The organism is Massilia horti (genome assembly GCF_004614195.1).
GTDB lineage: Bacteria > Pseudomonadota > Gammaproteobacteria > Burkholderiales > Burkholderiaceae_D > Telluria > Telluria horti.
This window is the reverse complement of record NZ_SPUM01000008.1, coordinates 1-55,432: the sequence shown is the minus strand read 5'-3', so window position 1 is coordinate 55,432 and position 55,432 is coordinate 1. Positions and strand designations below refer to the sequence as shown.

General features: G+C 64.9%; 55 protein-coding genes and 2 tRNA genes (1 of these 57 cut by a window edge). 30 read left to right on the top strand and 27 right to left on the bottom strand.

From position 1 onward, the window contains the following. The 3 genes from senB to E4O92_RS01670 all read left to right on the top strand — a co-directional run. Positions 1-639, top strand: the 3' portion of a protein-coding gene (gene senB / locus E4O92_RS01680) for a selenoneine biosynthesis selenosugar synthase SenB (RefSeq protein ID WP_135188009.1). Its footprint begins 360 nt before the window's first position; the window shows 639 of its 999 coding nt (coding positions 361-999); the start codon falls outside the window, past its left edge; its stop codon occupies positions 637-639. Then, positions 636-1,694 carry a selenide, water dikinase SelD gene (gene selD, locus E4O92_RS01675; RefSeq protein WP_135188008.1) on the top strand — a complete coding sequence of 353 codons (1,059 nt, stop codon included), beginning with the start codon at positions 636-638 and terminating at the stop codon, positions 1,692-1,694. The genes senB and selD overlap by 4 nt, the downstream gene beginning before the upstream one ends. Positions 1,695-1,820: 126 nt before the next feature. After that, a complete protein-coding gene (locus E4O92_RS01670) occupies positions 1,821-2,969 on the top strand; it encodes a GGDEF domain-containing protein (protein ID WP_135188007.1) in 1,149 nt (382 codons plus the stop codon). On the opposite strand, the gene E4O92_RS24670 is transcribed toward E4O92_RS01670, so the two are convergent. From E4O92_RS24670 to egtD, 4 genes are all read right to left on the bottom strand, one after another. Continuing rightward, a complete protein-coding gene (locus E4O92_RS24670) occupies positions 2,966-3,130 on the bottom strand; it encodes a hypothetical protein (protein ID WP_167759662.1) in 165 nt (54 codons plus the stop codon). The genes E4O92_RS01670 and E4O92_RS24670 overlap by 4 nt on opposite strands. Before the next feature lie 151 nt (positions 3,131-3,281). Continuing rightward, positions 3,282-4,214 carry a YihY/virulence factor BrkB family protein gene (locus E4O92_RS01665; protein ID WP_135188006.1) on the bottom strand — a complete coding sequence of 311 codons (933 nt, stop codon included), beginning with the start codon at positions 4,212-4,214 and terminating at the stop codon, positions 3,282-3,284. Further along, entirely contained in the window at positions 4,211-5,437 is a 1,227-nt protein-coding gene (egtB, locus tag E4O92_RS01660; protein ID WP_135188005.1) for an ergothioneine biosynthesis protein EgtB, read from the bottom strand. The genes E4O92_RS01665 and egtB overlap by 4 nt, the downstream gene beginning before the upstream one ends. 1 nt (position 5,438) lies before the next feature. After that, positions 5,439-6,401, bottom strand: a complete 963-nt coding sequence (gene egtD / locus E4O92_RS01655; protein ID WP_229482903.1) for an L-histidine N(alpha)-methyltransferase — start codon at positions 6,399-6,401, stop codon at positions 5,439-5,441. Positions 6,402-6,558: 157 nt separating this feature from the next. Between egtD and E4O92_RS01650 the strand changes: the two genes are divergently transcribed. Both E4O92_RS01650 and E4O92_RS01645 read left to right on the top strand, forming a co-directional pair. Then, positions 6,559-7,230, top strand: a complete 672-nt coding sequence (locus E4O92_RS01650; RefSeq protein WP_135188003.1) for an ABC transporter ATP-binding protein — start codon at positions 6,559-6,561, stop codon at positions 7,228-7,230. Between the two features lie 156 nt (positions 7,231-7,386). Next, entirely contained in the window at positions 7,387-7,674 is a 288-nt protein-coding gene (locus E4O92_RS01645; protein WP_135188002.1) for a hypothetical protein, read from the top strand. 31 nt (positions 7,675-7,705) lie between these two features. Here the strand turns inward: E4O92_RS01645 and E4O92_RS01640 are convergent, their stop codons facing one another. The 4 genes from E4O92_RS01640 to E4O92_RS01625 form a co-directional block, all read right to left on the bottom strand. Then, the gene (locus E4O92_RS01640; RefSeq protein ID WP_229482901.1) at positions 7,706-8,230 is read right to left on the bottom strand and encodes a hypothetical protein; all 525 of its coding nucleotides are present in this window, start codon (positions 8,228-8,230) and stop codon (positions 7,706-7,708) included. A gap of 79 nt (positions 8,231-8,309) precedes the next feature. Next, the gene (locus E4O92_RS01635; RefSeq protein WP_135188001.1) at positions 8,310-9,251 is read right to left on the bottom strand and encodes a Ppx/GppA phosphatase family protein; all 942 of its coding nucleotides are present in this window, start codon (positions 9,249-9,251) and stop codon (positions 8,310-8,312) included. A gap of 90 nt (positions 9,252-9,341) precedes the next feature. Continuing rightward, positions 9,342-10,490 (bottom strand): GGDEF domain-containing protein, encoded by a 1,149-nt coding sequence (locus E4O92_RS01630; protein ID WP_229482899.1) that lies wholly within the window; start codon positions 10,488-10,490, stop codon positions 9,342-9,344. 29 nt (positions 10,491-10,519) lie between these two features. Beyond that, positions 10,520-10,795: a hypothetical protein gene (locus tag E4O92_RS01625; RefSeq protein WP_135188000.1), complete on the bottom strand. Its 276-nt coding sequence runs from the start codon at positions 10,793-10,795 to the stop codon at positions 10,520-10,522. 132 nt (positions 10,796-10,927) lie between these two features. Between E4O92_RS01625 and E4O92_RS01620 the strand changes: the two genes are divergently transcribed. The 3 genes from E4O92_RS01620 to E4O92_RS01610 all read left to right on the top strand — a co-directional run bounded on the left by E4O92_RS01620 (position 10,928) and on the right by E4O92_RS01610 (position 14,982). Beyond that, a complete protein-coding gene (locus tag E4O92_RS01620) occupies positions 10,928-11,731 on the top strand; it encodes a spermine/spermidine synthase domain-containing protein (protein ID WP_135187999.1) in 804 nt (267 codons plus the stop codon). A 101-nt stretch (positions 11,732-11,832) separates the two neighbouring features. Continuing rightward, complete coding sequence (locus tag E4O92_RS01615; RefSeq protein ID WP_135187998.1) at positions 11,833-14,682, top strand: bifunctional diguanylate cyclase/phosphodiesterase; 2,850 nt, start codon at positions 11,833-11,835, stop codon at positions 14,680-14,682. Positions 14,683-14,763: 81 nt separating this feature from the next. Next, entirely contained in the window at positions 14,764-14,982 is a 219-nt protein-coding gene (locus E4O92_RS01610; protein WP_135187997.1) for a hypothetical protein, read from the top strand. Positions 14,983-14,997: 15 nt separating this feature from the next. On the opposite strand, the gene E4O92_RS01605 is transcribed toward E4O92_RS01610, so the two are convergent. Together E4O92_RS01605 and E4O92_RS25300 are read right to left on the bottom strand one after the other, a co-directional pair. Next, on the bottom strand, positions 14,998-15,375 hold the full coding sequence (locus E4O92_RS01605; RefSeq protein WP_135187996.1) for a hypothetical protein: 378 nt from the start codon (positions 15,373-15,375) through the stop codon (positions 14,998-15,000). A gap of 67 nt (positions 15,376-15,442) precedes the next feature. Beyond that, positions 15,443-15,574, bottom strand: coding sequence for a hypothetical protein (locus tag E4O92_RS25300; protein WP_267873775.1), 132 nt, complete (start codon positions 15,572-15,574; stop codon positions 15,443-15,445). Positions 15,575-15,760: 186 nt separating this feature from the next. Between E4O92_RS25300 and E4O92_RS01600 the strand changes: the two genes are divergently transcribed. Next, positions 15,761-15,964: a hypothetical protein gene (locus E4O92_RS01600; RefSeq protein ID WP_135187995.1), complete on the top strand. Its 204-nt coding sequence runs from the start codon at positions 15,761-15,763 to the stop codon at positions 15,962-15,964. A gap of 53 nt (positions 15,965-16,017) precedes the next feature. Here E4O92_RS01600 and E4O92_RS01595 read toward each other — a convergent pair whose 3' ends face one another. Both E4O92_RS01595 and E4O92_RS01590 read right to left on the bottom strand, forming a co-directional pair. Continuing rightward, the gene (locus tag E4O92_RS01595; RefSeq protein ID WP_135187994.1) at positions 16,018-16,218 is read right to left on the bottom strand and encodes a hypothetical protein; all 201 of its coding nucleotides are present in this window, start codon (positions 16,216-16,218) and stop codon (positions 16,018-16,020) included. Between the two features lie 328 nt (positions 16,219-16,546). Beyond that, entirely contained in the window at positions 16,547-16,852 is a 306-nt protein-coding gene (locus tag E4O92_RS01590) for a 2Fe-2S iron-sulfur cluster-binding protein (RefSeq protein WP_135187993.1), read from the bottom strand. A gap of 111 nt (positions 16,853-16,963) precedes the next feature. Here E4O92_RS01590 and E4O92_RS01585 point away from each other — a divergent pair, with 111 nt between their 5' ends. Together E4O92_RS01585 and E4O92_RS01580 are read left to right on the top strand one after the other, a co-directional pair. Next, complete coding sequence (locus E4O92_RS01585; protein WP_229482897.1) at positions 16,964-17,935, top strand: L,D-transpeptidase family protein; 972 nt, start codon at positions 16,964-16,966, stop codon at positions 17,933-17,935. A 393-nt stretch (positions 17,936-18,328) separates the two neighbouring features. Beyond that, positions 18,329-19,804, top strand: a complete 1,476-nt coding sequence (locus E4O92_RS01580) for a tyrosinase family protein (protein ID WP_135187992.1) — start codon at positions 18,329-18,331, stop codon at positions 19,802-19,804. A 98-nt stretch (positions 19,805-19,902) separates the two neighbouring features. Here E4O92_RS01580 and E4O92_RS01575 read toward each other — a convergent pair whose 3' ends face one another. From E4O92_RS01575 to E4O92_RS01550, 6 genes are all read right to left on the bottom strand, one after another. Then, positions 19,903-21,663 (bottom strand): M4 family metallopeptidase, encoded by a 1,761-nt coding sequence (locus E4O92_RS01575; protein WP_135187991.1) that lies wholly within the window; start codon positions 21,661-21,663, stop codon positions 19,903-19,905. A gap of 160 nt (positions 21,664-21,823) precedes the next feature. Further along, the gene (locus E4O92_RS01570) at positions 21,824-22,414 is read right to left on the bottom strand and encodes a hypothetical protein (RefSeq protein WP_229482895.1); all 591 of its coding nucleotides are present in this window, start codon (positions 22,412-22,414) and stop codon (positions 21,824-21,826) included. 10 nt (positions 22,415-22,424) lie between these two features. After that, positions 22,425-23,609 carry a zinc-dependent alcohol dehydrogenase gene (locus tag E4O92_RS01565; RefSeq protein WP_135187990.1) on the bottom strand — a complete coding sequence of 395 codons (1,185 nt, stop codon included), beginning with the start codon at positions 23,607-23,609 and terminating at the stop codon, positions 22,425-22,427. Positions 23,610-23,690: 81 nt separating this feature from the next. Next, positions 23,691-24,560 (bottom strand): KPN_02809 family neutral zinc metallopeptidase, encoded by an 870-nt coding sequence (gene ypfJ / locus E4O92_RS01560; protein ID WP_135187989.1) that lies wholly within the window; start codon positions 24,558-24,560, stop codon positions 23,691-23,693. A gap of 1 nt (position 24,561) precedes the next feature. Continuing rightward, on the bottom strand, positions 24,562-24,753 hold the full coding sequence (locus E4O92_RS01555; protein WP_135187988.1) for a hypothetical protein: 192 nt from the start codon (positions 24,751-24,753) through the stop codon (positions 24,562-24,564). A 255-nt stretch (positions 24,754-25,008) separates the two neighbouring features. Beyond that, positions 25,009-25,099: transfer RNA gene (locus tag E4O92_RS01550), tRNA-Ser, on the bottom strand. A gap of 227 nt (positions 25,100-25,326) precedes the next feature. Here E4O92_RS01550 and E4O92_RS01545 point away from each other — a divergent pair. Next, positions 25,327-27,309, top strand: coding sequence for a S9 family peptidase (locus tag E4O92_RS01545; RefSeq protein ID WP_135187987.1), 1,983 nt, complete (start codon positions 25,327-25,329; stop codon positions 27,307-27,309). 510 nt (positions 27,310-27,819) lie between these two features. Here the strand turns inward: E4O92_RS01545 and E4O92_RS01540 are convergent. From E4O92_RS01540 to E4O92_RS01530, 3 genes are all read right to left on the bottom strand, one after another. Next, positions 27,820-27,910, bottom strand: a tRNA-Ser gene (locus tag E4O92_RS01540). Between the two features lie 112 nt (positions 27,911-28,022). After that, positions 28,023-29,315 (bottom strand): serine--tRNA ligase, encoded by a 1,293-nt coding sequence (gene serS, locus E4O92_RS01535; protein ID WP_135187986.1) that lies wholly within the window; start codon positions 29,313-29,315, stop codon positions 28,023-28,025. A 111-nt stretch (positions 29,316-29,426) separates the two neighbouring features. Beyond that, positions 29,427-29,630, bottom strand: a complete 204-nt coding sequence (locus tag E4O92_RS01530) for a hypothetical protein (RefSeq protein ID WP_135187985.1) — start codon at positions 29,628-29,630, stop codon at positions 29,427-29,429. Between the two features lie 249 nt (positions 29,631-29,879). On the opposite strand from E4O92_RS01530, the gene E4O92_RS01525 reads away from it, so the two are divergent. Further along, positions 29,880-30,407, top strand: a complete 528-nt coding sequence (locus tag E4O92_RS01525) for a DUF421 domain-containing protein (RefSeq protein WP_135187984.1) — start codon at positions 29,880-29,882, stop codon at positions 30,405-30,407. A gap of 13 nt (positions 30,408-30,420) precedes the next feature. On the opposite strand, the gene E4O92_RS01520 is transcribed toward E4O92_RS01525, so the two are convergent. Both E4O92_RS01520 and E4O92_RS01515 read right to left on the bottom strand, forming a co-directional pair. Beyond that, complete coding sequence (locus tag E4O92_RS01520) at positions 30,421-34,176, bottom strand: ATP-binding protein (protein ID WP_135187983.1); 3,756 nt, start codon at positions 34,174-34,176, stop codon at positions 30,421-30,423. Positions 34,177-34,439: 263 nt separating this feature from the next. Then, positions 34,440-35,744 carry a replication-associated recombination protein A gene (locus E4O92_RS01515; RefSeq protein WP_135187982.1) on the bottom strand — a complete coding sequence of 435 codons (1,305 nt, stop codon included), beginning with the start codon at positions 35,742-35,744 and terminating at the stop codon, positions 34,440-34,442. Between the two features lie 227 nt (positions 35,745-35,971). Between E4O92_RS01515 and E4O92_RS01510 the strand changes: the two genes are divergently transcribed. The 7 genes from E4O92_RS01510 to E4O92_RS01480 all read left to right on the top strand — a co-directional run bounded on the left by E4O92_RS01510 (position 35,972) and on the right by E4O92_RS01480 (position 40,242). Beyond that, positions 35,972-36,553 (top strand): RNA polymerase sigma factor, encoded by a 582-nt coding sequence (locus tag E4O92_RS01510; protein WP_229482893.1) that lies wholly within the window; start codon positions 35,972-35,974, stop codon positions 36,551-36,553. 9 nt (positions 36,554-36,562) lie between these two features. Then, positions 36,563-37,066 carry a hypothetical protein gene (locus E4O92_RS01505; RefSeq protein ID WP_135187980.1) on the top strand — a complete coding sequence of 168 codons (504 nt, stop codon included), beginning with the start codon at positions 36,563-36,565 and terminating at the stop codon, positions 37,064-37,066. Positions 37,067-37,085: 19 nt separating this feature from the next. Then, on the top strand, positions 37,086-37,904 hold the full coding sequence (locus E4O92_RS01500; protein WP_135187979.1) for a hypothetical protein: 819 nt from the start codon (positions 37,086-37,088) through the stop codon (positions 37,902-37,904). Between the two features lie 61 nt (positions 37,905-37,965). Continuing rightward, the gene (locus E4O92_RS01495) at positions 37,966-38,739 is read left to right on the top strand and encodes a hypothetical protein (protein WP_135187978.1); all 774 of its coding nucleotides are present in this window, start codon (positions 37,966-37,968) and stop codon (positions 38,737-38,739) included. Positions 38,740-38,749: 10 nt separating this feature from the next. Next, complete coding sequence (locus E4O92_RS01490; RefSeq protein ID WP_135187977.1) at positions 38,750-39,595, top strand: hypothetical protein; 846 nt, start codon at positions 38,750-38,752, stop codon at positions 39,593-39,595. 102 nt (positions 39,596-39,697) lie between these two features. Further along, on the top strand, positions 39,698-39,964 hold the full coding sequence (locus E4O92_RS01485; protein WP_135187976.1) for a CCDC90 family protein: 267 nt from the start codon (positions 39,698-39,700) through the stop codon (positions 39,962-39,964). A 35-nt stretch (positions 39,965-39,999) separates the two neighbouring features. Next, positions 40,000-40,242, top strand: a complete 243-nt coding sequence (locus E4O92_RS01480; RefSeq protein ID WP_135187975.1) for a hypothetical protein — start codon at positions 40,000-40,002, stop codon at positions 40,240-40,242. 12 nt (positions 40,243-40,254) lie between these two features. On the opposite strand, the gene lolA is transcribed toward E4O92_RS01480, so the two are convergent. Both lolA and E4O92_RS01470 read right to left on the bottom strand, forming a co-directional pair. Further along, positions 40,255-40,890, bottom strand: coding sequence for an outer membrane lipoprotein chaperone LolA (gene lolA / locus E4O92_RS01475; RefSeq protein ID WP_135187974.1), 636 nt, complete (start codon positions 40,888-40,890; stop codon positions 40,255-40,257). A gap of 11 nt (positions 40,891-40,901) precedes the next feature. After that, on the bottom strand, positions 40,902-43,316 hold the full coding sequence (locus tag E4O92_RS01470; RefSeq protein WP_135187973.1) for a DNA translocase FtsK: 2,415 nt from the start codon (positions 43,314-43,316) through the stop codon (positions 40,902-40,904). A gap of 188 nt (positions 43,317-43,504) precedes the next feature. On the opposite strand from E4O92_RS01470, the gene trxB reads away from it, so the two are divergent. The 3 genes from trxB (at position 43,505) to E4O92_RS01455 (ending at position 45,961) form a co-directional block, all read left to right on the top strand. Then, positions 43,505-44,461, top strand: a complete 957-nt coding sequence (gene trxB, locus E4O92_RS01465) for a thioredoxin-disulfide reductase (protein ID WP_135187972.1) — start codon at positions 43,505-43,507, stop codon at positions 44,459-44,461. Between the two features lie 11 nt (positions 44,462-44,472). Further along, the gene (locus E4O92_RS01460) at positions 44,473-45,141 is read left to right on the top strand and encodes a Smr/MutS family protein (protein WP_135187971.1); all 669 of its coding nucleotides are present in this window, start codon (positions 44,473-44,475) and stop codon (positions 45,139-45,141) included. A 214-nt stretch (positions 45,142-45,355) separates the two neighbouring features. After that, positions 45,356-45,961: a trimeric intracellular cation channel family protein gene (locus tag E4O92_RS01455; protein WP_135187970.1), complete on the top strand. Its 606-nt coding sequence runs from the start codon at positions 45,356-45,358 to the stop codon at positions 45,959-45,961. Positions 45,962-46,120: 159 nt separating this feature from the next. On the opposite strand, the gene E4O92_RS01450 is transcribed toward E4O92_RS01455, so the two are convergent. Then, positions 46,121-47,053 (bottom strand): LysR substrate-binding domain-containing protein, encoded by a 933-nt coding sequence (locus E4O92_RS01450; protein WP_229482891.1) that lies wholly within the window; start codon positions 47,051-47,053, stop codon positions 46,121-46,123. Between the two features lie 163 nt (positions 47,054-47,216). Here E4O92_RS01450 and E4O92_RS01445 point away from each other — a divergent pair, with 163 nt between their 5' ends. From E4O92_RS01445 to E4O92_RS25295, 7 genes are all read left to right on the top strand, one after another. After that, on the top strand, positions 47,217-47,825 hold the full coding sequence (locus E4O92_RS01445) for a DUF4286 family protein (RefSeq protein WP_135187968.1): 609 nt from the start codon (positions 47,217-47,219) through the stop codon (positions 47,823-47,825). A gap of 15 nt (positions 47,826-47,840) precedes the next feature. After that, positions 47,841-48,701, top strand: coding sequence for an alpha/beta fold hydrolase (locus tag E4O92_RS01440; RefSeq protein WP_135187967.1), 861 nt, complete (start codon positions 47,841-47,843; stop codon positions 48,699-48,701). Continuing rightward, positions 48,698-49,972: a cation:dicarboxylate symporter family transporter gene (locus E4O92_RS01435; protein ID WP_135187966.1), complete on the top strand. Its 1,275-nt coding sequence runs from the start codon at positions 48,698-48,700 to the stop codon at positions 49,970-49,972. The genes E4O92_RS01440 and E4O92_RS01435 overlap by 4 nt, the downstream gene beginning before the upstream one ends. Next, on the top strand, positions 49,969-50,532 hold the full coding sequence (locus E4O92_RS01430; protein ID WP_135187965.1) for a carboxymuconolactone decarboxylase family protein: 564 nt from the start codon (positions 49,969-49,971) through the stop codon (positions 50,530-50,532). The genes E4O92_RS01435 and E4O92_RS01430 overlap by 4 nt, the downstream gene beginning before the upstream one ends. A gap of 12 nt (positions 50,533-50,544) precedes the next feature. After that, on the top strand, positions 50,545-51,408 hold the full coding sequence (locus E4O92_RS01425) for an alpha/beta fold hydrolase (protein ID WP_135187964.1): 864 nt from the start codon (positions 50,545-50,547) through the stop codon (positions 51,406-51,408). A gap of 79 nt (positions 51,409-51,487) precedes the next feature. Further along, on the top strand, positions 51,488-52,474 hold the full coding sequence (locus E4O92_RS01420) for a porin (RefSeq protein ID WP_135187963.1): 987 nt from the start codon (positions 51,488-51,490) through the stop codon (positions 52,472-52,474). 47 nt (positions 52,475-52,521) lie between these two features. After that, complete coding sequence (locus E4O92_RS25295) at positions 52,522-54,117, top strand: methyl-accepting chemotaxis protein (RefSeq protein WP_135187962.1); 1,596 nt, start codon at positions 52,522-52,524, stop codon at positions 54,115-54,117. Between the two features lie 280 nt (positions 54,118-54,397). Here the strand turns inward: E4O92_RS25295 and E4O92_RS01410 are convergent. Next, positions 54,398-55,432 (bottom strand): acetate kinase (locus E4O92_RS01410; protein WP_229482889.1); only part of this gene is annotated, 1,035 nt, incomplete at its 5' end.

Below are 55,432 nucleotides of genomic sequence, written 5' to 3'. Positions count from 1 at the left end.
GGACTGCGTGCCAAGGCGTTCGTGATCCACCAGTCGGCGCCGGCGCTGAGGCCGGCCGCACCAAGCCGGCGCCACGTCGACATCTGCATGATCGGCCACCTGAGGCCGGAAAAAGACCCCCAGACCTTCATCCGCGCGGCCGGCCTGGTGCGCGATGCGCGCGTGCGCTTCCTGCACATCGGCGGCGCGCTCGACCCCGAGCTGGGGGCGGCCGCGAACGCGGCGCAAGAGGCCTGCACGCGCTATCGCTGGCTCGGCGCGCTGCCGCACGGGGCGGCACGCCAGCGCCTCAAACGCTGCCACGCGATGGTCATCGCATCGCGGATGGAAGGCGGCGCCAACGTGATCATCGAGGCGGTGACCTGCGGCGTGCCGGTGCTGGCGTCAAGCATCAGCGGCAACCGCGGCATGCTGGGCGAGGATTACGCCGGCTATTTCGCACCGGGCGACGCGCACGCGCTGGCGCGCCTGGTCGAGCGCTCGTCGCTTGAACCGGACTTTTACCAACTGCTGCGGCGCCAGTGCGCGGCGCGCGCGCCCCTGTTCGACCCTGCCGCCGAGCGAGCGGCCTTGCTCGACTTGGTGGATAATCTGCTATCGCGCGAGAGCGCAAGACCCATCGACACGGAAATCACATGAGCAATGCACCTGAACAGACCATCAAACTGACCTCGTTCTCCCATGGCGGCGGCTGCGGCTGCAAGATCGCGCCGGGAGTGCTGGCCGAGATCCTGAACAAGTCGAGCGGCTTCCCGGTCCCCAAGGAGCTCATGGTCGGCATCGAGACCGCCGACGACGCGGCCGTGTACAAGCTCAATGACGAGCAGGCGCTGATTGCCACCACCGACTTCTTCATGCCGATCGTCGACGATCCGTTCGATTTCGGCCGCATCGCCGCCACCAACGCGATCTCGGACGTATACGCCATGGGCGGCACTCCGATCATGGCGCTGGCCCTGGTCGGCATGCCGATCAACAAGCTGCCGCTGGAGACCATCGGCCAGATCATCCGCGGCGGCGAAGCCGTCTGCCAGGATGCCGGCATCCCGATCGCCGGCGGCCACACGATCGATTCGGTCGAGCCGATCTACGGCCTGGTCGTGATGGGCCTGGTGCACCCGTCCAAGGTCAAGCGCAATTGCGGCGCCCGGGCCGGCGACGTGCTCATCCTCGGCAAGCCGCTCGGCGTCGGGGTGCTGTCGGCGGCGCTGAAAAAGGACGTGCTCGACGCGCAAGGCTATGCGGCGATGATCGCCAACACCACCAAGCTGAACAAGCCGGGGCGCCTGCTGTCCGCAATGGAGGGCGTGCACGCGATGACCGACGTCACCGGCTTTGGCCTGCTCGGCCACCTGCTGGAACTGGCGCGCGGCGCGCAGCTGTCGGCCCAGCTCGACATGAACGCGATCCCGCTGCTGCCGGGCGTACTGCAACTGGCGCATGACGGCTACTTTACCGGCGCATCTGGCCGCAACTGGGAGGCCTATGGCAAGGACGTGGAACTGGCGCAGGGCATCACGCCAGCCCAGCGCGCCCTGCTGACCGACCCGCAGACCTCCGGCGGCTTGCTGGTCGCGTGCGATCCGGCCTGCGCCGACGAGGTGCTGGCCCTGTTTGAACGCGAAGGCTTCGTTGATGCGGCCATCATCGGCCGCATGCAGGAAGGCAGCGCAGGCGTCACGGTGCGCGCCTGATGCTGCGGAGAAAGTATCTTTTCCACAACTATTGCTGACAGTTATTAATTTTTTTAAATTGTCGGATGTATAATTACAGGCAAGCCGGCACCAGTCGGCGCCTGATTATTCACGCACTCCGACACAATGCCGACTCATCTTGCAGCGCCCGCTGCGCCTGCCGCCCCGGCCCGCTACTGGCTCGGGCGCCTGTCCGACGTCGTCCTGACCACCGACGATAAACAGCGCCGCTGCCTGACTGTCCTGCTGCTCGCGTCGCTGGTCAAGGCGATCTCGGTCGCACTGTTGGCCTTCGGCGCCATGTCCGGCATGGTCCGCGCGCATGATGTGACCATGGTCGGGTTGCTGCTGCTGGTGACGATCGCCGGCTTTTACGTGGCGATCCGCAGTGGCTGGAACCGGCGCTGCGCCGATCCGACGCTGTCCTTTGCCCAGACGATCGCGGCCCAGACCCTGATCGCCGCCGTGTACGCGATTTCCGGCCCGATGCACCCGGCTGCCTTGTCGGTGTTCGCACTGGTCTTGGTGTTCGGGATGTTCAGCATGCGCGTTGAAGCGGTGCGCACAGTCTGCCTGTACACGCTGGTACTGGTGGGCTCGGTGATGGCCTGGCGTGCCCGCACCGATCCGCACCTCTATCCGGCCCGGCTCGAAATCATCTATTTCGTGCTGCTGGCCACCGTGCTGGGGATGATCTCGCACCTGTCGGCGCAGCTGATGGGCATGCGCCAGCGCCTGAAAACCCAAAAGGCCGCACTCGAAAACGCGCTGGCGCGCATCCAGCAAATCGCGACCCGTGACGAGCTGACCGGGCTGCCGAACCGACGCAACATGATGGACCAGTTGCACGAGCACGCGCTGCGCCGCGCGCGCGGCGGCTCGTCGTTCTATGTGGCGATGGTCGACCTGGACCACTTCAAGGAAGTCAACGACACCTACGGCCACGCGGTCGGCGACGACACGCTGCGCGCGTTCGCGTGCCAGGCGCAATCGGTGCTGCGCAATACCGACATCATCGGCCGCTGGGGCGGCGAGGAATTCCTGCTGCTGCTGCCGGAAACCCCGCCGGGCGAACCGACCGTGGGCATCGAGCGCCTGCGCGCACGCTTGGCCACGCTGGCGGTCTGTCCTGCCGTGCCCGAATTGCGGGTGCGCTTTTCGGCCGGATTTACCCGCTACCGCGAAGGCGAACCGGTGGATTTGGCGATCGAGCGCGCCGACCGCGCGCTGTACGAGTCCAAGGCGGGCGGCCGCAACCGGACGGTGGTGCTCTAATCGCCCTGCAGCGCGCTCGCGTGATACGGTTCAGGGTCACGCACCACGCTAGGGCGCCGCAGGCCGGCGATCACCCAACCGAGCATCAGCATGATCAGCACGGCCGCCGCGAACGCCAGGATCACCGGCAGCGGCAAGTTGAGCAATGCAGCGAGACGCATGACATCCCTCCTGTTGTTTTTGCGCGCCGTGTTGGCGCGGCGCAAGAGGTACTCTGCCACTGCTTAAAACGGGTCCAATTGATCTAGAACAATACCTGTGCACGGGAAGTGCCACTGTCGCCGCCGCGCCACGCCACCCGGGCGGCATGGCTCAGCGGTCGGGCCGGGTCGTCAGCGCCTTGGGCTCGTGGTCGGGATGGTCGCTGCCGACCCGCTCGTATTCGGCGATCACCTGGGCGCCGAACAGCAGCAGGGTCGCGCCGATTTCCAGGCTGAACATCACCACGATCGCGGTGGTCATCGAGCCGTACACCACGTTGACCTGCGACAGCGTGGTGAAATACCACACCAGCACCCGGCGCGCGATTTCCCACAGCAGCGCCGCGGTGACCGCGCCCACCAGCGCGTGCGGCAGCGATGGCCGCCCCACGGGCATGATCAGGTAAATCGAGGTCAGCAACAGGATTTCGCCGCCCAGGCCCAGCAGGTACAGCAACGCCCCCGAGATGCCGTGCAGCGACCAGCGGTGCGCGAACAGCTGGATGTATTCGTGGCCCATCACCTGCAGCGCGCCGGACACCAGCGTGACCAGCAGCACGCCGAAGCCGAGCGCAATCACGTAGCAGTAAGGCAGCACCGCAGAGACCAGGAAATGGCGGTGCCGCACCACGACCCGGTGCACGAAGATCACGCTCATGGCATTTTCCAGCACGGTGAACGCCAGCGAACTGAAAAACAGCATGGTCACGCCCAGCACCCAGGTGATCACATCACGGTTCTGCAAAAAGACGTCGACCTCGTGCACAATCGAACGGGACTGGCTGGGCACCAGCATTTCCAGATAGCGCTGTATCGTGAGCAGCAACTCGGCCTGCTCGATGAAATGCGACAGCACCACCACCACCAGCATCAGGAACGGCACGATCGACAGCAGCGCATAGTAGGCCACCGCGCCGGCCAGCAGCAGCCCCTGGTTGGCGCGGAAGTGCTTGATCGCCTGCATGAAAAAGGCGAGCGGATGCGCCAGGATGTAGGCATTGGCGCGCCGGGAATGCAGCCGGCGCCGCACGCGTGCCGGGTTCATCGCGCCAACCTGATCCCTGTAAATTGCCAGCGGGCAGACGCAGGGAAGAAATTGCGGTAGCTGGCGCGCGCATGGCCGGGCGGCGTGGCGCACGAGGAACCGCGCAAGACATATTGATTGACCATGAACTTGCCGTTGTATTCGCCGATCACGCCCGCGGCCGGCGCAAAGCCCGGATACGGGGCATAGCTGCTGCTGGTCCATTGCCAGCAGGCGCCGAACATCTGGGCCAGGCCCGGCCCCGCCGGCGCCGGATGCAGCGAACCGCGCGCTGCCGGCACCCCCTGGGCCGGCAGCTCCTGGACCGCCAGCTCCCATTCCGCTTCCAGCGGCAGGCGCGCGCCGCGCCAGCGCGCGTACGCATCGGCCTCGTACAGCGAGACATGGGTCACCGGACGCGCCAGGTCAAGCGGCGCCAGCCCGTGCAGGGTGAATTCATTCCAGCCGCGCTCGCCCGCCACCCAGTACAGCGGATGCGCGAGCACGCCCGCGGCGACCAGCTCCCATCCCTCGGACAGCCACAGCGCCGGGTCGCGGTAACCGCCGGCCTCGATGAATTCCAGGTATTCGCCATTGGTCACCAGCCGCGCGGCCAGCGCGAACGGCGCCACATAGACACGATGGCGCGGCAGTTCGTTGTCGAAGCAAAAACCGTCGCCTGCGTGCCCGATTTCCACGAGGCCGCCCTGGTAGCTCAGCCATTCCAATGGCGGCACCTCGTTCGACACCGCGCTTGCCCCCGGCAGGTAGGCCGGGGACAAAGGATTTTGCGCCAGCAAGTGCTTGACGTCGGTGAGCATCAGCTCCTGGTGCTGCTGTTCGTGCTGCAGACCCAGTTCCACCAGCGCCCCGAGTCCAGGATCCGCACAGGGCGCGGCCAGCAGCTGCGCCATCCTGCGCTCGACGTCGGCCCGGTATTGGTGCACCTCGTCCAGCGACGGCCGTGTGAGCAGGCCCCGCTGCGGCCGCGGATGCCTGCTGCCGATGCCGTTGTAGTAGGAATTGAACAGCACCCGGAATGCCGGATGAAACGGCGCGAAGCTCGCCTCGTGCGCCGCGAGGACGAAGGTTTCGAAGAACCAGGTCGTATGCGCAAGGTGCCACTTGACAGGGCTGGCATCCGGCATCGACTGGGCGCAGCAGTCCTCGCTTGACAGCGGCTCGGACAAAAGCAGCGAGCGCTGGCGAACGCTGTCGAAGGCGCGCTGCAGATGACCATCCATCTCAGGTCACCGCCTGCGCGTGGATCACGGTGAACCAGTGGCGCGCATCGGTCCACATCCTGGTCGCCTCGAAGCCGGCCTGCTCGAGCAGGCGCACCGCATCGGCCTGGCGGTACTTGTAGCTGCTCTCGGTATGGATGCGCTCGCCGGCGCGAAAGCTGCGTCCCCCGCCCTGCCAGCGTACCGTCTGCAAGCGGCGCGCCTCCAGGTGCATCTCGACCCGCCCCTGCGCCTCGTGGTAGAAGCTGTGGTGGCGCCACTGGCGCGGGTCGAAGTCCGCACCGATCAGGCGGTTCACGTGGCGCAGCACGTTCAGGTTGAACGCGGCCGTGACGCCGAGCGCATCGTCATAGGCGGCCTGGAGCGTGGCACGGTCCTTGGCCAGGTCGATTCCGATCAAGAGGCCGCCGTCGTCGCCGCATTGCCCGCGCACCCGCAGGAGAAAAGCGCGCGCCTGCTCAGGCGTAAAGTTGCCGATCGACGAACCCGGGAAGAAGAACAACCGGCGCTGCGCGCGCACGCTCGGTGGCAGCTCCAGCCGCTCCGAAAAATCGAGCCCGAGCCCGGTCATCTCGATGTGCGCAAAGCGCTGCCGCAGGTTCTCCAGCGCCTCGCACAGGAATTCGCTTGAAATGTCGACCGCGACATACTGCGCCGGCTGCAGCAGCGGGAACAGCTTGGCGGCCTTGGCGCAGTTGCCGGCGCCAAGGTCGACCAGCGTAGCCCCAAGGCCGGCGACGCGCGCGATCTCGGCGCCGTAGCGCTCGAAGATCGACGCCTCGGTGCGTGTCGGGTAATACTCCGGCAGCTCGCAAATCGCCTCGAACAGCTTCGATCCCAGCGCGTCGTACAGGAACTTGGGCGAAATCCATGCGTCGCGCGCGCCCAGCCCAGCCAGCAGTTCGGCGGGAACGTGGGCGTTGTCCGGCGGTCGTCGAGTTTCACTCGTGCATGTCGTCAGCATAAGGTTTATCATTCGTGCGGCCGCCCCACGGGATGCGGGATGGCTGTAGGAGATGTTGCTGCTTTTGCCAGCATAGCCGAATCCTGATCTTCCAAGCGCCTGCTTGATTGCGCCCCCATTTCCCCTCGAAAGACAAGAGCCCGCTCCCTGCCAAGCCATGCTGGAACTGATCGAACTGTCCAAATCTTACAGCGGCCGCCCGGTGCTAAGTAACCTGTCGCACGCGTTCCGCGCCGGCGAATTCGTCGCCATCATGGGCGAATCAGGCGTGGGCAAGTCGACTTTGCTCAATCTGATCGCGGGCCTGGATACGCCGGATGCCGGCCAGGTGCTGGTCGACGGCACCCCGATGTCGAGCCTGGACGACGAAGCCGCCACCCGCCTGCGCCGCACGCGCATGGGTTTCATTTTCCAGGCATTTCACGTGCTGCCGCACCTGACCTTGCGCCAGAACGTCGCCTTGCCGCTGCTGCTTAACCGTGAGCCGGCCGGGCGCGCCGAGCACATGCTGGCGGCGGTCGGCCTGGGCGGCCGCGGCGACGACTTCCCGCGCCAGCTCTCGGGCGGCGAACTGCAGCGGGTGGCGATCGCACGCGCGCTCGTGCACCGCCCGGCCCTGCTGCTGGCCGACGAGCCCACCGGCAACCTCGATCCGGACACCGCGGCCGGCATCCTCGACCTGCTGCGCTTTGAAATCCGCGCGAGCGGGGCGGGCGCGATCATGGTCACCCATTCCAGAGCCGCGGCCGCGATGGCGGACCGCATCCTGGTCCTGACGCGTTCGGGGCTGAATGATGCAAGTTCCCAGCAGAAACAGGAACGTTCATGATAGTTAGGCCATGAAGCGAGCGCCGCGCCAAACGAGATCGTAGTAATATCGCAACCAACCCACCACTCGCATCGACAAACCAACATCACGGTAGGGCGTTTTCCAAAACCAGTCGGCCTGTCCTCAACCCCAGTTTTGCGAACGATGGAGGAGTACATGAGCGTACGGCAAAAGAAACAGGAAATGCTTGCCGCGATGCACCGCGCCCGGGCGCTTGAGCCATCGAGCTTCGTGCCGAACCCGCTGCTCGACACCCTGATCAAGACCATGCACCTGAAGAACGACGCGGAGCTGTGCCGCGTGCTCGAGGTGCAGCCGCCGATCATCAGCAAGATTCGCCATCGCAAGCTCAACGTCGGCGCGACCATTCTGCTGCGCATGCACGAGAAGTCGAACATCCCGATCCGGGAACTGAAGGAATTGACGAACGCATCGATGCATTGAGGCCGGGCGCGCCCCGGCCGGCGGTGACGGTTCAGCTTGCGCGCGGGCGTCCCGTCTTCAATTGCGGCAGCGTCGCCAGCACAGCCTGGAGGCTTGCCGCGTCAAGCTGGCCGACCAGCGCCACGCCAATGCGCAGCAGTTCACTCTTCTTGATCTCAAAGCCGGCTTTCAGGCACGCCTTCTTCGCTTCGGCCAGCACCGCGTATTCCTGTTCGGGCATGGTGAAGCTGTCGCGCACCAGTTTGGGATTGCCGATCGGCGCGGCGGCCACCGGCGCGGCCTTGGCCGGCGCCTTCGCAGTCTTGGCCGCGGCCTTGACCACTGCTTTGACGGCGCTCTTGGCCGCCACCTTTGCGCCCGGCGCCGGTTTGGCCGCCGTCTTGACGGATTTGGCGGCCGCCGGCTTGGCGAGCACCTTGGCGCCGGACTTGGCCGCCGTCTTCGCGGTTGGCCGGGTCGTCTTTGGCTTTGCGGGGCTCTTCGCCTGGGCTTCCTCCGCCTTTGTTACCTTGGCTGCCTTCTTCACGGCAGGCCTGGCGGTTGGTGACTTGGCCATCGCATACTCCATTGTTTCAAAAAAGCGAAACAATATATACGATTGGAGGCGATTGCTGCAACGCGTCAGTAATCGCGGTTCAGGCCATGGCCGCCCCGCACGATCGCCGCTGCAGGTCCCACAAGACGCCGCTGCGCAATCCGGCCTGCATCGGCAGCAGCTCGTCGATGCCCAGTTCCTCGACCAGCCCGGCCAGGAGCGCCACCGCGCCCGCCAGATGGGTGCCCTGCCCCGGCGCCAGCCCGGTCAGTTCCAGGCGCTGTGCTGCGCCCGCTTCGACCAATCGCGCCCGCAGCGCCGCAAGGCCGCAGGCGCCAAGCCGGCCATCGCCCAGTGCGTTATCAAAGATCACACCGGCGACGGTGCGGATCACGCTTGAGGACCCATACGCGGCGTCCCAATGACGCGCGTGGTACAGCGGCGCGGCATCGGCGAACCTGGCGCGCGCCGACGCAACCGCGGCCGCGAACGAGGAGGCGCCAATGCTCCCGTCCGGGAAGAACGACAGGCTCTGCCGCAGCACACCGGCGCCGGACGATTCGGCACGGCCTACGTCGCCACCGCATCCCAGCACCAGGCGGGTGGCGGCGGTGCCCAGGTCCAGCACGAGGCGCCGCTCCCTGGTCGCCGGCAGCGCACTGGCCACGCCCTGGTACACCAGCGCGCCCTCATCAAACGGGGTGATGACCTCGACCGGGTGGCCGAGCGCCTGCGCGGCCGCCGGCAGAAACACGTCGGCATTGCGCGCAACCCGCAGCGCCGTGGTCGCGACCGCGCGCACCGCGACCGGACTTGCCGCCTCCAGCCGCGCGCGGAATGTGCGCAGGCAGGCCAGCGCGCGCCGCATGACGGCCGGGGTCAGGCAGCCGTCTTCATCCAGCCCGGCGGCAAGTTGGACCGGCTCGGCGATGCTGGCGAGCAGGCGCAGCCCTGCGCCGTCAGCGCCGGCTACCGACAGCCGAAAGCTGTCGGAGCCCAGTTCGACCGCGGCCCAGGTCGCGGCCTTTGCAACGTCGATCATGGTGCAGTCCCGAATCCGTGGATGGAAAGCTGCAGCATAATCGCGCCACATGACGCGCCGATGACGCCTTGAATTACGCCTTAAGTCGCGCTACTCGGGCACGGTGGCGGCCGGGGCCAGCTCGACCCGGTTGCGACCGGCCTGCTTGGCCGCCTGCAGGGCCTGGTCGGCACGCTGGAACAGGGTCACCGTGCTGTCGTCGGCGCGGATGGTGGTAACGCCAAAGCTGGCCGTCAATTTGACCAGCGCACGCCCGGTCTTGACAGCGGTCGATTCGAGCGCGGCGCGCACCCGCTCGGCCACCAGCGCCGCCTCCTCCAGCCCGGTGCGCGGCAGCAGGATCGCGAATTCGACTCCGGTCAGGCGCCCCAGCTGGTCACTGTCGCGCAACTGCCGGCGGCACACCTCGGCCAGCTGGCGCAGCACCACGTCGCCCGCCGGGTGGCCGTAGCTGTCGTTGACGCGCTTGAAATTATCCAGGTCCAGCAGCACCAGCGCGGTCGCGTGGCCCGGGCGCCGTGCCAGCGCCATCCATGGCGCCAGCGCGTTCAGGAAGCCGCGCCGGTTCGCCACGTCGGTCAGCGGATCGATGACCTGCATCCGCGCCAGTTCCTGCTGCAGCCGCTCGCGCGCCAGCAGCAGGCTGCCGAAGGCGGAGAGCAGCGACAATACATACAGGGAGGCGAGCGAGATCTGGCGCAGCAGGGCAAACGAGAGCCAGCCCCGGCCTTCCGGCAGCGGCATCAGCAGCACGCCGCGCGCCGCCAGTGCCAGCGCCAACAGCGCGATGGCGAGCGCCAGGAAGCGCTGCAAAATGGACGCGGCGCGCCATGAGTGCGCCAGCGCCGCCGCCTGGGCCAGGTAGAACAGGCCGAGGATCAGGGAATACACCACCGCGCCCAGCAGCGTCTCGTCGACCAGCCAGGCCAGCAGGAACAGCACGGCCGCCACGCACAGCAACGGCACCAGAATTGGCCGCCAGCGCTCGCTGCCCGCGGCTTCCCACTGCGCGCCGGCCTCGATCGCGATACCGGCGAACAGCAGCAGCGAGCCGCCCGGCAGCGCCAGCGATCCCGGCACCTTCCCCAGCGCGCCAAAATACAGCAGCAGCCAGGCAATCGCCTGCACCTGGCGCGCCACGCTCCACAGCGACAGCGCGGGCGATCCGGGCGCACCGGCAGTGAAGAAGAACAGCGGCACGCACAGCGCCAGGTTGCCCAGCGCCAGGGCAAGGGCCATGGTAGTGGCATCCATCATCGCCACGCCGCTCAGAATTCGTGTTCCACGCTGGTGGTGCCAGCGCCGATCCGGCTGGCCCAGGCCTGCGCCAGGAACGCCTGTTCGTCGGCGCTCGGGGCTGCGTGCCAGAACGCGATCAGGGTTCCCTTGTGGTCGTGCAGCTGGTCCAGCTTGTCGACAAGCCCGTCGCAGCCGGCGCTGTCGGCCAGCGCCATCGCATAGCCATACACGCGGTTGAGCCGCTCGAGCCGGTCCGGTTCGAGCGGACTGTCGGTGGCGGTGAGAGTGGGATGGTCCAGGAACATAGCGTCTTTCGCGTGGATACGCGGGCAGCTTATCAGAAACCGATACTTAACAACAAGCTATGTTCCCGGGGCCGAGGTGCTTGCCTCCGGGTTCACGTGCCCTTCCCGCCTCCCTTCTCGTATACTCGCGCCATGCCGCCGCTCCCACAACCCGCCGATTCATCGCCCCCTACGGCCGAGCCGCCGCCGCTGGTGCGCACGCGCGCCGGCCAGCGCACGCTCGAATTCACGCCGGGCGACGTGCAAAGCGCCATGCTGCTGGCGCGGCCAAACGCGCTGGTGCTGGCCTATGCGCGCGCCATGATGTGCTTTGCCCTGTTCGTCCCGCGGCCGCGCCACATCGTCATGGTCGGCCTGGGCGGCGGGTCGCTGGCCAAGTTCTGCTACCGCCACTTTCCCACGGCCCGGCTCACGGTCATCGAACTGCGCGCGGACGTGATCGCGCTGCGCGACCAGTTCCACGTGCCGCCCGACGACGAGCGCTTTACGGTGATCCAGGCAGACGCGGTCGACTACGTCGGCAGCCTTTCGGCCAGCGCCGACGTGCTGCTGGTCGACGGCTTTAACGCCGACGGCCTGCCGCCGGCGCTGGGCAGCGAACAGTTTTACGTGAACTGCCGGCGCCTGCTGCGCGAGGGCGGCGTGCTGGTGGCGAACATCTTCAGCTATGACCCGAACTACGAGGCCATGCTGGCGCGCCTGCGGCTGGCGTTCGGGCACCGGATCTGCTGGTTCGACGGCATCGCCGGCAACAACCGTATCCTGTTCGCGGCCAGGCCGGGCCCCCACGACACCCGCGCGCAGCGCATGCAGCGCCTGGTGGCGCGCCGCAACGGGCTTGGAATGGGCCTCTTCAACCGGTTGCTGGCGCGGCTGGTGGTGCTCTGGCTGGAACGGCGCGCCGCCTGGCCGTCGCCGCGCAGGGGCCGGCATTGACAATTTGTTTGCCGGAACAACCAGTTTTATGACACACTGCGCGGATTCATGCCAGATGGCAATCCAGTTTGGAACCCGACCACAGCTCACGGACCCAGGAAATGTCGCATCGCCGCCTGCCGTCATCGCTTACTCTTGCGGCGGCCCTCACGCTCGGGGGCGGACTTGCCGTTTCCTGCGTCCTGTTCGCGGCGGTCAGCCACCTGGAATACGACAACATGCGGCTGGCATTCGAGCAGCGCGCAGGCACGCGCGTGGCCGCGCTGCGCCAGGGACTGGAGGGGGCGGTCGAGGTGCTGACGGTCACCAACCAGCTGTTGGCTTCGGTACATCCCGTCACGCGCGAACAATTCCACGATTTCACCACCCCGCTGCTGCAGCGTAATCCGTTCATCAAGTCGTTCAACTTCCGCCGCGCGATAAGCGACAGCGAGCGCCCCGCGCTGGAGGCCGAGCTGCAGCGCGTGCGCCCGGGCACCGTGATCACCGGCCTCAAAGGCGGCCAGCTGGTGCCGGCGCCGCAGCACACGCCGCACGACGTGGTCACCTACCTGGAGCCGCTGGCGGGCAACGAGGATGCGCTCGGCTACGATGCCGCCAGCGACGGCGAGGTTAAAGCCGCGCTCGAACGGGCCCGCGCCACCGGCCAGCCGGCCGCAACGAGCCTGGTCAACCCGGTGCCGGACCGGCCCGGGCAGGCTACGTTCCAGGTCGTGATGCCGGTTGCGGGAGCGAACGGCGCGCTGATCGGCGACACCGCCGCGATCATTCACGGACGCGAGCTGGCGGCCGGGATCCTGTCGGCGGCTGGCCTCTTGGCCGAGCCCGGGATCGAACTGGCCGTGTACGCCGACCGCATCGCCGTTCCCGCGCACCTGATGTACGCCACCGTCAACGGGACCTCAGTGCAGGAGCCGGACCGGCTGGCGCAATGGCTGGCGCCGGACTACAACGACCAGATCTCGCGCAGCTTCACCGTCGGCGGGCGCACCTGGCTGGTACAGGCAACGGCGTCGCCACGCCCGTTCCTGGCCGACCATCTGGGCTCGACGTCGCTGCTGGGCGGCGGCATCCTGTTCACGTTGCTGATGACCACGTTCGTGCAGGCCTCGGGCCGGCGCGCGCGCCGCATCCAGCAGCTGGTGCGCAAGCGTACCTCCGACCTGCGGCGCAGCAACCGGCGCCTGATCGACGATGTCGTCGCCAGGCAGCGCACCGAAAAGGCGCTGCAGGCGAGCGAGCAGCGCTTCCGCCAGCTGGTGGCGATGTCCTCCGACTGGTACTGGGAGCAGGACGCCGAGCTGCGCTTTACCACCGTGACCGGCGGCTTTTCCGGCAAGGCCGGGGTGTCGGTTGAGCGGCTGCTGGGCAAGACGCGCTGGGATTTCGTGCCGGCGCTGCGCGATACCGATGCCGGACGCGAGCACATTGCCCAGGTGCTGGCGCATGAACCGTTCCACAACTTCGAATACCAGTCGATCGACGACAATGGCGAGACCCGCTGGTTCCTGGTCAACGGCCAGCCGGTGTTCAACGAGGAAGGCCGCTTTGCCGGCTACCGCGGCACCGGCAGCGACATCACCGCGCGCAAGCTCACCGAACAGCGCGTGCACCACGTGGCCCAGCACGACGTGCTGACGGGCCTACCCAACCGCTCGCTGCTGCAGGACCGCCTGCAGCAGGCAGTCTCGTACGCGACCCGCAGCGGGCACCCGGCGTGGGTGATGCTGATCGACCTGGACCGCTTCAAGTTCGTCAACGACAGCATGGGCCACAAGGCCGGCGACGTGCTGCTGGTGACGGTGGCGGCGCGCCTGCGCTCGTCGCTGCGCGATTCGGACACGGTGGCGCGCCTGTCGGGCGACGAGTTCGTGGTGCTCCTGTCCGAGCACCAGGACCAGAAGCTCTCGCCGGACATCGTGCAGCGCGTGATGGATTCGGTGGCGCAGCCGGTGATGCTGGGCACCAAGGAGTTCATGGTCACCTGCAGCATTGGCGTGGCGGTGTATCCGAGCGAAGGCACCCCGGCCGACAGCCTGATCGAGCACGCCGACATCGCGATGTACCGCGCCAAGAAGCTGGGCCGCAACAACTTCCAGTTCTACACTCCGGCGATGAACGAGGAATCGCAGGAGCGCGTGCGCATCGAGGGCGCGCTGCGCAATGCGCTGGAGCGCGACGAGCTGATGCTGCACTACCAGCCGCAGGTCGACCTGGCCACCGGCAAGATCGTCGGCATGGAGGCGCTGGTGCGCTGGCAGCACCCGGAACTGGGCATGGTGCCGCCGACGCGCTTTGTCGGCGTGGCCGAGGAAACCGGCCTGATCGTGCAGATCGGGGCCTGGGTGATGCGCACCGCCGCGGCCCAGAACAAGGCCTGGCAGGACGCCGGCCTGGGCCGGCTGCGGGTGGCGGTGAACCTGTCGGCACGCCAGTTCGGCGCGGCCGACCTGATCGAGAGCATCGAGCAGGTGCTGGCCGACACGGGCCTGGCCCCGGAGTGCCTGGAGATCGAGCTGACCGAGAGCCTGTTCATGAGCGATGTGACGCCGGCGGTCGAGCTGCTGCACCGGATGAAGGCGCTGGGCGTCTCCCTGTCGATCGACGACTTCGGCACCGGCTACTCGAGCCTGTCGTACCTGTCGCGCTTCCCGATCGACGTGCTCAAGATCGACCGCTCGTTCGTGGCCGACATCACGCATGACGCTAACGACGCCGCGATCGTCACCTCGATCATCGCGCTGGCGCACAACCTGAAGCTGTCGGTGATTGCCGAAGGCGTCGAGACGCGCGAGCAGCTCGACTACCTGCGCAGCCACGGCTGCGACGAGATGCAGGGCTATTACTTCAGCCGGCCGCTGGCCGCCGACGAGTTCGAGCAATTGCTGCGCCAGCAGCGCACCCTGCCGGCCCCGGCCGCGCTACTTCCCGAGGATGCGGTCCCCGCCTGACTGAAACAATTTTTATTGGCAAAACAGATACCATTGCCATACAATAGCAATGTCTCTTTAGCAATACTCGAGAATGGAACCATGATCAATGAAATCAATAGCGAGCAGGCGCTCGCCGAGCAGGAACAGGAGCGTCGGCAACGCACCGACATGCGCACGCGCGACCTGGTCAACCAGGCGGTCGCATCGATCCCGACGCTGGGATTGCAGCGGGCCGCGGAATTCCTGGCGGCGATGAACGTGCCGGCCGAAATCGCGGTGCGCACGCTGGTCTACCCGCACCGCCGCCGCCCGCGCTGATCCGCCCCGGCTGTTTTATCCCGGCCGGCGCCCTTCCTGGGCCGCGATGTCGGCCAGCGATTCCTGGCCCTTGCCGGTGATCGCAAAGCCGCCCTCCGTGCGCGGCACGATATGCGCCTTGCGGCCGAGGAACTGGGCCACGTCCGGCTCGACCGGCGCGCCGGGGTCCGCCGCCAGCGCTTGCAACGCCTGCACGCAACGGCGCAGGAACAGCACTTCCCCGCCTTGTTCAGTCAACGCCAGCTTACCGTCCCGGCCAAACTGGATCAACTTCAGGCCCGCCAATTTCTTGGCATTGCGCCCGACGCAGGCATTTACCTTGATGTGACGTGCGCCGGACCGGATCTGTTCCAGCGCATCGTACTCGTCGGTCGTCAATTTATCATTCTTCATGTGCCGCTTCTCCAGCTGTGGGGGCCGCCATGCTAACCGCTGCGCCCGCACAGCGCAATGGCGGCCTTTAGTGCTGGCTTGCCAGCAACGCCAGCGCGGCAGCGGCGAGTACGCCGATCGCCAGCGCGACCTGGACCCAACGCGAGCTCAATACAGAGTGACGGCCCAGGTAGATTTTGTTGTGCAGCGAATTGCCCATGACACGCTCCAAGCAGAAACCGACTGATGAGTAATTATAGAAACATTGCGCAAATCATATGTAAAATACTGTCACCAGATGCAACATTTGTATCCTGTAGACAACAACCATCCTCCATCGTATTGAGCGCCAGCCGGGCGGCCGGACTGCTAGGATCGCACCTGCACCACGTACTGGAGTAACGACATGAATCGATCCAAGTTCCTGCATGACCCAGGAGTCAAGGGCCGACCTTACCTGGAAGAAGCGGACATCGGCAGTGGTGAAAAGACCCCGGCCGAACTCGAAACCGAGGACATGATCCGCGAAATCCCGCCCTTGCCACCATCCAACCCCTCCTCCCAGGCCACCGACGCCACCCGTCGGCCGGACGAGCCACCCACCCCCTGACCGGCGGCCAGGAGCAGCGCCGGCGTTACCCCGCCGACGCTACCCCGCCGACGTTACCCCTGAGCCGCCCGGATCGGCGGCTCGGGCTGGGTCGGCTCCTGCACCGGCGCGTGGGTCGGCAGCGGCACATCGTCCGGCACCGGGAACGGCGGCGGCGGTTGCTCTGGCGGCGGCGTTTCCGGATCAGGTGTCTGGTGCGCGATCAATGCGTCTTTGGCGCCGGTCGCGACGATCAAGTCGGATGTGCTGCTCATGGTTTTCCTTTCTGCCAAAAAACATCGTAGCAATCCGTGCCGGCAGGTCATTGTTCCAAATCAAACGCGGACAGGCTGGCGCCCGCTGCCGGCTCTGGCTCGGGTATCGCCTTTGGTGAAAAAGCTACGTTTTCACCCAGCCTAGCATGGAAGTCCTGAGACAGCTTTCAATCGTGCGCAGGGGGATTGTTGCCGCCGCTAAAAGGTCAATCCAGCAGGGCAAGACAGGTCGACGAGCGCATCCCGTAGGGTGTGCAGCTGCGCTGCGCACACCGTTAGCGGTTCAGCCAACCGGCCCCGGAACGCCGGCGCGGTGCCGGCGAGATGGTCAGGCCGCCCGCGTACGCGCTGCGAGCGGCACGTCCAGCACCAGGTCAGCCTGCGCCAGCGCCACGCAAGGCAGGATATAACCGTCCCGCTTTTCCTCGGGCGACAGCCCGGGCCACTCGACCCGGTAACGGACGCTGCCGCTCGTCATCTGGCACAGGCAGGTGCGGCAGGTGCCATTGCGGCATGAACTGGGCAGCGTGACACCGGCGGCCTCGACCGCTTGCAGGACGGTGCTTCCGGCTGGCGCGGGCATGCGCCAGCCAGCCGGCAGGAGGGTGATGATAGGTGTGCGGGTTTGGCTCATCGCGCCGATTGTACCGGCTGGAAAGTACTCCTGCCTGAGTTCGTTCCCGCACAGACCGGATTCTGACCTGCAACTACATTGGACTCGGTTTCGTAAACGCAGGAATCTCAGTTGAAATCACTTTTTGTATCCGCCCTGGCCAGCCTGCTGGCCCTTGCCTTCCACTCTGTCGCGAGCGCGCAAGATGCCGCACGCGCTACGCTCCCGCCCGCTTCCGCGGCGGCCGACCAACAGGCGCAGGAGGCCGAACGAATCCTGCGCGCCCAGGTGCTGCTCGATCGTGCCCATTTCTCGCCCGGCGAGATCGACGGCGCCTACGGCTTTAACATGCGCCAGGCACTGGCAGGGTTCCAGAAATCCCGCGCGCTGCCCGTCAGCGGCCAGCTCGACCAGGCAACCTGGAACGCGCTCAATGCCGACAACACGCCGACCCTGGCGACTTATACCATCGAGCAGGCCGACGTGGCCGGCCCGTTCCGGCCGGTCCCGGAGGACATGGTGGCCAAGGCCGCGCTGCCCGCGCTCGGCTATTCCTCGCCCCAGGAAGGACTGGGTGAAAAATTCCACGCCAGCCCCGCACTGCTCGAGCGCCTGAACCCGGGCAAGAATCTGTCCCGCGCCGGTGAACAAATCCTGGTGCCCAACGTGCTGGGCAGCGCGGCGCTGCCGCAGGCCGCGCGGGTGGTCGTCAGCAAGAATGGCCGCATCCTGATGCTATACGACGCCAGCAACCGGCTGCTCGCGCAGTATCCGGCCTCGACCGGCAGCGAGCACGACCCGCTCCCCATCGGCAAATGGAAGGTCAACGGGGTTTCGCTCGACCCGGTCTACAACTACAACCCCAAGCTGTTCTGGGATGCGGCCCCCGGCGACAAGAAAGTGACGATCGCGGCGGGCCCCAACAACCCGGTCGGCGTCGCCTGGATCGACCTGTCCAAGCCGCACTACGGCATCCACGGCACGCCCACCCCTGCACTGATCGGCAAGACCGAATCACACGGCTGCATCCGCCTGACCAACTGGAGCGCGGCGGAAGTGGCCGGGCTGGTCGCGGCGGGTACCGAGGTTGTCCTGCAGGATTAAAACCGCCCGGCCGGTCCGTTTCTCCTTGCCTGGTGAATCAGTTTGCCGGGAAATCACGCCCGCACAGCCGATGCGTATCCGATGCTCGCGCGCGTTTAATCGTCGGATAATCGCGCCCGCATTTGTTCGGTATCTCCGTATTCATTTCATTTAGTCTCCGGACTGTTTCGGCTGCTTTTAGTTTCAGTTGCAGCGCTCCGGCACGCTTGGTGCGGGCTAAACGGAACAGCAAAAAACAACTCTACAATTATCACGTTGTAGGTTCATTAATTTTTGCAGCTTGATGTTTGCTGAGTCTGGTTTCTGTTTTCTTTGGCTTAAAGACCCACTGGCAATGTCACCTCCGGGTTTTCCCCTTTCACCTTCGACTCTTTTCGCAGCGTGGAGAATCACATGAAACCGCATGATAGTAGACGCAGAGATTTTCTCAAGCAATCGATCCTGGCCGCGGGCGCAACCATGCTCCCGATGGGTTTCGTCTCGGCCCAGGGTGCGCAGTTCCAGCGCCAGGAGTGGCAGACGTTCAAGAACACGTCGCATTACAGCGCGCTGCGATTTGCAATTGGCAAAATGCAGGCAAATACCAATTCATCCGATCCGAACAGCTGGGCATACTGGGTCAATGCGCATGTCAATTACTGCCCGCACAGCGTCGCCTATTTCCTGGCGTGGCATCGCGGCTTTCTCTATTATTTCGAACGACAGCTGCGCTCGGTATCCGGCGACAGCGGGCTCGTGCTTCCGTATTGGGATTATTACACCAACCCCAATCTCCCGTCCGAATTCACCGCCAACACGTCGGGCAATCCGCTCTGGGCCAGCCGCGTCAATAACAATGTGCGCGACGCGTTGACCCTGGCGCCATTTTCCTCGAGGCTGACCAATTTCCCGCGCGGCAGCTCCAACGCCTTCGAGCCCAGCATTGAAGACGCACCGCACAATCCGGTGCACGACATCATCGGGGGCTGGATGACCACGATGGAGTCGCCGGTCGATCCCATCTTCTGGCTGCACCATGCCAACATCGACCGGCTGTGGGTCGCATGGGTGTTTGCCGGCGGTAATCGCAAGATGCCGGCGCTCTCCAATTCCTACTGGTCGGGCAGCTTCAGGTACAGCGGCGCGCTGACGATGAGCCGCAATCTCACCTACGACAATCGCAGCAGCCTGAATTACTACTACCAGAACGAGCAAATGCCGTCCCGCCTGCCGAGCCTGGCGGGCGGTTCTTCGCTGCTGAGCAGCCAGCCGGGTGGGGAGCAGGCACTGCTGTCGCCGCCGCCGGTCGGCTCGTACCGGCTCTCCATCCCGCGGGCCACCAGCGACTCCACCTTCTCGGCCGCGGGTTCGCTCGACATCGGCCTGTCCGAGCGTTCGGTCAGCGTCCAGTTGCCGCTCTCCAGCGAATACGGCCAGTCGGTCGCGCAAATTGCGGGCGGCAGTGCGGCAACGGCGCCCGGCGGCACGCTCCGGTACCAGTCGGTGCAACTGGTACTGGACAACATCCAGCTGACCAAGGTCGGCAGCGAGGGCGGCTACTTCTACCGGGTCTACCTGAACATGCCGTCGGGGGGCGCCACGGCCAGCCTCACCGCGGGCGATGGCCAGGGGCTGACGGGCGGCTCCTCGGTCAGGTCGATACTGCTCGGCACGCTTGGTCCGTTCAAGATTGCCGGCGCCATGCATCACGGCGGCCCCGTCCAGCTGCGCTTTGTGCTGACCGACGCCCTGGCCGGCCTCTCCAAAACCCAGATGGGTATGCTCACGGTGTCATTCGTGCGCGTGAGCGGGGAGAACAGCCCGACCGGCCAGGTGATGGGCATCGGCGAAGCCAGGCTCGAACTGTCCACTGCAAACAGCGCGTCCTGACCAAGCATGGGTGTGGCGGCGGGCACGCGGCCGCCGCCATGGGCAACGGGTCCGATGCCGGACCCGGTCCGCGCGGGGCGGATTGGCCGCAAGCTCGGCTACAGCTCGTCAACATCCTCGCCGACATTGATTGCCGCGTAGGCGCGCTGCACGGCCGTCGCTTCCTTGCTTTGCTTGCCGTACAGCTCTTTCGCCGCTTCGATCATCTTGTTGCGCGCGTCGGCGTAGTTGGTACTGGCCGTAAATTTGGTGGTGTTCGCCTTGAACCAGATCCGGTATGCCTTGTCCAGGCCGATCCCGGTCATCGCCGCGGGGGACTTGACCAGGAATTTGCTGTAATAGTCGCTGGCCGCGTCGGCGCTCGAACCCTGTGCCAGGAAGTAGAACATCCGGTTGTTCGGTCCGCTGCTGTAGTGCACGTCGAGGCGTTTGAGCGTGGTGCTCCAGGCGTCCGGACTGGTGCCGTCCTTGCTCGGCTTGTACATCCAGCGCAGCGGCGTGCCGGTCTTGCTGATCTCTTTGCCCATCACCCAGTCGTTGCCGGTGGCGGGTATGGTTTCCCCCTGCCCCCCTGCGCGCGCGTAAGCCTCGACCACCTCGCCGTTGATATCGGAGGCCGATTCGTTCAGGCCGCCCGATTCCCCGGAATAGGTCAGGTTCGAGGTCGCCGCCGTCACGCCGTGGCCCATCTCGTGCCCGATCACGTCAATCGAGCCCAGGCTGTAGAACGACCTGCCATCGCCAATGAACATGCAGCGGCAGGTATCGCTGTAATAGGCGTTGTCGTAGTTGTTGTTCACGTGGGCGGCGATGTAGGTGGCCGTGTTGTGCCCGTCCAGCGACTGCCAGCCCAGCGTGTTCTTGAGCATGTCGTAGGTATTCATCAGGCCCCACATCGCATTGACCGCGGCCGTCTGGCCGTTGGCATCGGTGGTCGAACCGCCGCTGACGTACTGCTTGCCGTCGCCCCATTCATTGGTGCTGTTGACGTAGACACTGCCTGCCGAGGTGCCGTGATTGGCATTCGTGATCGCCATGGCGCCAAAGGTCCCGCCGGTGCCGCGGGTGTCGTCGATCATCTTGTACTGGCCATTGACCAGGGTCGTGTTGATCGGCACGTCGCCGTTGTACTGGCTCTTGCCGACACCGACCACGGTCTGCAGCATGCTCCACTGGTCGATGAGGTGGCCGTCGCGTGCGCTCACCACCGTGTCGAAATACACCGGCTGGTCGCCCTTCACCATACGCGTGTGCACCAGGTAGGCCAGTTCGTAGGAGTCGACCACCTCCTGCAGGTCAAGCGCGTTCAGCTCGGCTTCGGGCTTGCCGGCAGCCGAAGGCAGGCGTTCGCTCCTCATCAACGGGTAAATGATCAGTTCGGCATTGGGTGGACTGATGTGGGTCGAATTGGAACCCACCGTCGCGATTGCAGCATCGATCGCAGTCTTCGACGAGATCGCCGGTTTGACGGAAAAGTCGATGGCCGGGGCGCCCATATTCTTCGCCCCGCCTTTGCCAAGGAAATCGCGCCGATGCGAGTCCGATTCCGACACGATGTGGCCAGCTTTATCGAGCACCACCACCGATTCCGAGCCGAACACCCGCACGCCCTTGTAGGTGTGCGCCGCGCGCACCACCTGGGTGCCCTGCATGCCCGGATGCTGGACCGTGATCATGTAACCGTGGCTGGCGCCCAGCCCGTTGGCAGCGCGCCGCGCCTGCAACTGCGCGAGCACCGCCGCCTTGGCTTGGGCGGTCTGAGCGACCGGAGCGCTCATCATCTGGGCGGCGGCTGGGCCGCACGCGATCAGGGGCAAGGCGCCGAGCGACGCCGCAAGTAGGGTTTTGCGCGTGTTCATTTGGTCTCCCATCGGTTGAATCCCCGGCAAGCAAGCCGAGCATTCCCCGATATTGAACAAAGTTCAATAAAACCATTTGATTAAACGCAATAAACCCGCAAACAGCCGGCGCTGTCGACAAGGTCAGACTGTTCCGCGTGGCCAACGCGTGAAGTGCCGGTCAGCGGCGCCGGGCCCGGTTTATCAGCAGCCAGATTCCCCCTGCCACCGCGGTGGCGATCGCCGCCTTCCTGGCCAGGCCGGCCGGATTATGGCGCAGCTCGGAGCGGATTCCCATCTCGCCCAGAATATTGGGCACGCGCCCCTCCATCAGATCCTGGCCGATGCCCTCGACCACGTTGACGCGGTCAGCGACAAGTAACAGCAGCCAGTGGCGCAGGTCGTTTTCTGTTCGCTTGTACGCCGCCCGCCGGATCGCGCCCGACAATCCGCGCGGCGGTTGGGCCGTGCCGAAGACCGGCGTAATGCCGGGCCGCTCGGGTGAGACAAACACTTCGACCGTTTGCGCCTGCTGCACCGGCTGGCCAGGCTGCGGATTGATAAAGCGAGGAGGCTCGTGTTCCATTGGAACCGCCGGGCGATTCCTGCGGTCCAGGTCGGCGCCCCAGCCCTTGATATGCGCCAACTGCTCGCGCGACGGCCGGTGCCGATCCAGATCGTAATCGAGCTGGCGCTCGTAATCGACATGGCCGTGGTGCTGCGGGTGCTCCCGCTGCTCGGCCATGTCCCTGCGGACGATGTCGGAATCCATCCCTGCCTCCTTAATGCAAGACGCCGCCCGCCGCGTGCCGAGCCTCGCCGGCGCGCGGCGGTATCAGGACCGTCTTGATGCAGTTGTCGAGCTTGTTCGAAAAGAGGTGGTAGGCCTCCGACACCTCTTCCAACGGAACGTGGTGGGTGATGATCTGTTTCGGATCGATATTGCCCGCGCGGATGTGCTCGATCAGGTGCGGCACGTGGCGCTTGACGCTGGTCTGGTTCATGCGGAGCGTCAAGCCCTTATTCAAGGCGTTACCGATCGGCACTGCATTGAAGGTCGGGCCATATACGCCGACAATGGACACATTGCCCCCCTTGCGCGCCGAATTGATCGCCCAGTAAAGCGCGGTCGCTGCGCCCCCCTGCAACATCATCCAGCGTCCCGTGATCGTCTGGGCCAGGCTGCCCGATGCCTCGCAGCCGACCGCATCAATGCAGACATCGGCGCCCAGCCAGTCGGTCATCTGCTTGATATGCAGTGCCATATCCCGCACCTCGCGGAAATTAACCACCTCGCACTGTGCGTAGCGCTTGACGAACTCGAGCCGGTATTCGACGTGATCGACCACGATCACGCGCCCCGCCCCCATCAGCCAGGCCGACTTGGCGGCAAAGATGCCCACCGGGCCGGCCCCGAACACGACGACCACGTCGCCCTCCCGGATGTCGCCCATTTCGGCCGCCTGGTAGCCGGTCGGCAGCGCGTCGGTCAGCAGCACCGCGTCGTCGTCGTGTATGTCGTCAGGAATCTTGTATGGGCCCACATCGGCCATCGGCACGCGCACATACTCGGCCTGGCCGCCGTCGTAGCCGCCTGTGGTGTGCGAATACCCGTAGATGCCACCGATCGCGGTCGCCTCCGGATTGGTATTGTGACAGTTGCTGTAAAGCTCACGCTGGCAGAAGAAGCAGCTGCCGCAAAAGAGATTAAACGGCACCAACACCCGGTCACCGGGCCTGAGCGTCTGCACGGCCGAGCCGACCTCTTCCACAATCCCGATGAACTCATGGCCAAACGTATGGCCGACCCGCGTGTCGGGCACCAGTCCGTGATAAAGGTGCAGATCCGACCCGCAGATGCACGAGCACACGACCCGGACGATCGCGTCCTCGGGGTGTTCGATCACCGGGTCAGGTTTCTGGTCGACGCGCACGCGATAGGGCCCCCGATAATTCATTGCCCACATAACTCCTCCCCGTCGTGAGTTGGAACCCCGACGTTAAGTCAACGGGCCGGGGAATGCGATACGCGCACGGAAACGTAGGGGTTACAACTGGCCCGCATCGAAGGTATTGCACTGCTCGACCCGGCCGCTTTGAATGCCGCGGGTAAACCAGCGCACGCGCTGAGCCGACGTGCCGTGGGTAAAGGAATCGGGCACCACCACGCCCTGCGACTGCTGCTGTAGCGTATCGTCGCCGATCGCGCTGGCCGCGTTCAGGGCCGCTTCCACGTCGCCCTGCTCCAGGATGTTGCGCATCTGGTTCGCATGATTCGCCCACACGCCCGCAAAGCAGTCGGCCTGCAGCTCGAGCCGCACCGACAGCGCGTTGGCCTGCGCCTCGGACGCGTGGCGGCGCGCGGCGTCGACCTTGTCCGAGATCCCGAGCAAATTCTGCACATGATGGCCGACCTCGTGCGCAATCACGTACGCCTGGCTGAACTCCCCGGTAACATGGAACCGCTGCTGCATCAGGTTGAAGAACGCCAGGTCGATATAGACCTTCTGGTCCGCCGGGCAATAGAACGGGCCGGTGGCGCTCTGCCCCAGGCCACAGGCAGTGGGGGTGCGCCGCGTGAACAGCACCAGCGTGGGCGGATCATAACGCGCGCCATTGGCCTGGAATATCTGCGACCACACATCCTCGGTATAGGCGAGCACGGTGCGCACGAACCGGGTCTCCGAATCGTTGGCCGGCGGGTGGGATTGCGTCGATTGAACCTGGGCCGGATTGCCGCCGTCCCCGGACAGGAGATTGAGGATGGTAGAGGGCGAAACGCCGAAGAACCACGAGGCGATGACCGCGATGATGATCGTGCCGATGCCGATCGAACCGCCGCCGAAACCAAAGCCACCGCCGCCGCCACCGCGACGGTCCTCGATGTTGTCGCTCTCGCGATCGCCTTCCCATCTCATCTTAGGTCCCTCTTTTTAGCCCGAGCTTTTCTTGCCGGGTTTGCCCGCAGTAGCGCTCGCGTGCATCCTTTGTGCGGAACTCGTCGGCTGTCGACAAGCCCGTGCGCACTTCATCGTTCAGTTCGCGCTCGTTCCGCTCGCGCTCCAGTTCGCGCGTCATGCGCGCGTCCAGCGAATGGGTGAGTTTGCTCATTGTTGGTTTTCTCCCGTTTCGCTTGTCACCGACCACGGCAGTGACTGACGTCGCGGCCGGCACAAGCCTTACCAGCCCAGCAGTATGCGCAAGTCCGCCTGGCCGGTGTGTTCGGCCGTTCACATAAGAGCCGCATCACTGCTTGCCGTTGAAGAATCAAGGCGTCTTCGAATCCCACACGCGGGCCAACTGTTGGCCCGCTCCTTTCCGCCCGCAAATAAAAAAGGCCCCCCGTCGGGAGCCTTTTTTATTTACTGGCGGAAAGGGTGGGATTCGAACCCACGATACGGTATTACCGTATGCCGGATTTCGAGTCCGGTGCATTCGACCACTCTGCCACCTTTCCAGGATTCGGTCGTTCGCATTTGCGAGAGGCCGCATTATAGCAGGCGCATAAAAACTGGCAAGTCCTGGTTGCCCCCCTGCTTGCCTACCGCCCCCAAATCATTTCCCCTCCTGGCAATTAACATTGTAAAGTTGAGTTGTTTTGTAAAAAAACAATTCCAGAGCGGGCTGCACTGCGTGCCAAGCCCCTCTTCCAGATCGCCTGCCCACCATCAGGAGGAATCCCAGATGAGGTTTTTGCATCTCCCCCGCCCGTTCGGGCTGGTCTTGTTCACGGCACTCGTTTCGACCGGGGCCGGGGCTGCCGATCAAGCAGCCTTCCCGCCCCCTCCCGCGCTCGTGCTCGAAAACGTGCCGCAAGTGCCCGCCGGCCTCGCAGCGCAGGTGGCCAAATATAACGAATTCAAACCCACATCGATCACGTCCTGGCACCCGACCCGGCTCGAGATGATCGTGGTCAGGCGCCACAACAACACACCGCAGCTATTCAGGTTGACCAAGCCCGGTGACAAGATGGAACTGCTTACCGATTATCCAGAACCGGTACGCGGCGCCAGCTATAACCCCGGCCAGGGCAAGTTCTACATCTTTAACAAGGACATCGGCGGCAACGAGGTGTTCCGCACTTACCGCCGCGACCTCGCCGGTGGCGAAGCAGTCCCGATCACGCCTGCGGACCAGCGCGTGCAAGGCATCAGCTGGTCGCCCAAAGGCGACAAGCTTGTCTATGTAACGGTACCGGTCAATCGTCAGGGATCGAACGATGCGATCTCCTCTACCGTCAGTATCGTGGATCCCGTTCACCCCGGATCGGCGCGCAAGCTGGCTGAGCTGGCGGGCGGCGGCTGGGGCGGTTTCGAGTTTTCGGAAGATGAAAAGCAGCTCATATTCGTCGAGCACGTCTCGGCCAACGAAAGCTACCTGTGGCTGATGGACCTTGCCAGCGGCAAAACGCGCCGTATAACCGAAAAGAACGGCGATGAGCCGGTCGCCTACGGCAATGCCAGGTTCTCGCACGATGGCAAAGGCATTTATGCGGTGAGCGACCGCGGCGCCGAGTTCAAGCGGCTGGTGTATATCGATCTGGCCACGCTGCAGGCCAAGGCGCTCACGCCGGACATCAACTGGGACGTCGAGGCGCTGGACCTGTCACACGATGGCCGTATGCTCGCGTTCGTGGCGAACGAGGAAGGCACGAGCGTGTTGCGCCTGATGCGCACATCCGATCACAAGCTCGTTCCGCTGCCAAAGCTGCCTGTCGGCACAATTGGCCGGATCGAGTGGCATCGGGACAGCCGTCACCTCGGGCTATCGCTGTCATCAGCGACCAGCCCGTCGGACGTCTACAGTATCGACATCAAAACCATGGCTGTTACGCGCTGGACCAGACACGAGCCGATGGCGGTCGAAATGGGCAAGTTCGTAGAGCCAAGCCTGGTGCGTTGGAAGTCGTTCGACGGGCGCATGATCTCAGGCTTCGCCTACCGCGCGCCGGCAGCGCGATTCCCCGGCAAGCGGCCAGTACTGATCAATATCCATGGCGGACCGGAGGGCCAGTTCCAGCCGGGCTTCCAGGGTCGCAATAACTACTATACGGACGAGATGGGGATCACCGTCATCTACCCCAACGTGCGCGGCTCGAGCGGGTATGGCAAGAGCTTTCTCAAGCTCGACAATGGCCGCCTGCGCGAAGACTCCGTGCGCGACATCGGCGCCCTGCTCGACTGGATAGCAACCCAGCCAGACATGGATGCATCGCGTGTAGCCGTGATGGGTGGCAGCTACGGCGGCTACATGTCGCTGGCGGTGTCGACCAACTATGCCGACCGCATCGCTGCGGCAATCGACATCGTTGGTATTTCCAATTTCGTCACTTTCCTCGAACGCACCGAAAGCTACCGGCGCGACCTGAGGCGCGTGGAATATGGTGACGAACGCGATCCCGAGATGCGGCAGTTCCTCGAGAAGATTGCGCCACTGAACAACGCAACCAAGATCAGGAAGCCGCTGTTTGTCGTCCAGGGCAAGAACGACCCGCGGGTGCCGTATCAGGAATCGGCCCAGATCGTCGAAACGGTGAAGAAAAACGAAATCCCGGTCTGGTACATGATGGCCAACGATGAAGGGCATGGCTTCGGCAAGAAGGGCAATCAGGACTATCTCTTCTTCAGCGGTATCCAGTTCCTGAACAGCTACCTGCTCAAGCATTAGGTCCTTTCGTTCGAAAGGCTTACCGAGGTGTAGGGTGCGCACCTGTGCGCACGCGGTTCGCGCACGTTGCGCAGGGAAGCGGCAGCCGCAAGTCAGTATGCGGTGGACCGCGTGCGCACAGGTGCGCACCCTACAATGTGCGGCGGCTACGGGCTTCGACAGTTTTCCGCCCGCAAACGAAAAAAGGCTCCCGTCGGGAGCCTTTTTCATTTACTGGCGGAAAGGGTGGGATTCGCCTACATGCTGCAGGCCGCCCGCGCGCATGCAGGCGCGCGTCTTCGAATCCCACACGCGGGCCAAACTCTTGGCCCGCTCCTTTCCGCAAATAAAAAAGGCCCCGGCGGGAGCTTTTTTCATATTACTGGCGGAAAGGGTGGGATTCGCCTACATGCTGCAGGCCGCCCGCGCGCAAGCATGCGCGCGTCTTCGAATCCCACACGCGGGCCAAACTGTTGGCCCGCTCCTTTCCGCAAATAAAAAAGGCCCCCGTCGGGAGCCTTTTTCATTTACTGGCGGAAAGGGTGGGATTCGAACCCACGATACGGTATTACCGTATGCCGGATTTCGAGTCCGGTGCATTCGACCACTCTGCCACCTTTCCTGATTCGGTCGAACTTGCATTCATTCGCAAGAGGGCTTGCATTATAGCAGCCCTGCGCGAAAACGGAAGAGCAATCGGCTATTCTTCCTGCCACCGCCCTCCGCGCCACCGCTTATGCCGGGCTCAGGCGCTCCAGGCCGCCCATGTACGGACGCAGCACTTCCGGGATCACCACGCTGCCGTCGGCCTGCTGGAAGTTCTCCAGCACCGCCACCAGCGTGCGACCCACCGCCAGGCCCGATCCGTTGAGCGTGTGCACCAGCTCCGGCTTGCCCTGCGCGTTGCGGAAACGCGCCTGCATCCGGCGCGCCTGGAATGCTTCCGTGTTCGACAACGACGAAATCTCGCGGTATGTGTTCTGCGCCGGCAGCCAGACTTCCAGGTCGTAGGTCTTGGCCGCGGAAAAGCCCATGTCGCCCGTGCACAGCAGCACCACGCGGTACGGCAGCCCCAGGTTCTTCAAGATCGTCTCGGCCTGGCCCACCATCTGTTCCAGCGCGTCATACGACTGGTCCGGATGCGTCACCTGCACCAGCTCCACCTTGTCGAACTGGTGCTGGCGGATCATGCCGCGGGTGTCGCGGCCGTAACTGCCCGCTTCCGAACGGAAGCACGGCGTGTGCGCGGTAAGCCTGATCGGGAGCTGCTCGCCCGGCACGATCTCGTCGCGCATCATATTGGTCAGCGATACTTCCGAGGTGGGGATCAGGTAGAAGTTTTCACCCTCGCCTTCGGCGCCGCCCTTCTTTACCGAAAACAGGTCGGCCTCGAATTTGGGCAGTTGGCCAGTGCCAAACAGCGACGCGGCATTGACCAGGTACGGCGTGTAGCACTCGGTATAGCCGTGGTTGCCGGTGTGGGTGTCAAGCATGTACTGCGCCAGCGCACGGTGCAGGCGCGCAATGCCGCCTTTCATCACCGAGAAGCGCGAGCCGGTCAGCTTGGCTGCGGTATCGAAGTCCAGGCCCAGCTTTTCGCCGATGTCGACGTGGTCCTTGACCTCGAAGTCGAACACGCGCGGCGTTCCGACCTTGCGCACCTCCACGTTGCCGTTTTCGTCGGCGCCCACCGGCACCGCCTCGTTCGGCAGGTTCGGGATGACTTCCAGGAAGTGCATCAACCTGGCCTGCACGTCGGCCAGCGCCGCCTCATTTGCCTTCAGCTCGTCGCCGATGCCCGCCACTTCCGCCATCACGGCCGAGCTGTCTTCGCCTTTGCCCTTGAGCATGCCGATCTGCTTGGACAGCGCATTGCGCTTGGCCTGCAGTTCCTCGGTGCGCGTCTGGATCGCCTTGCGCTCGCCTTCGAGGGAACTGAACGCCGCGACGTCGAGCTGGAACTTGCGGGCCGCGAGCCGGGCGGCGACCTTGTCAATGTCTTTGCGGAGAAGTTGGATGTCTATCATGTCGGGGTTGGAGGTTCGCGTATGTCGAAACCGCAATTGTACCAAGCCGACAGACAATCCTCGCGAGATTCGGCAAGGATGACTTCCTGCCGCCCGCCCCACCCTGCCGGATCAGTTCAGGGCGGCCTTTTCGGCGGCCGTCAGGCGCTGGCCCTTGATCACCACCACCGGCATGTCGGCCTGCAGCGCTACGCTGTTGACGGCTGCGGCCTTGGCTGCGCGCATGGCCGGCACTTTCGCAGTCGCGTAGCTGGCGAAGGTGCCCACCAGGGCGGCGGCGAGGAATACGGCTTCGAGATTTTTACGGATTTTCATAATGGGCTCCTGCGGTAAAAGTCAGTTGGTATGATGTAACTTTACCGAGCCGGCCCTGCCGTTTCCATCGACTTGCGATGAACTGCAAAAAACGGGGGGCAGAATGCATAAAAACCGCCATCGACCCAGAAGCGGGCCTGTTACTGCAAATTCGATGCAGTAAGAGGTCGTTTCTAAGTTAACCGACGCACAGCAGTGAATCTCTGCAAGGCGTACCATCGACTGCAGAATCATCAGTGGGAGGAACCCATGCCTGCGATCGACTGGTCGAACCTGTTTGGATTCACGATGTCGCCCATCGAGCTGTTCATCCGCGGAACGCTCACCTTCTTTTTCCTGTTTTCGATGTTCCGCTTTATCGTGCGGCGCGACGTGGGCGCACTCGGCCTGTCGGACCTGCTGGTCCTGGTCATCATCGCAGACGCCTCGCAAAACGCGATGGCCGGCGACTATAAATCGGTGCCCGACGGCTTCGTCCTGATGTCCACCATCATTGGCTGGAGCCTGGTGCTCAACTTCCTCAGCTTCCGCTTTCCCTTGATACGTCGTGTGGTTCTGCCGCGGCCGCTGTGCATCGTGAAAGACGGGGTCAAGCAGGAGGCCGTGCTCAAGCGCGAACTGATCGCCGACGAAGAGCTGGCAGAAATGCTGCGCGAGCATGAGGTCGAGGACATCGCGCAGGTCAAGCGCGCCTACCTCGAACCGGATGGCCAGGTGACCGTGATCCGCAAGCGCGGCGGCGCCGCCGAGCACCGTGACCGGCACCGCGCCTACTAGCGGATCGCGCGGCTCAGTGTGCCTGCGGGCGCGCCAGGGCCGCGCGTTTGCCCGATGACACCTCGGCCAGCATGTCCAGCAGTGCCGGCAGGTTGACCGGTTTCGTGAGGTGGCGATCGAAGCCGGCCGACCGCGCGCGCTCCCTGTCGCCCTCCTGCCCGTAACCGGTCAGCGCCACCAGGTAGACCGGCCGGTCGCCGGCCAGTTGCCTGGTTCGCTCCGCCAGTTCATAGCCGTCCATGCCGGGCAGGCCGATATCGAGGATGGCCATGTCAGGCCAGAACTCGTCCAGCTTGCGCAAGCCGGAAGGGCCATCGTACGCCGTCTCGACGCCGTAGCCGAACGACAGCAGCAGCTCCTTGAGCATTTCGGCGGCGTCGACGTTGTCGTCCACCACCAGTACGCCGACATGTTGCTCAGCCTGCCGAGTCACGCTCGCGCCGCCCAGGTCGGCTGCCGGGACGAGCCCGGCCGTATCAGCCGCCGGCACCCGGACCGTGAACGTTGCCCCCTTGCCCGGACCACGGCTGTCCACGCTGACACTGCCGCCATGCAGTTCGGTCAGGCTGCGCACGATCGTCAGCCCAAGGCCCAGCCCGCCCCGCGAGCGCGACAGGCTCTGCGGGTCCTGGTAGAACATGTCGAACACACATGGCAGCATGTCGGCGGAGATGCCGCGCCCGGTGTCGGTCACGTCCAGCACGATGTCGCTCCCGTCGCGCCGCCCCGCCACCGTGATCCGGCTGCCTTTGTCGCTGTATTTGGCGGCGTTGGTCAGCAGGTTCGCATACACCTGGCTCATCCTCTGCACGTCCACGCATAATTTCAGGCCCTGGGCCGGGATGTCCAGGGCCAGGATCTGCCGGCGTTCCTCGAGCACAGGGCTGGCCGTTTCCACCGCCGCCGCGACCACCGCCGCCAGTTCGGTCGGCTCACGCCGCAATTCGACCTTGCCGCGCGAAACGCGCGCCACGTCGAGCAGGTCGTTGACCAGCCCGATCATGTGCTTGGCCTGGCGCTCGATGATGCCGTGCTCGTTGCGAACGGCGTCGATCCCGCGCAGCTTCATCACTTCCAGCGCGGTCATGATGGGCGCGAGCGGGTTGCGCAGCTCATGGCCCAGCATGGCGATGAATTCGTCCTTGGCGCGGCTGGCGTTCTCCGCCGCCCGCCTGGCCCTCATCGTCTCGGTCACGTCGAATGCGACCACGGCGATGCCGTCGACCGCACCAAGGCTGTCGAAGGTCGGCTGGTAGACGCAGTCAAAATAGGCCTCTTGTGGCAGGCCGGCGCTGCCGCGCACGAGGTCAGCGCGCAGCGCGCGTCCCACATAGGGCTTGCCGGAAGCATAGGCGCGGTCGAGCAGGTCGAACATCCCCTGCTCGGCCAGCTCCGGCAGCGCCTCGCGCACGCTCTTGTGCAGGAGGTCGTGCCGGCCCATCAGTTCCTGGTAGAGCGGATTGGCCAGCTCGAAGGTATGCTCGGGCCCACGCAGCAGCGCGATCGCCGCCGGCGCCTGCGAAAGAATGGCATGCATCCGCTCGGATTGGTCGCTTTCCACCTTGTGGATGCGCGACTTGAGCAGCAGCGCATCGACCTTGGCCAGCAGCTCGCGCCCGCAAAACGGTTTTTCGAGATAGTCGTCGGCGCCGGCCCGTGCGGCCTCGATGCGTTCCTCCTCGCCCGCGCGCGCCGACAGCAGCAGCACGGGCACCCCGGCCAGCGCCTTGTCCGCCTTGACAGCCGCCAGCAACTCATAGCCGCCCATCACGGGCATCATCACGTCCGAGACGATCAGGGCCGGCATGCACTTCCTGGCCTGCTCCAGTGCCAGCAGTCCGTTCGAAAACGTCCGCACCTGATGGTGTGGCGCGAGCAGCTTGGCTACGTAGTCGAGCATGTCGGCGTTATCGTCGACGATGTAGACAAAACCGCCCGCGGCAAGCGAGTCATGCGGCACGGACGGCCTGGAAGAGCCGAGCCACAATTCGGCCTCGGCCGCGTAGGCGTCTCCCTGGGGCGCCGGGGCGCCGCCGCTGGGCTCGCGCGCGAGCTGGTCGGCCGGCAGGTGCGCATGGCCAAATGGCAGCAACGCAGCGACCGTGGTCCCGTGCCCCTCACTGCTCTCGATGCGCGTTTGGCCGCCGTGCAGCGTCACCAGGTCGCGCACCAGTGCCAGGCCAATGCCGCTGCCCTCGTGCGAACGCGACCACCTGCCCTCGATCCGGTGAAAACGTTCGAACAGCCGTGGCAAGTCGGCCTCGGCGATGCCCACCCCGGTGTCGCTCACCGTCAGCACCGCATGCCGCTCATGCTCGTACACGCGCACCGTGATTGTGCCCTCACGCGTGAACTTGAACGCATTGGACAGCAGATTCAGGACAATCTTCTCCCACATCGTCCGGTCGGCATACACCGGTTCGGAGAGCGGCTGGCAGTCGACCTCCAGGCGAAGCCCGGCCCGCTCGACCGCCGAGCGGAACACGCCGGCCAATTCGGCCGTGAAGGCCGCCAGGTCGAGCGGCTCGAACGAGGCCTCCATCCGGCCCGCCTCGATCCTGGAAAAATCGAGCAGCGCATTCACCAGCTTGAGCAGGCGGGTGCCGTTGCGCTTGATCAGCTCCAGGTGTTCACGCGCCGACGCAGGCACGTCAGAGTCGCCGATCACCTCTTCCAGCGGGCCGAGCATCAGGGTGAGCGGGGTCCGGAATTCATGGCTGATGTTGCTGAAAAAAGTGGTCTTGGCGCGGTCGATTTCCGCCAGCGCCAGGGCCCGCTTGCACTCGGCCTCGTAGGACAAAGCCGCGCTGATGCCGATCCGAAGCTGGTCCGCAAGCAGCCGGTAGAACGACAGGTAGGCGTCGTCGAGCGCGCGATGCGGACTCACAGCGGCCACCAGCACGACCGTCGCAGCTTCGTGGCCGGGAATCGTAATCGGGATCGCGAGCGCCTGCTCGACGGCAGCGCCCCAGGCGCCGTGCGGCAAGTCAGGCGCGGTGGCGTCCAGTGCGCGCACCTCCTGCACCTCGCGGGTAGCCGCCGCCTGCATGACCAGCCATGGCTGGGCTTGATCGTCCGGTGCAATCACATCCGGCACGAGCGCGCGGCAAGCGTCCAGGCCAAACGAACAGGCCAGGCGCGCAGCACCGCTGGTTTGATCGATGGCGTAAATGATCCCGAATGGCAGATCTTCTACCGCCCGCGCCAGCAGCCTTGCTGCCGACGCGCAGGCATCTTGCAGGTTGTCCGCCCGCGGCTGGCTGCCCAACTCGCGCAGCAGCTCGACACGGCGGCGCCCGATCACCTTTTCGGTTGTCTCGATGACGGGCGTGAAGATGCCGCCGATGCCGCCCGATTCGTCCACAATGGGCGAATAGCTGAAGGAGAAGTAAGTTTCTTCAACATATCCCGCCCGATTCATCAGCAGGAGCAGGTCGTCCGCCTTGGCTGCCTTGCCGGTGGTCAGGACACTGTCGAGCATTGGCCCCACCACATTCCACACATCGGCCCAGACCTCGCGGCCGATCCCGCCCATCGCCGCCGGATGCTTGTTGCCGAGCACAGGGACGTACTCGTCGTTGTACAACATCACCAACTGCGGCCCCCACCAGACGAGGACCGGAAAGCGGCAGGCAAGGCAGATGTTCAGTGAGGTGCGCAGGCTCTGGGGCCATCGTTCGACGGGGCCCAGCGGCGTGGCACGCCAGTCGGTCTGCCTAACCAAGCGTGCCGTTTCACTATCCCCTTCAATCGAGTACAACTGCTGCATGCTTCACCTCCCGGGGGCGGCCAGTTCGACAGGCGGTCTGCAGACCTGCCATCAAACCCCAAATGCGCAAAGACGAAATCCTGAACCTGTTGTGGCGGGCCGGGCAGGCTGTGTCCGGCTGAGCTAGCCGATTCTACAATAATCTAAAGGAGAATTGTAAAATTTAGAAACAATCGCGCAGACGCGGGTGCCTGGCGTCCCGCTCCATGCAAGCTGGATAGGAAATGTAAAACGATGCGGCGTTAAACGGGGCAAGCGAGCTGTCAGGTTTTCCCCGCGGCGGCGTCGAGTTCGCGCAGCCACTTGAGCTTTTCGCCGATCTTGCCTTCCAGCCCGCGGTCAGTCGGGCGATACCAGCCTGGCTCGGCCATTCCATCCGGCAGGTAGGATTCGCCGGCGGCGTACGCGTTCGGTTCGTCATGCGCGTAGCGGTACTCGTGGCCGTAGCCCAATTCCTTCATCAGCTTGGTCGGCGCATTGCGCAGGTGGACCGGCACCTCGCGCGACTTGTCGCGCTTCACGAAAGCTCTGGCCTCGTTGTAGGCGTTGTAGCCGGCATTGCTCTTGGGTGCCATCGCCAGGTAGATCACCGCCTGGCCCAGCGCCAGCTCCCCTTCCGGCGTTCCCAGCCGTTCATAGGTGGTGGCCGCGTCGTTGGCCAACTGGAGCGCGCGTGGATCGGCAATGCCGATGTCTTCCCACGCCATGCGCACAATGCGGCGCGCCAGGTACTTGGGATCGGCGCCGCCGTCCAGCATGCGGCACAGCCAATAAAGGGCTGCGTCCGGATTCGAGCCGCGCACCGACTTGTGCAGGGCCGATATCTGGTCGTAGAAGTTGTCGCCGCCCTTGTCGAAACGGCGTGCGTTGAGCGTGAGCGCGTTCTCGACGAATTCGCCGGTGATGGTGGTAACGCCCGAGGTCTCGGCCGAGGTCTTGGTCTGCTCCAGCAGGTTCAGGAAGCGGCGCGCGTCGCCGTCGGCGTAGCCGATCAGCGTATTGATGGCCAACTCGTCGAACTGCAGCTTGCCCAGCACCCGTTCCTGTGCGCGCGCCAGCAACTGGCGCATCTCGGCATCGTTCAGCGCCTTGAGCACATACACCTGGGAGCGCGACAGCAGCGCCGAATTGACTTCGAACGAAGGATTTTCGGTGGTCGCGCCGATCAGCGTGACCAGGCCCGACTCGACGAACGGCAGCAAGGCATCCTGCTGCGACTTGTTAAAGCGGTGGATCTCGTCGATGAACAGGATCGTGTGCTTGCCGCGCGCAAGGTACTGCTCGGCCTGGGCGACCGCGTCGCGGATGTCCTTGACGCCGGAGAGCACGGCCGACAGCGCGATGAACTCGCAGTCGAACGCGTTCGCCGTCAGGCGCGCAAGCGTGGTCTTGCCCACACCGGGCGGCCCCCACAGGATCATGGAATGCGGCCGGCCCGACTTGAACACGAGGTTCAGCGGCTTGCCCTCCCCCAGCAGGTGACTCTGGCCGATCACCTCGCCAATGGTCTTGGGGCGCAGCGCCTCGGCCAGCGGGGGCGCGGGCTCGGTCTTGAAAAGGTCATCCACGGCGCCCTCCGGTAAGGCGGGATGCGTGTGCAAGCGTAGGGTTCATTGGCGTGTACTGTTGTGCAAGGCGCTAGTGTAGCCGATGCGCGCCTTGGCCGCCGGTGCTCGCGCTCACGGAGCCTGCGTGCCTTGTGGGCACGCAAACCGTCGCCGCTCGATAGTAGCAAGCGGGTTGGAACTTTCTGGCAACATGTTGCGAATATAGAAAAAGACCCACCGAATTCATCGTGACCGAACCCGACGACAATCAACTGCTAAGAGCGATCCGCCAGGGCGACGCGGCCGCGTTCCAGAGCCTGTACTGGCGCCATCGTTCCGGCCTGTACAGCTTCGCGCTGCTGCACTGCGGCGCGCCGGACGTAGCGGCGGACGTGGTCCAGGACGTCTTCATGGGTCTGCTGAACGACAGCTACGCCTTCGATCCACTCAGGGGCATGCTGGCCAACTTCCTGTACGGGGTCGCTCGCAACCTGGTCCTGCGCCACGCGCGCCAGAACGAGCGCTGGGTGCAGCCGGACGAGGACGAAGACGGCGACTCGGTCGTGGAGCCGGTCAATGAAGCCGCCGGCCCGCTGGCCAAGGTGCTGGACATTGAAGCGACCGAGCATTTGCAGCGCGCACTCAGCCAACTGGCGCCGCACTACCGTGACGTGCTGATCCTGTTCGAGCTGCATGAACTGTCGTACCAGGAAATTGCCGGAATCTGCCAACTGGAAATCGGCACCGTGCGCTCGCGCCTGTCGCGGGGCCGGGCGGCCTTATCGAAGGCGCTGACGCCGTACCGGGCACTTGATCTGAACACCGCTTAGGACATGCATATGGAACCCATCGATCTGAACGAACACCGCGAGCAAAAGAATGGCCGCGCGCCCGAATGGGCAGCCGCGCGCCGTGCGCTGGGCCATGCGGTCCCACCGGACAAGGTGGAAGCGCAACTGATGCAGGCATTCGCCCGGCGCCATCCGAAACAGCCGTGGTACCGCCGCTGGTCGCAGTGCATGCTCACGCCCTGGGTCAGCGTCGGCGCCATGGGATGCATGCTGGCGATCGCGGTCGCGGCCCTGCATCCGGCCGGGCCGCTGCAACCGCGCCAGCAGCGCGTCGTGGCGGCGGTGGCGGACGATGGCTTCCTGATGCTGGCCTCCGCCGATCGCATCCAGTCGGCCGCGCATCCCCAGCTGAAACAGGCCGATTTGCCGCGCCAGTTGCTGGTCCAGCTTGGGATTCCGATTGCGAACGACGCGCCTGATGAACTGATCCATGCAGAAGTGCTGCTGGCCGACACGGGCGAGCCGCTGGCGATCAGGTTGGCCGTGAATTAAACCCTTACTGGAGCTTTCCATGAAACACATGTTCCTGTCAGCCTCGCTTGCGCTGGTCGTGCTGGCGCCTTTGGCCCAAGCGCAAGAGTCAGGCAGCCTGGTGCTCACCGAGCGCGAGCCGACGGAGGTAATGCTGCTGCGGGTCAGTGCGACGTCACGTTGCCAGCAGGCTTGTGTCGTGCGCGGCGCCCCCTACTCGGCCGAGCGGGTTACTGAATCGGTGCAGGTGCTGACCGATGGCAACCGAATCGTCCAACGCAGTACCGAGCAACTGTATCGCGACACCGACGGGCGCAGCCGCGTCGAGTCAGAATGGCAAGGCAAGCCGCTGGTACAGATTCAGGATCCGATCCAGAACATGAGCTACCGGCTCTACCCCGATGACAAGACCGGCTTGAAGATGGCAATGGGTCAGCCGGCACCGGCAAACAACACTGCCCTTACCGCCCCGCCACCGGCAAACGGGGTGGCGTCCGCGGCCGCCACCAAGGTTGCCGAGCAATTGGCGCCGGCATTGAACAGAACAGTCACGTCAGCCGACGGCCAGCGTATCGAGCTGCGTTCGCTCGGCACGCGGCAAATGGAAGGCTTGACGGTCGAGGGATCGCTTCAGACCACAACCATTCCGGCCGGGAAGGTCGGCAATACCCAGCCCATCGTGTGGACGGTCGAGAGCTGGCTGTCGCGCGACCTGAAACTGACCCTGTACTCCAAGCTCACAGACCCGCGCCATGGCGAACGCGTGACGCGCGTGCAGTACGTGCGCCGCAGCGATCCACCAGCCTACCTCTTTTCAGCACCAGCCGACTACACGGTCCAGGAAATCGCGCGACCGTAGTTGGCTCACTCAACCCGATCTTCAAGACAATCGCTTTGACACAAACGAAAGGAACGACCCCATGAAAGTCTCCGCCGGCCTGTTTAGATTGCTGCTTGCATCCCAAGTCCTTCCGTGGGCAATCGGCCCTGTCCACGCGCAGACGGACAATTCCCAAAAGTTCGAGGACGAGTCCGATGGAAGAAAGATGCAAATGGAGTATGGCCAGGCTTTCAGATACGCATCCCTCAAACTGGCCTACTCGATGGAACAAGTGACCGAAAAAAACCAGAACCTGGCCGACGGCAATCAAATCAAGAAAAGGGAGTCAAGCATGCGCTACCGCGACCAGAACGGCCGAGTGCGCATGTCATACAAAACGCTCTATGGCAACGAGCGCATCTTCATCGCCGACCCCTGGGCCAAGGTTGCCTACCTGATCCGACCGGATCGCAAGGATGTCCTGCGCATCAAGGGCGAGCCACTGGCGTATCGCATACCCGCTGACTACCTGGCGTCTCCAATTCGCGCCCCCGAATGGAACAAGCGAGTGACAACCTCCCTGGGCCTCAAGGAAATCGCGGGTGTGAAGGCGGTCGGCGCCCTGACCGAGACCTTCTTCCCGGCCGGCTCCCGTGGCAACGACAAGGAATTGGTCGAGACAAGTGAGACTTGGGCGTCGAATGAACTGCCCATCGGGTCCATATATTCGCGCAACGTCAGTATGCGTGGAGAGGAGCTAACCACGCACATCGAGAACCTCAAGTTCGGCGACGTCCAGGATTCCTTGTTCACCGTTCCGTCTGACTATCCGGTTCGAACCATTGTTCTCAATGGGGCGCCAGCCGAGCAATGAGCGCGGCTTGATGGGCAAGCGCAATTCGGTCAAACGCCGGGCAGTCGTGCTGCTGTCCGGCGGCATACTGTGCAACCTGGCGGACGCGCAAGAGATTGATTCCGCCAGCGCATCCGAAACGCCGGTGGTCACCATCACCGGCAATTTCTCCAGCGACCTGCGGCCTTATTCCCGCTATTTGCCCGGGATCCGCGAATTTGAGCAGTATCACCAATTGGCCCCGGCCGCCGAACTGCGATTCTGCATGGTGACCGGCTCGTTTCCGATGAAGCCGCTGCGGCTAACCAAAGCCAGGCTGGAGAAAGGCTTTTTGTGGAACGCATGGAGCGAAGACCTTCCCGTCCAGGAGGACGGCTGGTTCACGATATCCGAATCGGAAGAAGCCGAACGTCGCAATGCCAATGTCGTGGTTTCCCGGCGCAACGCCGCGTCCGCGAGATGGGTGATCGACGTGCATACACCCGGCCTGCCGCCACAGGTCTATCGGCTGGGCGACTTGCGCCTGGAATGCCGTGTCTATCTCGCCATCGAGTGGGCGGTATGGCACGGCAGGCTGGTGATGGGACGCGAGCGGGATGACGTCAATACTCCGCCGATGGACGCGGCGTGCAGCGGGCAGCGGTGGGTCTTCGTCAATACCCGGCCGTGGCCGCGCCTGCAGGCCTACGTGCTGAGCGAAGGCAAACGCATGGTGCGCCACGAGCTGAACGGCTTGCGCATCAATATAACATCCTTCTCGCTGGACCTTTCGCAGGACGAAGGCTCACCGCTCTGGTCCGATGATGCCAGGGTCGAATTCGTGTTCTTCGATGACAGCCACTGGGTAGGAAAGCCGGTCAAGGCCCCCGGGCCGTGATGTTGGAGGCAAGCGCCGCCATTGATGAATCGGATATCGGAGCGCATGCACGGCGCCGAAAATGCCAAGTACCGATTATCATGAGACAGGAACGGGCGCCAAATGGCTGACATGCACTTCGACACGCAAAAAATGGTGGAGCGGCTGGAGGGAGCGGGAGTACCTTCGCCTCAAGCGCGGGCGCACAGCGCCGGGTTGGCAGAGGTTGTCAACGCATTCGAAGCAACAATCACCGAACGTTTCGCGTCAAAACAAGACCTCGAAAAGCTGAAGACCCAGCTCATTGCATGGGTCGTCTCGGTCGTCGTTTCTGTCGGCATCCTGCAAACTACGCTAATTGTCGCGCTCGTTCTCAAACTGCTCCCTTAAGGACTGTTCGAAGCTAGGCTGGAGGAAAGCTCCTTATGGAAACCTCGACGAAGATTATCGAACGCTGCGCAAGCAAGGAAGACATCGAAGACGTCCGGGAATGCATCAAAAAGTTGAACAAACGCACCGACGAGTTGGAAATGCGCATAGAGTTATTGGAAACGCACATTGACATCCACTTCGCCGAGATGAAGAGCGAGATGATTCGCTGGGTGGGCACCGTCGGCATTTTGCAGATGGCCCTGATTTCCGCCCTCGCGCTCAAGCTCGCCTCCTGAGCGTCGATTCCGCTACTGATTCAGAACGTCGGCGCCCTTCGGAATCTCGAACTTGAACTGCTGCGGCGACAGCGGCGGGTTGCGCTGGAAGTTGTGGAACTTGAGGATCGACGTCTGGCCAAAGGTATCCTTCAGCTCCATCGCCTGCGGAATGCCGTCGCGCAGGCCGATGCCGATCTGCTCGAAGCTGGTGTCCTTACTCTTTGGCACCGCATTCAGCCATTCCAGGCCGTCGCGCGTGCCCGCTTCGGACAGCGTGAAGTTCTTCTCCAGATCGTTACTGCCGAACAGGATCGCGGCCGGCGACGAGCCGAGCGCATTGCCCAGCTTCCTGACCGTTACCTGGTTCAGGTCCTTGTCGTAGATGTAGAGATGCTCGCCGTCGGCCTGCAGCACCTGGTCGTACGGCTTGGTGTACGTCCAGATGAACTTGCCGGGGCGCGCGAACACGAAGGTGCCCGAGGAAACCGGCGGCGCCTTGCCGGTGCCGGTCTTGCGCAACTGCTGCTGGGTAAAGTCCCCGCGCGCCGATTTGGTGTCGGCCACAAAGGCCTTGAATTGATCCAGCGCGCTGGCCTGCGCCGCGCCCGCGAAGGCCGTTGACGCCACCGCCAGCGCGGCGCCAAAAATTTTCAATTTCAACGTCATCGGATTTCCTTTTATTCTGCGCTGGCGGCCGGCACCAGGATGTCACGGTTGCCGTTCGACTGCATGCTCGAAACGACCCCGCTCTGCTCCATCTGCTCCAGCAGGCGCGCCGCGCGGTTGTAACCGATGCGCAGGTGACGCTGCACCAGCGAGATCGAGGCGCGGCGGTTCTTGAGCACCACCTGCACCGCCTGGTCGTACAGCGCGTCCGACTCGCCGCCGCCTTCGCCGGCCGCCGCGCCGTCCGCGCCGCCGCCCTCTTCCAGCGTGCCGCCTTCGAGAATGCCCTCAATATAGTTCGGTTCACCCAGCGTGTGGAGATGTTTTACAACTCGATGCACTTCGTCATCCGACACGAACGCCCCGTGCACGCGGATCGGCAGGCCGGTACCCGGCGGCATGTAGAGCATGTCGCCCATGCCGAGCAGGGTTTCCGCCCCCATCTGGTCGAGAATCGTGCGCGAGTCGATCTTGGACGACACCTGGAACGCGATGCGGGTCGGGATGTTGGCCTTGATCAGGCCGGTGATCACGTCCACCGACGGCCGCTGCGTCGCCAGGATCAGGTGAATGCCCGCGGCACGCGCCTTCTGCGCGATACGCGCGATCAGTTCCTCCACCTTCTTACCCACGACCATCATCAAGTCGGCCAGCTCGTCGATGATGATCACGATGGTCGGCAGTTTTTCCAGCGGCTCCGGGTTCTCGGGATTGATCGAGAACGGGTTCGGGATATGCTCCTCGCGCTTGGTCGCCTCCAGAATCTTGGCGTTATAGCCGGCCAGGTTGCGCACACCGAGCTTGCTCATCAGCTTGTAGCGGCGCTCCATCTCGTTGACCGCCCAGTTCAGTGCATGGCCGGCCTGGCGCATGTCGGTCACCACCGGCGCCAGCAGGTGCGGAATGCCCTCGTAGACCGACATCTCCAGCATCTTCGGGTCGATCAGGATCAGGCGCACGTCCTGCGGGTTGGCCTTGTACAGCAGCGACAGGATGGTGGCGTTGATGCCCACCGACTTACCGGAACCGGTGGTACCCGCCACCAGCAGGTGCGGCATCTTGGCCAGGTCGGCGATCACCGGCTTGCCGGCGATGTCCTTGCCCAGCGCCACGGTCAGGCTCGACGCGCTGTCGTTGTAGACCTTCGAGCCCAGAATCTCGGTCAGGCGCACGATCTGGCGCTTCGGATTGGGCAGCTCGAGCGCCATGTAATTCTTGCCGGGGATGGTCTCGACCACCCGGATCGACGTGAGCGACAGCGAGCGCGCCAGGTCGCGCGCCAGGTTGACGATCTGGCTGCCCTTCACGCCGGTCGCCGGCTCGATCTCATAGCGCGTCACGACCGGGCCCGGATAGGCGGCCACGACCTTGACCTCGACCCCGAAGTCGGACAGCTTCTTCTCGATCAGGCGGCTGGTGAACTCGAGCGTTTCGACGGCCACCGTCTCCTGGGCCGGCGGCGCCTCGTCCAGCAGCGCCAGCGGCGGCAGGGTGGAATCGGACGGCAGGTCCCGGAACAGCGGCGCCTGCTTCTCCTTCTCTACCCGTTCGGACTTGGGCACGGACACCATCGGCGCCTCGATCTTGAACGGCGACGCGGCCGGAACCGGCAGCGGTGCTGCCCCCGGCTGGTCCAGCTGCGGCTCGGCCTTTGGCGGCGGTGGCGGATGCTTCTCGACGAATTTGGCGCGCTCGTGCACCACCACCTCGTCGCGCTTGACGGCGGCGACCTCGCCCTGGCGGCGGTCTTCGCGGTCTTCCATGCGCAGGCGGAACCAGTCGATGGTGGTCTCGGCCATTTCGCCGATCCGCTCGGCCACCGCCAGCCACGACACATGGAAGAACAGCGAAAAGCCGAGCCCGAACAGCATCAAGAGCAGCAGCGTGGCGCCGGTAAAGCCGAATGCGACGTTGGCCGCGTGGCCGATCACCTGACCCAGCACGCCGCCGGGCGCGCGCGGCAGTTCGACGCGCAGCGACCACATGCGCAGGTATTCGAGCCCGACGCTACCGGCAAGCATGAGCACGAAGCCGACCCAGCGGATGATCATTTCATGCTGGTGTTCCGGCTCCTCGTCGGCCTGCGGCGCGAAGCGCTTGCTCAGCCGGCTATATCCCTTCCAGATATAGCGCAAAAAGCACACGCACCACCACCAGGCCGAAAACCCGAAGATAAACAGCATCAGGTCGGACAGCCAGGCCCCGGCCTTGCCGCCCAGATTGGCGATCTTCGGCACCACGCTTTCGTGCGAAAACCCGGGATCGGCACGGTGATAGCTCAGCAGGATCAGCACCAGGTACACAAATACGACGGCCAGCGCAATCCAGCGCGCCTCCGACAGAAGGCGCACGAGCCGACTCGGCAGCGGCTGGCGGCTGCTGCCCTGATTGCGGGAATATGACTTGGGTTCGCTATTTTTGCTCATGCTGGTTGAAACGATACTGCCTGGAACTTTGTTTCGCAATCCGCCCATTCTAAGCGATATATTGCCACGCGGGCCCATCATTCATGCTCGTGCGCATCATCGTCTATAATCCGGTATCGATTGACCGGGCCTTGATTCTTGCGCTGGCGGCCCCAGTTTCCCAATTTCCCTTTCATTCCCAGTTCCCCATGACGACTAAAAAACACGCCAAAGTCTTGATCCTCGGTTCCGGCCCGGCCGGCTACAGCGCCGCCGTCTACGCTGCCCGCGCCAACCTGAACCCGATGCTGGTCACCGGCGTCGAGCAAGGCGGCCAGCTCATGACCACCACCGATGTCGAGAACTGGCCTGGCGACCCGATGGGAGTGCAAGGTCCGGACCTGATGCAGCGCCTGCTGCAGCACGCCGAACGCTTCAAGACCGAGATCGTGTTCGACCACATCCACACGACCTTCCTGAATGAAAAGCCGATTCGCCTCTTGGGCGACTCGCACGAGTTCACCTGCGACACCCTGATCATCGCCACCGGCGCCTCGGCCCAGTACCTGGGCCTGCCGTCCGAGCAGGCATTCATGGGCAGGGGCGTGTCGGCCTGCGCCACCTGCGACGGCTTCTTCTACCGTAACCAGGAAGTGGCGGTCATCGGCGGCGGCAACACCGCGGTCGAGGAAGCCCTGTACCTGTCGAACATCGCCTCCAAGGTCACCCTGATCCACCGCCGCGACAAATTCCGCGCCGAGCCGATCCTGGTCGACCGCGTCATGGCCAAGGTCGCCGAGGGCAAGATTGTGCTGGAACTGAACCACGTGCTCGACGAAGTCGTGGGCGACGACAGCGGCGTGACGGGCGTGAAGATCAAATCGATCCTGAACAACGAAACCCGGCAGGTAACCGTGCACGGCCTGTTCGTGGCGATCGGCCACAAGCCGAACACCTCGATCTTCGAGGGCCAGCTCGACATGCACAACGGCTACATCAAGACCCGCAGCGGCCTGGAAGGCATGGCCACCGCCACCAGCGTGCCGGGCGTGTTTGCCGCCGGCGACGTACAGGACCACGTGTACCGCCAGGCGATCACCAGCGCCGGCACCGGTTGCATGGCCGCGCTTGACGCCCAGCGCTACCTGGAGGCGCTGGAAGGCTGAACGGGCTGCGGATGGCGGGCATGAAAGATTTTGCTGACCTGAAATCCTTGCGCGACCAGCTTAAGGAAGAAGAGCGCGTGCGCGCCATCGAAGAGGCCCAGCGCGCCAAGCGGGAACGCGTCGCGCGCGAGCGGGCCGTGGAATTTCGCAGCGCGATGAAGGACGTCACCAAGCTGCCGGAATCGGACCGCTACGTGCACCGCCCGCCCCCGCCGCCGCCCCGACAGCAGGAATCGAAGGCAAGGCCGCTCACGCCCGAAGAGGAAACCGCGGCTGTGCTGCGCGAATCGCTGTCGGACCTGTTCGACGTCGACGGCCTGCTCGACGAAGACCCGTCGCTGAGCTACGCGCGCGACGGCGTCGGTCCGGACGTGGTCAAGAAGATGCGCAAGCGCCACTGGCCGGTGCAGGACGAACTCGACCTGCACGGCATGACCCGCGACGAAGCCCGCGACGCGCTGACCGACTTCCTGCACCGCGCCAACCGGCGCGGCGTGCGCTGCGTGCGCGTGATCCACGGCGTCGGCTACGGCTCGGCCGGCGGCGAGCCGGTACTGCGCGGCATGGTGCACAGCTGGCTGGTGCAAAAGAACGAGGTGGTCGCCTTCTGCGTGGCCGGCCGCGCCGACGGCGGCCACGGCGCCCTCATCGTCCTGCTCAAGCCAGCGCTCGACTACTAACCGAATCGGGCCGTACGCTGACCGGCGTAGGGTGCGCACCTGTGCGCACGCGGTACGGTTGAGCAGAGTTTGCGTCCGAATGCGGTCCGCGTGAAGCAGCCGCAGCCGGAGCCGCAGGTCAGCATGCCGTGACCGCGTGCGCACAGGTGCACACCCTACGCGACAGCCCCACGTCATGTTAGGCTAGCAATATTGCCCCACAACCTACATTTGCATGACCCTCATCAAGTTCATCGAAATCATCGCGATCCTGGTCGGCGCCTTCTCGGGCTTTATTGAAGCGCGCCGCAAACGGATGGACATGGTCGGGGTCTTCACGGTCGCCTTCATCACCGCGTTCGGCGGCGGTACGCTGCGCGACATCCTGCTCGACCGGCGTCCGCTGTTCTGGGTCACGCACCAGGAATACGCGATCCTGATCTTCGTGCTCGCGCTGGTGGCCACGCCGCTGATCCGCACGGTGCGCCAAATCGTATCCGAACGCCTGATCGTGATCGCCGACGCAATCGGACTGGGGATGTTTTCAGTGGTCGGCGTGGCCGCGGCACTGGACGCGCACATGCCGATCTTTATCGCCTCGATGATGGGCGTGATCACCGGGATCTTCGGCGGCGTTTTGCGCGACATCGTCTGCAACGAGGTGCCGATGGTGTTCAGGGACGGCAAGCCCTACGCGATCTGCGCCTTCCTCGGCAACTGGCTGTTCCTGGCGATGAAGCACTACCATTTCCCACACGATCTCGCTATTTGGTGGAGCGCGGTCTTCATCAGCGGACTGCGTCTGGTCACCTGGCGCTTCGACCTGCGGCTGGGGCGCTAAAGTCGCTGCGTGGTTTTCGTAGGGTGCGCACCTGTGCGCACGCGGTTCGCAAACGTGGTGTAGTGGAGCGACAGCCGTAAGTCGGCACACCGTGACCGCGTGCGCACGGGGTGCGCACCCTACGAACGCGCGCAGCACGCGTTCAATTCGGAACAGCCTCTAAGGCACATCGCCCACCCACACCCCTTCCCCATGCCAGTCGTCGCCATGGAAGATGCGGTGCAGCTTCCCATGTACCAGCTTGCGCAGCTCGGCCACCAGCTGGGATGACTGCCGCTCGCGCAGGGTCGCGATGGTGAGCACGGAACGGATCGCCGGCCGCTCCACCGGCCGCACCACCAGTTCGCCGCGCGCCACCTCCTCGTGCATCGCGCCATAGGTGAACAGCGAATAGCCATAGCCCCGGCTGACCAGGGTCTTGGTCAGCGCCACACTGTCCACTTCCAGCACCACGCGCAGGCGGCAGCCATTCTCGGCGGCCACCTGCTCCACCAGCCGCCGGTTGCTGTGCGGCGCTCCAGGCAGGATCAGCGGCAGGCCCGACAACTCGTGCAGCCGCACCGGCGCCCCGCGCCCGCCGACCGTTCCCGGCTCCGGCGGCCCAACCAGCAGCATCGATTCACTGAACACCGGCTGCACCTCCAGCGCCTCCAAAGGCGCCGGGTTGTACATCACCGCCAGGTCGACCCGGCGGTCGAGCACCCATTCCTGCAGCGACACCGACAGGCCCTCGCGCAGGTGCAGGTGCACGCGCGGGAAGTCGCGCCGGAAGCGCTCCACCAGCGCTGGCCCGAGCGAGAGCATCACCGCCGGCGGCAGCCCGACCGACAGATGGCCGCTGACGCTGTCGCCCGCGGCGCGCACCTGTTCGCTGGTCTGGCGCACGAAGTGGGTGATCAGTTCCGCCCGTTCGAGCAGCGTGGCGCCGGCGCTGGTCAGCTTGACCCCGCGTCCGTGGCGCGCGAACAGCGTCACCCCCAATTCCTCTTCCAGCTTGCCGATCTGGCGGCTCAACGCCGGCTGCGCAATGAACAGCTCAGCCGCAGCGCGACTGAAGCTGCCGGCGCGCGCCACGTGAATAAACGAGCGCAATTCTCGGATATCGATCGTTCTTTCCTTGTGAAAATGTTATTGCAACAGCAAAGGTATGCCACAACGGCATAGCTTCCCATCAATTAAAGGTAATTGTCAACAACAGGTGCTCTGCTTACCATCGCCACTTTCTTTGTAGCAATGGTTTAAACCAGGCAGAACAATGAGCGACAAGCAAGCGGTGTTGATGGTGCTGATGGAGCCGCCGGCAACCCACGAAGACGAATTTAACGACTGGTACGACACCGAGCATTTCCCGCAGCGCTGCGCCCTGCCCGGCTTCGCCTCCGGTTCACGCTGGGTCTGCCTGGACGGCTGGCCGCGCTGGCTCGCCCACTACGACCTCGAATCGGTCGACGTTCTCGCCAGCGACGCGTACCGCGCGGTCTCAGGACCCAACTCGACACCCTGGAGCCGCCGTATGCTGGCGCGCGCGATCGGGCGCTGCCGCATCGTCGCGCACGCGTCTGGCATGGCCGCCGGCCCGCTTGCCACGACCGCAGCAGCGCGCCTGCTTCTGGCCGGGTACCAAACCAGTTCGCCGGCGCACGCCCATGAGCTGGCCGTGGCCGCCGCCACCACCTTGCGCGTCCATCCGCACCATCTGGATACGCGCGTGTACCTCGAACAGCGCGACGCCGGCGTGACGGTATGGTCCGTGACCCTGTTCCGGGCCGTGGTCCACAACCCCGAACTGGCGGCGCTGGCCGGCTGCATCCACGGCGTCGGCGCCACCACCTTCAACCTCTACGGCCGGTACCACCGCGCCTGACGCCGGAGCCCGAACATGCCTGTTCCCGATCGCCTCCCGCGCGCAACCGGCTTTTTGCTGGAGCTGCCCGATGCCGCCCCAATCCACTGCCGCATCGACGGCCGTCCCGGCGCCCCCTGGCTGGTGTTCAGCAACTCACATGCCACCGACCTCACCCTTTGGGATGAGCAGGTAGCGGCGTTCGGCGCCGACTACAGCATCCTGCGTTACGACCAGCGCGGCCACGGCGCCACCCCGTGCGATCCCGTGCGCCCGTGGACCTTCGACACCCTGGCCGACGACTTGGCAGGCCTGCTCGCCGCGCTGGGCATCGAGAACGCCACGCTGGCCGGGGTGTCGATGGGCGCCGTCACCGCACTTCGGTGCGCCGCGCGCCATCCGCAGCGCGTGTCTCGCGTCGTTGCGAGCGACGGCCAGTGGGCCGCGCCTGCCAGCGCCGCCGCCACCTGGCAGGCGCGCATCGAACTGGTCGAACGCGAAGGCATGGGCGCAATCGTCAAGCCCACGCTGGCGCGCTGGTTCCGGCCGGATTTCGCCGAGCGCCTGCCGCAGGCATGCGCGCAGGTGGCGCGGATGATCGGCGACACCCCTGCCGCCGGCTACATCGGCTGCGCCCGCGCGATGCAGGCCTACGACTTTTCCGCCGACTATCCACGCCTGGCGCTGCCGGTGCTGTACCTGGTCGGCGCCGAGGACGGACTTCTACCCGCGGTGATGGAACAGATGCATGCCGCCACCCCGCACTCGCAATTTGCCCGCATCGCCGACGCCGGGCACCTGCCCAACATCGAACAGAGCGCGCGGTTTAACGCCGCGTTGGCGACGTTCCTGGCCCAGCACCGGCAACCCCAAGCAGAACTTCGAAAAGACAGATGAAACACCTCAAAAAACTGCACGTCCAGGTGATCCTGGCCCTGCTGCTCGCCGTTGCGCTCGGCCTGGGCGCGCCGCAGACCGCCATGGCCATGAAGCCGCTCGGCCAGGGCTTCATCGCGCTGCTCAAGATGCTGCTGGCGCCGATCGTGTTCTGCACTGTGGTGCACGGCATCGCGCATGCGCGCGACCTGGGCCGGCTGGGCCGCCTGGGCTTCAAGACCCTGGTCTATTTCGAAGTGGTCAGCACGCTGGCGATGGCGGTCGGCTTCGTGCTGGTTAACGTGTTCGAGCCCGGCGCCGGCCTGCACGCGACCAACCTGGCAGAACCCGAACCGATCGCGCGCGCCGCCACGGCCGCCGGCGAGGGACTGACCTTCGCCAATTTCGCGCTCGGCATGATCCCGCACACGCTGGTCGACGCCTTCGCCCGGGGCGACATCCTGCAGGTGCTGGTGGTGTCGATCCTGGCCGGCATTGCGCTCAACCAGGCGGTCGGCGCGGACTCGGTGATCCTGCGCGGGATCGACGAGGGCCAAAAGGTGCTCTTCAAGATCCTCGGCTACATCATGCGCCTGGCCCCGATCGGCGCGTTCGGCGCCATGGCGGCCGCGGTCGGTAGCTACGGCGGCACCACCCTGCTGTACCTGATGAAACTGGTGGTGCTGTACTACGCGGCCTCGCTGTTCTTCGTGTTCGTCGTGCTCGGCGCGATCTGCTGGTACGCGGGCTTTTCGCTGATGGCGATCCTGCGGCTGATCAAGGACGAACTGCTGCTGGTGCTGGGCACCGCGTCCGGCGAAGTCGCGTTCCCGCGCCTGGTGGTCAAGCTCAAGAACGCCGGCTGCGACGAGATGGTGGTCGGCTTCGTGCTCCCGGCCGGCTACAGCTTCAACCTCGACGGCACGTCGATCTACATGGCGATCGCCATCGGCTTCATCGCGCAGGCCACCGACACCCCGTTCTCGCTGATGCAGCAGGTGGGGATGCTGGCGGTCCTGATGCTCACCTCCAAGGGCGGCACCACCGTGGCCGGCGGCGCCTTCATCAAGCTGGCGGCGACGCTGCAGACGCTGCGCCAACTGCCGCTCGGCGGCCTGGGCCTGCTGTTCGGTATCGACCGCCTGCTGGCCACCGCCACCGCCACCGTCAACATGGTCGGCAACGTCGTCGCCGTGTTCGCGCTGGCCAGGTGGGAAGGCGGGTTCGACCAGGAGCGCTACCGCGCCGCCATCGCCGACGCGGAGAAACCATCCCCGGAGAAGACCACATGAAACGCATTCCCGACCTCGATCCGGCGACTCTCTCGGAAGAACAAAAACGCATCTACGACGAAATCGCGAGCGGCCCGCGCAAGGGAGTGCGCGGCCCACTGGCCGTGTGGCTGCGCCGCCCTGGCCTGGCTGCCACCGCGCAGGCACTTGGCCGCTACTGCCGCTACGAGACCTCGCTGCCGCCGCGCCTGTCCGAACTGGCGATCCTGATCCTCGGCCGGGCCTGGAGCGCCGACTACGAATGGGCGGCGCACAAGCCGATCGCGCTGGCCGCGGGTTTGCCGGTGGCCGTGGTCGACGCGATCCGTGACCGCCGCCCGCCTCCGTTCGAGGCGGCCGACGAGGCGCTGGTGTACGAGTTCATGACCACCCTGCATGCCGAGCACACGATTCCCGACGCGCTGTACCAGCGCGCCGGCGCCCTGCTCGGCCTGGACGGCGTGATCGACCTGGTCGGCATCGCCGGCTACTACACCCTGATCTCGATGACGATCAAGGCCTTCGACCTGATGCCCGCGGACGGTTCACCGCGTGAAATGACCGAACCTGAGCAACTGTAAAAGGAGACTTACATGAAGAAACGATGGTTGTGCGCGGCGCTGTTCGCGCTCTTGGGCGGCTGCGCCTCCGTACCCGGCGACACCGCGCAGGCCGTGCCAAACGCGACGGCAGCGCAGACGCGCACGATGGTCGACGGCCGCATCGAAGTGTATGCCCAGGGCTCCGGCCCGCTGGTGGTGATGCTGCCCTCGCGCGGGCGCGGCGCCGAGGACTTCTTCGAGCTGGCGCCGTATTTCGTCAAGGCCGGCTACCGGGTGGTGATGCCGCAGCCGCGCGGCATCGGCAAGACCACGGGCGCGATGAAGGACATCACCCTGCATGACCTGGCCAACGACACCGCCGCCGTGATCCGCAGCGAAGGCGGCAAGCCGGCGCTGGTGGTCGGCCACGCGTTCGGCAACTGGGTCGCGCGCATGACCGGCGTCGACCATCCGGAGCTGGTGCGCGGCGTGGTGATCGTGGCCGCCGCCGCCAAGAAGTACCCGGCCGGCCTGTCCGAGCACGTGGACCGTAGCGCCGAACTGTCGCTGCCTGACGCCGAGCGCCTCAAATCGATCCAGTACGCGTTCTTCGCGCCCGGCCACGACGCCAAGGTCTGGCTGCACGGCTGGTATCCGGAAGTGAGCGAGAGCCAGCGCATGGCCGGCAAGGCCACCAAGCAGTCCGAATGGTGGTCCGGCGGCGCCAAGCCGCTGCTCGACCTGCAGGCCGAAAACGACCTGTTCAAGCCGGTGGAGACGCGCGGCGAGATCCGCGACGAATTCGGCGAGCGCGTGACCGTCAAGGTGATCCCGAACGCCGGCCACGCGCTGGTGCCGGAGCAGCCGGCGGCGGTGGCCGAGGCGATCATCAGCTGGGATCGCGGCCTGAAGTAAAGCATTGGGGCGGATGCGGGCATCTTCCCGTATCCGCTGTTGGAACGAGACACACAAGCAGTCAACAAGCAGGTAAGAAATGAGCAAGAAAGTATCCATCGCGGCGATCCTCGCCGGTGTCGCCGGCATCGCCTCGGCCCAAACCAACGTCACGGTGTACGGCATCCTCGACACCGGCCTCGCGGTCAGCAACGGCGGCCCGAACGGGCAGCAAGTCTCGGTCGCCAACGGCGTATCGACCAACAGCCGCCTCGGCTTCAAGGGCACCGAGAAACTCAACAACGACCTGTCGGTCAATTTTGTGCTGGAAGCCGCGATCGCGGTCGACACCGGCGGCACCGACAAGGACAACCTGCTGTTCGGCCGCGAATCGTGGGTCGGCCTGCAGAGTAAAAAGCTGGGCATGATCGCCATTGGCCGCCAGTACACGCCGATCTACAAGACCCTGACCGCACTCGACCCGTTCGCCAACAACTTCGGCGGCGCCGCGGGGCGCCTGATGAAGGCGGAGACCGGCGGCACCCGCGCCAGCAACACCGTGACCTACAGCTCACCGGTGATGGGTGGCTTCGACACCAAACTGTTCTACGCGGCCGGCGAGCAGCCCGGCGACACCGCCAAGGCGCGCCAGCTCGCGGCGTCCGTCGGTTACGAGAGCGGGCGGCTAGCGCTGCGTGTGGCGCATCACCAGACCAACAACGCGACCGCCACCGACAGCTCGGGCACCACGCTGTACATGGCCAAATACGACTTTGGCGTGGCCATCGGCAGCATCGGCTACGGCGTCAGCCACGGCATGAAGACCACCGACGAACGCGACCTGCTGCTAGGCGTAACCGTTCCGCTGGGCCCGCACAAGTTCATGGCCAACTACATCCGCAAGAACGACCGCGCAACCAGCACAGACTTCGATGCCAACCAGGTAGCCATGGCCTACGCCTACAGCCTGTCCAAGCGCACCGCCCTGTACGCCGCGTACGCACGCCTGGACAACATCCGTTTCACGACCACCAAATTCGGCACCGGCCCGCGCGAATTTGACATGGGCATCCGCCACTCCTTCTGACGACCCACCGCGCGGGGCCCCGTTCCCCGCGCCTGCCGAAAAAGACCATGAAACTGTTTTACGATCTGCGCATCGCCCACAAGCTGATGGTGGCGTTCGGCGTCGTGCTCGCCCTGAGCACGGCGCTCGGCGTCTTTTCTCTGTTTGAACTGGCCAAGGTAAACGAGGCAGCGGTCGATATCGAGCAGAAGTGGATGCCGAGCCTGCGCGCCATCCTGGAGATGAAGGCTGCGACCGGGCGCCACCGCTCGGTGGTCCTGCAGACCATCATCGCCGACGACGAAGCCAAGATGGACCAGTACCAGAAGCGCATGGGCGACTTCGCCGGCGAATTCGAACGCAACCGTGCCGATCTCGAAAAGCACCTCAGCTCACCGGCAGGGCGCCAGGCCCACGAGCAGTTGCGCGCGCTTTGGTCGCGCTATCTGACGGAAAGCGACAAGCTGGTCGCGCTCGCGCGCGAGCACCGCGGCGCCGAGGCTGTGGCAGCGAGCCGCGGCGAATCGTCGCGCCTGGCCACCGCGGTGCACGAGCAGATCGGCAAACTGGTCGAACTGGATCTGGCCGGTTCGTCCGCCGCGGTCAAGGCTGCCGATGCCAACTACACCAACTCTCGCCTGGCCATGATCGTCGGCCTGGCCGCAATGCTCGTGCTCGGCGTGCTGCTGGCCAGGACCTTGGCGCTGCTGGTGTCGCGCCCGCTGGCGCGCGCGGTCGAGGTGGCGCAGGCGGTCGCGCGCGGCGACCTGACCCGGCACGTCGAGCCCGAGTCCAGGGACGAGGTCGGCCAGCTGCTGGGCGCCCTGCAGCACATGAACGCCAGCTTGCAGCGCATCGTCGGCGAGGTGCGCGGCGGCGCGCACTCAATCGCCACCGCATCGGACCAGCTGGCAGCGGGCAACCAGGAGCTGTCGGCACGCACCGAGGAGCAGGCCAGCTCACTCGAAGAAACCGCCGCCTCGATGGAGCAACTGACCGGCACTGTGCGCCAGAACGCGGACAACGCGCACGAGGCGGCGCGCCTGACCGGCACCGTCAGCGAAGTGGCCGCCAAAGGCGGCGCGGCAGTGGCGGAAGTAGTCGACACGATGCGCCGCATCGACGAAGCGGCGCGCCAGATCGCCTCGATCACGGGCGTGGTCGACGGCATCGCCTTCCAGACCAACATCCTGGCGCTCAACGCTGCGGTGGAAGCAGCGCGCGCGGGCGAACAGGGGCGCGGCTTTGCGGTCGTGGCGGGTGAAGTGCGCAACCTGGCCCAGCGCTCCGCGGCGGCCGCGCGCGAGATCAAGACCCTGATCGACGAATCGGTGGCCAAGGTCGGGGCCGGCAGCCGGCTGGCCGAACAGGCCGGGGCCACGATGGACGAACTGGTGGGAGTGGTGCGCCATGCGTCCGACCTCGTCAACGAGATCGGCGCGTCCAGCCGCGAACAGAGCGCCGGGATCGAAGAAGTCAACCATGCCGTGGTCCAGATGGACCAGATGACGCAGCAGAACGCCGCCCTGGTCGAAGAGGCGGCATCGGCCTCGGAAGCGCTGCAGCAGCAGGCCCAGCACCTGTCAAACGCGGTCAGCGTGTTCGTGCTGGCCGCCGATCCGCACGTCGCCGCACCGGCACAGCTGCCGCGCCTGCTGAGCTGAATCGACGTAGGGTGCGCACCTGTGCGCACGCGGTACGTTTGAACTGAGTTGCGGTTCGCGTGGCTCACGTCAACGTCAACACGGGCGCTAAGATCCGCGTGCGCAAATGTGCTGACTCGGCGTAGGGTGCGCACCTGTGCGCACGCGGTACGTGTGAACTGAGTTGTCGTTCGCGTGGCTCACGGTCAACGCCAACACTGTGCTAACGTCCGCGTGCGCACAGGTGCGCACCCTACGAACTCACGGTCAACGTCAACACGGTGCTAACGTCCCTCCCGGATCAAAAGGTCATCGGCAGCCGCACACTGAGGGTCACATCGGGCGTGTCGCGGGTCAGCCCGGTGCCCACCGACACATTCAGCGAGTGCCGGCTCGACAACCGGTACGAATAACCGACCAGGAACGTACCGAGCTGCGTGCGCACCGATCCCGGCACCTTCACGCCGTCCTGGACGGTCTGGCCGATCGAGCTGTGGTCGTAGCCGAGGCTGAGCGCGGCTTTCTCGTTGAGCGCCAGCCCCATCCCGAAGTTGAAGCCGATAATGTCGCCGGGCTTAATGTCCCCGAGCAGCTCGCGTTCGCCGGCCTGCACCGCGCGGCTGACATGTCTGCGCTTGAAGTTGTGCAGGTAACTGACGCCGCCGAAGAACACCGCCGGATCGGAGGCGAACAGCCAGGTCAGGCTCGGTTGCAACGAATAGAAACCGGAGCCGGTGGGCAGTGCCAAAGGCATGCCGGTGCCGTTCACGCCGTCGCCGACGCAGCGCTGCTGGCAGTCGGTGACCACGTCGAACGGGTCGCGTCCGGTGCGCGACTTCGCGCGCAGGCCAGCCACGTAGTAGGCGCCGCCGGTCCCCTTGTTCAGCTGGTAGCGGGCTGCCAGTTCGGCGTCGCCGACATGTCTGCCGCTGGTGTTGAACACCCGGTCGACGGAGGTGCCGGTGAGGATTTCGCGGCTCACCGCGGAGTCGGACCGATAGACGTAGGGCACCCGCAGCTCCACCTCGAGCCGGTTGGTGAGCCCGGTGCGCAGCGCCAGCGCGCCGGTGAACGTATTACGGCGCACTTCGCGCACGTCGACCAGCCCGACCAGGAGCGCCGGGATGACCGTATAACCGACCAGGGCGACCCGGTTGCTCGACGAATAGCCGAACTGGAGCGACGGCTCCACGACGAAGGTGCCGCGCGGCGTGAGCACGCCTGGCTGCTCGAACAGGGGCGCGACCTCGGGTGGACGCTGGTCGCTTGCCGGCGGCTGCCCGACCGCTGCCGGGGCGCCCTCTGGGGCGGCCTGCGGATCGGCAGCGGCCACCGT

What these genes read in the sequence shown, in the direction of transcription:
- E4O92_RS01670 (WP_135188007.1), top strand. Translation starts at nt 1,821, where the DNA reads ATGCCGACTCATCTTGCAGCGCCCGCTGCGCCTGCCGCCCCGGCCCGC.
- E4O92_RS01620 (WP_135187999.1), top strand. Translation starts at nt 10,928, where the DNA reads ATGCCGCCGCTCCCACAACCCGCCGATTCATCGCCCCCTACGGCCGAG.
- E4O92_RS01635 (WP_135188001.1), bottom strand. Translation starts at nt 9,251, where the DNA reads ATGATCGACGTTGCAAAGGCCGCGACCTGGGCCGCGGTCGAACTGGGC.
- E4O92_RS01435 (WP_135187966.1), top strand. Translation starts at nt 48,698, where the DNA reads ATGAAACACCTCAAAAAACTGCACGTCCAGGTGATCCTGGCCCTGCTG.
- E4O92_RS01645 (WP_135188002.1), top strand. Translation starts at nt 7,387, where the DNA reads ATGAGCGTACGGCAAAAGAAACAGGAAATGCTTGCCGCGATGCACCGC.
- E4O92_RS01600 (WP_135187995.1), top strand. Translation starts at nt 15,761, where the DNA reads ATGAATCGATCCAAGTTCCTGCATGACCCAGGAGTCAAGGGCCGACCT.
- E4O92_RS01555 (WP_135187988.1), bottom strand. Translation starts at nt 24,753, where the DNA reads ATGAGCAAACTCACCCATTCGCTGGACGCGCGCATGACGCGCGAACTG.
- serS (WP_135187986.1), bottom strand. Translation starts at nt 29,315, where the DNA reads ATGATAGACATCCAACTTCTCCGCAAAGACATTGACAAGGTCGCCGCC.
- E4O92_RS01590 (WP_135187993.1), bottom strand. Translation starts at nt 16,852, where the DNA reads ATGAGCCAAACCCGCACACCTATCATCACCCTCCTGCCGGCTGGCTGG.
- E4O92_RS01425 (WP_135187964.1), top strand. Translation starts at nt 50,545, where the DNA reads ATGAAGAAACGATGGTTGTGCGCGGCGCTGTTCGCGCTCTTGGGCGGC.
- E4O92_RS01565 (WP_135187990.1), bottom strand. Translation starts at nt 23,609, where the DNA reads ATGTGGGCAATGAATTATCGGGGGCCCTATCGCGTGCGCGTCGACCAG.
- E4O92_RS01640 (WP_229482901.1), bottom strand. Translation starts at nt 8,230, where the DNA reads ATGGCCAAGTCACCAACCGCCAGGCCTGCCGTGAAGAAGGCAGCCAAG.
- ypfJ (WP_135187989.1), bottom strand. Translation starts at nt 24,560, where the DNA reads ATGAGATGGGAAGGCGATCGCGAGAGCGACAACATCGAGGACCGTCGC.
- E4O92_RS01445 (WP_135187968.1), top strand. Translation starts at nt 47,217, where the DNA reads ATGAGCGACAAGCAAGCGGTGTTGATGGTGCTGATGGAGCCGCCGGCA.
- E4O92_RS01545 (WP_135187987.1), top strand. Translation starts at nt 25,327, where the DNA reads ATGAGGTTTTTGCATCTCCCCCGCCCGTTCGGGCTGGTCTTGTTCACG.
- E4O92_RS01490 (WP_135187977.1), top strand. Translation starts at nt 38,750, where the DNA reads ATGGGCAAGCGCAATTCGGTCAAACGCCGGGCAGTCGTGCTGCTGTCC.
- E4O92_RS01420 (WP_135187963.1), top strand. Translation starts at nt 51,488, where the DNA reads ATGAGCAAGAAAGTATCCATCGCGGCGATCCTCGCCGGTGTCGCCGGC.
- E4O92_RS01570 (WP_229482895.1), bottom strand. Translation starts at nt 22,414, where the DNA reads ATGGATTCCGACATCGTCCGCAGGGACATGGCCGAGCAGCGGGAGCAC.
- E4O92_RS01530 (WP_135187985.1), bottom strand. Translation starts at nt 29,630, where the DNA reads ATGAAAATCCGTAAAAATCTCGAAGCCGTATTCCTCGCCGCCGCCCTG.
- E4O92_RS01665 (WP_135188006.1), bottom strand. Translation starts at nt 4,214, where the DNA reads ATGAACCCGGCACGCGTGCGGCGCCGGCTGCATTCCCGGCGCGCCAAT.
- E4O92_RS25300 (WP_267873775.1), bottom strand. Translation starts at nt 15,574, where the DNA reads ATGGGCAATTCGCTGCACAACAAAATCTACCTGGGCCGTCACTCTGTA.
- E4O92_RS01460 (WP_135187971.1), top strand. Translation starts at nt 44,473, where the DNA reads ATGGCGGGCATGAAAGATTTTGCTGACCTGAAATCCTTGCGCGACCAG.
- E4O92_RS01470 (WP_135187973.1), bottom strand. Translation starts at nt 43,316, where the DNA reads ATGAGCAAAAATAGCGAACCCAAGTCATATTCCCGCAATCAGGGCAGC.
- E4O92_RS01455 (WP_135187970.1), top strand. Translation starts at nt 45,356, where the DNA reads ATGACCCTCATCAAGTTCATCGAAATCATCGCGATCCTGGTCGGCGCC.
- E4O92_RS01630 (WP_229482899.1), bottom strand. Translation starts at nt 10,490, where the DNA reads ATGGCCCTTGCCCTGGCGCTGGGCAACCTGGCGCTGTGCGTGCCGCTG.
- E4O92_RS01610 (WP_135187997.1), top strand. Translation starts at nt 14,764, where the DNA reads ATGATCAATGAAATCAATAGCGAGCAGGCGCTCGCCGAGCAGGAACAG.
- selD (WP_135188008.1), top strand. Translation starts at nt 636, where the DNA reads ATGAGCAATGCACCTGAACAGACCATCAAACTGACCTCGTTCTCCCAT.
- trxB (WP_135187972.1), top strand. Translation starts at nt 43,505, where the DNA reads ATGACGACTAAAAAACACGCCAAAGTCTTGATCCTCGGTTCCGGCCCG.
- E4O92_RS25295 (WP_135187962.1), top strand. Translation starts at nt 52,522, where the DNA reads ATGAAACTGTTTTACGATCTGCGCATCGCCCACAAGCTGATGGTGGCG.
- E4O92_RS01520 (WP_135187983.1), bottom strand. Translation starts at nt 34,176, where the DNA reads ATGCAGCAGTTGTACTCGATTGAAGGGGATAGTGAAACGGCACGCTTG.
- E4O92_RS24670 (WP_167759662.1), bottom strand. Translation starts at nt 3,130, where the DNA reads ATGCGTCTCGCTGCATTGCTCAACTTGCCGCTGCCGGTGATCCTGGCG.
- E4O92_RS01575 (WP_135187991.1), bottom strand. Translation starts at nt 21,663, where the DNA reads ATGAACACGCGCAAAACCCTACTTGCGGCGTCGCTCGGCGCCTTGCCC.
- E4O92_RS01650 (WP_135188003.1), top strand. Translation starts at nt 6,559, where the DNA reads ATGCTGGAACTGATCGAACTGTCCAAATCTTACAGCGGCCGCCCGGTG.
- E4O92_RS01580 (WP_135187992.1), top strand. Translation starts at nt 18,329, where the DNA reads ATGAAACCGCATGATAGTAGACGCAGAGATTTTCTCAAGCAATCGATC.
- E4O92_RS01605 (WP_135187996.1), bottom strand. Translation starts at nt 15,375, where the DNA reads ATGAAGAATGATAAATTGACGACCGACGAGTACGATGCGCTGGAACAG.
- E4O92_RS01430 (WP_135187965.1), top strand. Translation starts at nt 49,969, where the DNA reads ATGAAACGCATTCCCGACCTCGATCCGGCGACTCTCTCGGAAGAACAA.
- E4O92_RS01485 (WP_135187976.1), top strand. Translation starts at nt 39,698, where the DNA reads ATGGCTGACATGCACTTCGACACGCAAAAAATGGTGGAGCGGCTGGAG.
- E4O92_RS01495 (WP_135187978.1), top strand. Translation starts at nt 37,966, where the DNA reads ATGAAAGTCTCCGCCGGCCTGTTTAGATTGCTGCTTGCATCCCAAGTC.
- E4O92_RS01440 (WP_135187967.1), top strand. Translation starts at nt 47,841, where the DNA reads ATGCCTGTTCCCGATCGCCTCCCGCGCGCAACCGGCTTTTTGCTGGAG.
- E4O92_RS01500 (WP_135187979.1), top strand. Translation starts at nt 37,086, where the DNA reads ATGAAACACATGTTCCTGTCAGCCTCGCTTGCGCTGGTCGTGCTGGCG.
- E4O92_RS01505 (WP_135187980.1), top strand. Translation starts at nt 36,563, where the DNA reads ATGGAACCCATCGATCTGAACGAACACCGCGAGCAAAAGAATGGCCGC.
- E4O92_RS01480 (WP_135187975.1), top strand. Translation starts at nt 40,000, where the DNA reads ATGGAAACCTCGACGAAGATTATCGAACGCTGCGCAAGCAAGGAAGAC.
- lolA (WP_135187974.1), bottom strand. Translation starts at nt 40,890, where the DNA reads ATGACGTTGAAATTGAAAATTTTTGGCGCCGCGCTGGCGGTGGCGTCA.
- E4O92_RS01595 (WP_135187994.1), bottom strand. Translation starts at nt 16,218, where the DNA reads ATGAGCAGCACATCCGACTTGATCGTCGCGACCGGCGCCAAAGACGCA.
- E4O92_RS01525 (WP_135187984.1), top strand. Translation starts at nt 29,880, where the DNA reads ATGCCTGCGATCGACTGGTCGAACCTGTTTGGATTCACGATGTCGCCC.
- E4O92_RS01625 (WP_135188000.1), bottom strand. Translation starts at nt 10,795, where the DNA reads ATGTTCCTGGACCATCCCACTCTCACCGCCACCGACAGTCCGCTCGAA.
- egtD (WP_229482903.1), bottom strand. Translation starts at nt 6,401, where the DNA reads ATGCTGACGACATGCACGAGTGAAACTCGACGACCGCCGGACAACGCC.
- egtB (WP_135188005.1), bottom strand. Translation starts at nt 5,437, where the DNA reads ATGGATGGTCATCTGCAGCGCGCCTTCGACAGCGTTCGCCAGCGCTCG.
- E4O92_RS01615 (WP_135187998.1), top strand. Translation starts at nt 11,833, where the DNA reads ATGTCGCATCGCCGCCTGCCGTCATCGCTTACTCTTGCGGCGGCCCTC.